The 57,671-nt window shown below is 40.9% G+C and carries 42 protein-coding genes (1 of these 42 running past the window's edge); 26 read left to right on the forward strand and 16 right to left on the reverse strand.

All coding sequences use genetic code 11. From position 1 onward, the window contains the following. Positions 1-442 precede the first annotated feature (442 nt). On the forward strand, positions 443-1,198 hold the full coding sequence (locus AC0N32_RS14055; RefSeq protein ID WP_476394485.1) for a helix-turn-helix domain-containing protein: 756 nt from the start codon (positions 443-445) through the stop codon (positions 1,196-1,198). A gap of 23 nt (positions 1,199-1,221) precedes the next feature. Continuing rightward, the gene (locus AC0N32_RS14060; protein WP_476394486.1) at positions 1,222-2,382 is read left to right on the forward strand and encodes an FAD-dependent oxidoreductase; all 1,161 of its coding nucleotides are present in this window, start codon (positions 1,222-1,224) and stop codon (positions 2,380-2,382) included. A 124-nt stretch (positions 2,383-2,506) separates the two neighbouring features. On the opposite strand, the gene AC0N32_RS14065 is transcribed toward AC0N32_RS14060, so the two are convergent. Both AC0N32_RS14065 and AC0N32_RS14070 read right to left on the reverse strand, forming a co-directional pair. Beyond that, entirely contained in the window at positions 2,507-4,243 is a 1,737-nt protein-coding gene (locus tag AC0N32_RS14065) for a RagB/SusD family nutrient uptake outer membrane protein (protein ID WP_476394487.1), read from the reverse strand. 24 nt (positions 4,244-4,267) lie between these two features. Beyond that, positions 4,268-7,033, reverse strand: a complete 2,766-nt coding sequence (locus tag AC0N32_RS14070) for a SusC/RagA family TonB-linked outer membrane protein (protein ID WP_476394488.1) — start codon at positions 7,031-7,033, stop codon at positions 4,268-4,270. Positions 7,034-7,312: 279 nt separating this feature from the next. Here AC0N32_RS14070 and AC0N32_RS14075 point away from each other — a divergent pair, with 279 nt between their 5' ends. Both AC0N32_RS14075 and AC0N32_RS14080 read left to right on the forward strand, forming a co-directional pair. Beyond that, a complete protein-coding gene (locus tag AC0N32_RS14075; protein WP_476394489.1) occupies positions 7,313-8,437 on the forward strand; it encodes an alkaline phosphatase in 1,125 nt (374 codons plus the stop codon). Positions 8,438-8,442: 5 nt separating this feature from the next. Then, a complete protein-coding gene (locus AC0N32_RS14080; protein WP_476394490.1) occupies positions 8,443-10,224 on the forward strand; it encodes an alkaline phosphatase in 1,782 nt (593 codons plus the stop codon). Between the two features lie 104 nt (positions 10,225-10,328). Here AC0N32_RS14080 and AC0N32_RS14085 read toward each other — a convergent pair whose 3' ends face one another. The 5 genes from AC0N32_RS14085 to AC0N32_RS14105 all read right to left on the reverse strand — a co-directional run bounded on the left by AC0N32_RS14085 (position 10,329) and on the right by AC0N32_RS14105 (position 14,025). Then, a complete protein-coding gene (locus AC0N32_RS14085; RefSeq protein WP_476394491.1) occupies positions 10,329-10,964 on the reverse strand; it encodes a hypothetical protein in 636 nt (211 codons plus the stop codon). A gap of 3 nt (positions 10,965-10,967) precedes the next feature. Then, positions 10,968-11,930 (reverse strand): hypothetical protein, encoded by a 963-nt coding sequence (locus AC0N32_RS14090; protein ID WP_476394492.1) that lies wholly within the window; start codon positions 11,928-11,930, stop codon positions 10,968-10,970. Between the two features lie 200 nt (positions 11,931-12,130). Then, complete coding sequence (locus AC0N32_RS14095; protein WP_476394493.1) at positions 12,131-12,439, reverse strand: hypothetical protein; 309 nt, start codon at positions 12,437-12,439, stop codon at positions 12,131-12,133. An 89-nt stretch (positions 12,440-12,528) separates the two neighbouring features. Beyond that, positions 12,529-13,002, reverse strand: coding sequence for a hypothetical protein (locus tag AC0N32_RS14100; RefSeq protein ID WP_476394494.1), 474 nt, complete (start codon positions 13,000-13,002; stop codon positions 12,529-12,531). Between the two features lie 129 nt (positions 13,003-13,131). Next, the gene (locus tag AC0N32_RS14105) at positions 13,132-14,025 is read right to left on the reverse strand and encodes a cation diffusion facilitator family transporter (RefSeq protein WP_476394495.1); all 894 of its coding nucleotides are present in this window, start codon (positions 14,023-14,025) and stop codon (positions 13,132-13,134) included. 434 nt (positions 14,026-14,459) lie between these two features. Here AC0N32_RS14105 and gntA point away from each other — a divergent pair, with 434 nt between their 5' ends. The 4 genes from gntA to AC0N32_RS14125 all read left to right on the forward strand — a co-directional run bounded on the left by gntA (position 14,460) and on the right by AC0N32_RS14125 (position 17,643). After that, positions 14,460-15,149, forward strand: coding sequence for a guanitoxin biosynthesis heme-dependent pre-guanitoxin N-hydroxylase GntA (gene gntA / locus AC0N32_RS14110; RefSeq protein ID WP_476394496.1), 690 nt, complete (start codon positions 14,460-14,462; stop codon positions 15,147-15,149). Continuing rightward, the gene (locus AC0N32_RS14115; RefSeq protein WP_476394497.1) at positions 15,146-15,727 is read left to right on the forward strand and encodes a DUF1989 domain-containing protein; all 582 of its coding nucleotides are present in this window, start codon (positions 15,146-15,148) and stop codon (positions 15,725-15,727) included. The genes gntA and AC0N32_RS14115 overlap by 4 nt, the downstream gene beginning before the upstream one ends. A gap of 246 nt (positions 15,728-15,973) precedes the next feature. Next, on the forward strand, positions 15,974-16,711 hold the full coding sequence (locus AC0N32_RS14120; protein WP_476394498.1) for an SDR family oxidoreductase: 738 nt from the start codon (positions 15,974-15,976) through the stop codon (positions 16,709-16,711). Between the two features lie 17 nt (positions 16,712-16,728). Further along, a complete protein-coding gene (locus AC0N32_RS14125; RefSeq protein ID WP_476394499.1) occupies positions 16,729-17,643 on the forward strand; it encodes a helix-turn-helix domain-containing protein in 915 nt (304 codons plus the stop codon). A gap of 87 nt (positions 17,644-17,730) precedes the next feature. Here the strand turns inward: AC0N32_RS14125 and AC0N32_RS14130 are convergent, their stop codons facing one another. Both AC0N32_RS14130 and AC0N32_RS14135 read right to left on the reverse strand, forming a co-directional pair. Next, a complete protein-coding gene (locus AC0N32_RS14130; protein WP_476394500.1) occupies positions 17,731-18,192 on the reverse strand; it encodes a GNAT family N-acetyltransferase in 462 nt (153 codons plus the stop codon). 687 nt (positions 18,193-18,879) lie between these two features. After that, positions 18,880-20,088, reverse strand: a complete 1,209-nt coding sequence (locus tag AC0N32_RS14135; RefSeq protein WP_476394501.1) for an MFS transporter — start codon at positions 20,086-20,088, stop codon at positions 18,880-18,882. A gap of 85 nt (positions 20,089-20,173) precedes the next feature. Here AC0N32_RS14135 and AC0N32_RS14140 point away from each other — a divergent pair, with 85 nt between their 5' ends. From AC0N32_RS14140 to AC0N32_RS14170, 7 genes are all read left to right on the forward strand, one after another. Further along, complete coding sequence (locus tag AC0N32_RS14140; RefSeq protein ID WP_476394502.1) at positions 20,174-21,580, forward strand: aminotransferase-like domain-containing protein; 1,407 nt, start codon at positions 20,174-20,176, stop codon at positions 21,578-21,580. An 82-nt stretch (positions 21,581-21,662) separates the two neighbouring features. Further along, on the forward strand, positions 21,663-22,187 hold the full coding sequence (locus AC0N32_RS14145; RefSeq protein ID WP_476394503.1) for a hypothetical protein: 525 nt from the start codon (positions 21,663-21,665) through the stop codon (positions 22,185-22,187). Between the two features lie 7 nt (positions 22,188-22,194). Then, positions 22,195-22,866 carry a hexitol phosphatase HxpB gene (gene hxpB / locus AC0N32_RS14150; protein WP_476394504.1) on the forward strand — a complete coding sequence of 224 codons (672 nt, stop codon included), beginning with the start codon at positions 22,195-22,197 and terminating at the stop codon, positions 22,864-22,866. A 45-nt stretch (positions 22,867-22,911) separates the two neighbouring features. After that, on the forward strand, positions 22,912-23,385 hold the full coding sequence (locus AC0N32_RS14155; protein WP_476394505.1) for a PaaI family thioesterase: 474 nt from the start codon (positions 22,912-22,914) through the stop codon (positions 23,383-23,385). Between the two features lie 107 nt (positions 23,386-23,492). Further along, a complete protein-coding gene (locus AC0N32_RS14160; RefSeq protein ID WP_476394506.1) occupies positions 23,493-23,819 on the forward strand; it encodes a DUF6660 family protein in 327 nt (108 codons plus the stop codon). A 155-nt stretch (positions 23,820-23,974) separates the two neighbouring features. Further along, on the forward strand, positions 23,975-28,339 hold the full coding sequence (locus AC0N32_RS14165; protein WP_476394507.1) for a CusA/CzcA family heavy metal efflux RND transporter: 4,365 nt from the start codon (positions 23,975-23,977) through the stop codon (positions 28,337-28,339). A 2-nt stretch (positions 28,340-28,341) separates the two neighbouring features. Beyond that, positions 28,342-29,610: an efflux RND transporter periplasmic adaptor subunit gene (locus tag AC0N32_RS14170; protein WP_476394508.1), complete on the forward strand. Its 1,269-nt coding sequence runs from the start codon at positions 28,342-28,344 to the stop codon at positions 29,608-29,610. Positions 29,611-29,688: 78 nt separating this feature from the next. Here AC0N32_RS14170 and AC0N32_RS14175 read toward each other — a convergent pair whose 3' ends face one another. From AC0N32_RS14175 to AC0N32_RS14200, 6 genes are all read right to left on the reverse strand, one after another. Further along, on the reverse strand, positions 29,689-30,336 hold the full coding sequence (locus AC0N32_RS14175) for a MarR family winged helix-turn-helix transcriptional regulator (protein ID WP_476394509.1): 648 nt from the start codon (positions 30,334-30,336) through the stop codon (positions 29,689-29,691). A gap of 56 nt (positions 30,337-30,392) precedes the next feature. After that, positions 30,393-31,091, reverse strand: a complete 699-nt coding sequence (locus AC0N32_RS14180) for an SDR family NAD(P)-dependent oxidoreductase (RefSeq protein WP_476394510.1) — start codon at positions 31,089-31,091, stop codon at positions 30,393-30,395. Positions 31,092-31,199: 108 nt separating this feature from the next. Next, positions 31,200-31,484, reverse strand: coding sequence for a TIGR03643 family protein (locus AC0N32_RS14185; RefSeq protein ID WP_476394511.1), 285 nt, complete (start codon positions 31,482-31,484; stop codon positions 31,200-31,202). A 91-nt stretch (positions 31,485-31,575) separates the two neighbouring features. After that, a complete protein-coding gene (locus AC0N32_RS14190; protein WP_476394512.1) occupies positions 31,576-31,719 on the reverse strand; it encodes a DUF2256 domain-containing protein in 144 nt (47 codons plus the stop codon). Between the two features lie 3 nt (positions 31,720-31,722). Beyond that, a complete protein-coding gene (locus AC0N32_RS14195) occupies positions 31,723-33,042 on the reverse strand; it encodes an ABC1 kinase family protein (protein ID WP_476394513.1) in 1,320 nt (439 codons plus the stop codon). 68 nt (positions 33,043-33,110) lie between these two features. Continuing rightward, the gene (locus tag AC0N32_RS14200; RefSeq protein ID WP_476394514.1) at positions 33,111-33,770 is read right to left on the reverse strand and encodes a TetR family transcriptional regulator C-terminal domain-containing protein; all 660 of its coding nucleotides are present in this window, start codon (positions 33,768-33,770) and stop codon (positions 33,111-33,113) included. A 97-nt stretch (positions 33,771-33,867) separates the two neighbouring features. Between AC0N32_RS14200 and ribA the strand changes: the two genes are divergently transcribed. The 7 genes from ribA to AC0N32_RS14235 all read left to right on the forward strand — a co-directional run bounded on the left by ribA (position 33,868) and on the right by AC0N32_RS14235 (position 46,985). After that, entirely contained in the window at positions 33,868-34,458 is a 591-nt protein-coding gene (gene ribA, locus AC0N32_RS14205) for a GTP cyclohydrolase II (RefSeq protein ID WP_476394692.1), read from the forward strand. Positions 34,459-34,987: 529 nt separating this feature from the next. Next, complete coding sequence (locus AC0N32_RS14210) at positions 34,988-35,575, forward strand: hypothetical protein (protein ID WP_476394515.1); 588 nt, start codon at positions 34,988-34,990, stop codon at positions 35,573-35,575. A gap of 2 nt (positions 35,576-35,577) precedes the next feature. Continuing rightward, on the forward strand, positions 35,578-39,939 hold the full coding sequence (locus tag AC0N32_RS14215) for a hypothetical protein (RefSeq protein ID WP_476394516.1): 4,362 nt from the start codon (positions 35,578-35,580) through the stop codon (positions 39,937-39,939). 5 nt (positions 39,940-39,944) lie between these two features. Continuing rightward, positions 39,945-41,477, forward strand: a complete 1,533-nt coding sequence (locus AC0N32_RS14220; protein ID WP_476394517.1) for a hypothetical protein — start codon at positions 39,945-39,947, stop codon at positions 41,475-41,477. Positions 41,478-41,488: 11 nt separating this feature from the next. Beyond that, a complete protein-coding gene (locus AC0N32_RS14225; protein WP_476394518.1) occupies positions 41,489-42,214 on the forward strand; it encodes a tail fiber protein in 726 nt (241 codons plus the stop codon). A 20-nt stretch (positions 42,215-42,234) separates the two neighbouring features. Continuing rightward, on the forward strand, positions 42,235-44,982 hold the full coding sequence (locus AC0N32_RS14230) for a DUF6603 domain-containing protein (RefSeq protein ID WP_476394519.1): 2,748 nt from the start codon (positions 42,235-42,237) through the stop codon (positions 44,980-44,982). A 2-nt stretch (positions 44,983-44,984) separates the two neighbouring features. Further along, complete coding sequence (locus AC0N32_RS14235) at positions 44,985-46,985, forward strand: hypothetical protein (RefSeq protein WP_476394520.1); 2,001 nt, start codon at positions 44,985-44,987, stop codon at positions 46,983-46,985. Between the two features lie 469 nt (positions 46,986-47,454). On the opposite strand, the gene AC0N32_RS14240 is transcribed toward AC0N32_RS14235, so the two are convergent. Further along, positions 47,455-51,006 (reverse strand): T9SS type A sorting domain-containing protein, encoded by a 3,552-nt coding sequence (locus AC0N32_RS14240; protein WP_476394521.1) that lies wholly within the window; start codon positions 51,004-51,006, stop codon positions 47,455-47,457. A 268-nt stretch (positions 51,007-51,274) separates the two neighbouring features. Here AC0N32_RS14240 and AC0N32_RS14245 point away from each other — a divergent pair, with 268 nt between their 5' ends. The 4 genes from AC0N32_RS14245 to AC0N32_RS14260 all read left to right on the forward strand — a co-directional run. Beyond that, positions 51,275-52,123 (forward strand): GLPGLI family protein, encoded by an 849-nt coding sequence (locus tag AC0N32_RS14245; RefSeq protein WP_476394522.1) that lies wholly within the window; start codon positions 51,275-51,277, stop codon positions 52,121-52,123. A gap of 134 nt (positions 52,124-52,257) precedes the next feature. Continuing rightward, a complete protein-coding gene (locus AC0N32_RS14250) occupies positions 52,258-54,264 on the forward strand; it encodes a BCCT family transporter (protein WP_476394523.1) in 2,007 nt (668 codons plus the stop codon). A gap of 337 nt (positions 54,265-54,601) precedes the next feature. Then, positions 54,602-57,571: a response regulator gene (locus tag AC0N32_RS14255; RefSeq protein WP_476394524.1), complete on the forward strand. Its 2,970-nt coding sequence runs from the start codon at positions 54,602-54,604 to the stop codon at positions 57,569-57,571. A gap of 96 nt (positions 57,572-57,667) precedes the next feature. Then, on the forward strand, positions 57,668-57,671 hold the 5' portion of the coding sequence (locus tag AC0N32_RS14260) for a helix-turn-helix domain-containing protein (protein ID WP_476394525.1). Its footprint extends 842 nt past the window's final position; only the first 4 of its 846 coding nucleotides appear in the window; it begins with the start codon at positions 57,668-57,670; its stop codon lies beyond the right edge, outside the window.

The following is a 57,671-nucleotide window of genomic DNA, read 5'->3' on the forward strand; positions in this document are numbered from 1 at the left end:
AAAGGAAACGCAGAAATCGTAACCCAGGACCTCAGACTTATTGAAAGATTCTTCTATCAAATGAGAAAACTGCTGGGATATCAGAGCTGAAGAAAGTGAGCTTAAAGTAAATAAAGTATTAAAAAATAAAAGGTAATTGATAGATAAAAATTTTATAGCAACACTATTTCCGGAAATATTGAATTAATAATTAATTGGTAAATTGTTAAAATGTTTTAACTGAAGGAAAGAGTGAAAATTAATAACCATGAAAATTTGAAAAGACCTTCTGAAGAAAGGCTTCAATTAAATGCATATAAAATTATTTATCGGGTATAGAGAACCCCAGTACATAAACGAAATAATATCATGCTCTTATTATATAAGGTTGTGATATTCTTAATTACCTATAAGAGACTGTTATAAATAGTCTCTTTTTTTAATTTGAATTAAATTTATTATCATGAAAGACCAATCATTACAGTTTCATTTGATAGAACCGGATCATCAGATTTCCGATTTTGTGTATTGCTTTTCGTCTTTTAATAACGTACCGGCAATACAGGAGGGAATCATTATTCCGAACGGTAAAATAGACCTTATTTTGTCGCTAACGGGAGACGGCGATTTCAGGATTGTTCTCATAGGACTGGAAACGCAGCCCAAAATGGCTCCTCAGGAACCTATATCGAAATTTTTTTCCGTCAGCTTTCATCCTCTCGCCTTGGAATATATTCTTAAAATGTCTGTCGCCGACCTTCTCAATAAGGGCCGTTTATTGCCGGGTAACTTCTGGGAATTTAGCGTTGATGATCTTAATGACTTCAAAGCCTTCTGTGATAAGGTTACGGACAAGGTTGTTTCCCTGCTTCCCGATGTTGTTGATAAACGTAAACAGGATCTGTTTAACCAGATTATCGTCACTCAGGGAGATGTCAAAGTGCAGGAACTTTCTGAAAAGATCGCATGGAGTCCGCGGCAGATCAACCAATATTTCAATAAATATTTAGGGGTTTCACTGAAAACGTATTGCAATATCCTGCGGTTCCAGGCATCACTTCGCCATATCTGGGAAGGAAACCTGTATCCGCAGCTGAATTATACCGACCAGTCGCATTTTATCAAAGAGGTTAAAAAGCTGTCAGGTGTTTCCCCGAAAGAACTGAGTAAAAATGAAAACGGCCGATTTTTACAATTTTTGGTCTATGATAAGAAATAGCTTTGCAGTATATATATTCAATTATGCTGTTAGAAAATAAAAGTGTAGCAATTATCGGAGGAGGTCCCGGAGGACTTACCATAGCCAGGCTGCTCCGGCAAAAAAACATCAGTGTCCGCGTTTACGAACGTGATCTCGATAAGAATGCCCGCGTACAGGGATCGCCGCTTGATCTGCATTATGATACAGGTCTTGCTGCTCTGCGTGAAGCTAATTTATGGGATGAATTCAAAAGGAATTTTCTTCCCGGGGCAAACCGTGAAAAGATCATGAATGAAAAAGCGGAGGTCTTCTTCAGCGATCATGCGGATAAACGGGAAGAAGATTTCAACAACCCGCATTTCCGTCCTGAAATAGACCGGGGTACCCTCCGAAAGATCTTACTGGAATCCCTGGAACCTGAAACCGTAGTATGGAACAGTCATTTTTCCTCTATGGAAAAGATGAATGAAGGCTGGCTTCTTCATTTTAAAAACCGTCCGTCCGAATATGCGGACCTTGTGATCGGAGCAGACGGGGCAAATAGTAAAATACGCCCGTACATTACCGATATCAAACCCTTGTATACGGGCATCACCATGCTGGAAGGGAATATCCCCAATGCTTCTCAAACTGCCCCTGAGATCAATAGCCTTTTAGAAGGTGGTAAAATTATGGCTTTTGGGAATAACCAAAATTTACTGATGGGCCAGAAAGCAGATGGTGAGATCGGCTTTTATGCAAGTTTCCGTGCTCCGGAAGACTGGAAATCCCAAAATGGGATCAACTATTATAGTAATAAAGAAGTGTTACAGTGGTTCAAATCTTTTTATCCTGAATGGGACAGAATCTGGGACGAGCTTTTTATGGCCGCAGTGCCTCCCTTCATTCCACGACCGATTTACTGCATGCCGTTGGATCAGGATTGGCAATCGCAATCCAATGTCACCATGCTTGGGGACGCGGCTCACATCATGCCTCCGTTTGCAGGGGAAGGAGTCAATATGGCCATGCTCGACGCATTGGAATTAAGCCGTAATCTGCTTTCTGACGATTTCGAATCTACGCTTCAGGCTATTGCCGGATATGAAGAGTCACTGCGGAACAGGGCATCGTTGGTAGCCGGTGAATCTTTGGATAATGGAGAACTTATGCATTCGGAGACAGCTTTGCAGTCGATGGTCGAAATGTTTAAGATGCACTGAAGCATCCTGTAAATTCAGACTAAAAGTATCATTAAAATAATTTAACCTCCCGTAAAGAGAGGTTAAATTTTTAATTCAAATATATCAATTATCTATAGGTACTAAAGCAATAGATGGGCAATTATTAGTATCCCTGGTTCTGTACCAGGTATCCCGGAACACTCGAAGCGCCGTCAATCGCCGTCTGTGGAATTGGGAAAAGTCTTTTTCTTACGTCTGTATTGGTTTTTGAGGTGTATGTATCTTCATAATGCCCAAAACGGATCATATCGGTTCTCCTTGAATATTCCCAGTAAAATTCAAAACCTCTTTCCCGGTAGAGTGTATTTAAATTAATGCTGGTCAAGGCAGGTGGAGTAACGGATGGTCTTGCGGTTCTTGAAGCCCGTACAAAATTAACATCTGATAAGGCTGCTGCGGCATTTCCTTTTCTCAGCTGGGCCTCTGCTCTCATTAAATAAATATCTGCCAGACGCAGGAGTACAATATCGGCATTTCCTCTGTTTCTCCCCGTATCGGAAGTTCTGCTGAACTGATATTTTGAAACCCTGTATCCGTCTGCATAATCTTTATGGGTAGGATCTTCAAGGTCTACTTCCAGAACGTGGTTTACGTAGTTGGTAAATCCGTTTCTCTGTTCAATCATCGGATAGATTTTATACTGTCCGTTCGCCATCTGGAAAGGCTGCCCGTTCGCAGAGTTTCTCAATCCCCACTGGATTCCTCTCTGGATTCCCCGGTTGATCTCATACGTCGGCCCGTCTACCAGGAAGTAATGATTGGCATCGTTGGCAGGAGTAACGCCTGTAAGATCTTTTAAATTTTGAGGAACGGTAAAATTTTCTTTGTAAAATCTTGCGTCTGCCTGTGCAGGATCTGTGCTTCCGTAAGCCTGAACCCACGTTTGATAAAAGTCAGGTGTAATGGCGGGCCCGTCCGTTCCATTTGCTTTTGGAAAAGCGGCCAGGGGATACTGGCTTCCGGACAGTGACCAATATCCTAATCTGTTGTGAGACGTATTCAGGTCCTGGCGTTGATCGATGGCAAAGATCAATTCTTTGTTGGTGTGGTTGTTATCATCAAAAATAGCAAAATATTCCGCAGATAAACTGAATAATCCCGAATTGATTACCTTGTTGGTATACTCAATGACTTTATCCATATCGGCGGCAGAGAAAGAAGGCGTTCCGTACGGATCTCTGTAGACCGCTGCATTAAGATAAAGCTGAGCCAAGAAACCGTTTACCGCGGCTTGGGAAATTCTTCCGGGCTTATGGCTATTGTCGAGATCATTGACTACGGCAAGAAATTCACTTTCGATATAGGAAATCGCTTCCTGTTTTCTCAGAATCTGAGAATCCTGGCCTGAAGCGTCTTTTTTAAAGGCTATTCCCCAGTAATCAAGTAACAGCATATTGTAGTAAGCTCTTAAAGCCCGCATTTCGGCTACTGCTTTGGCTGCATTAGGATCAGTTGCGGCAAGCGGCTGCAGCTTTTCGATTGCTGTTACAGTTCTTGAAATCATCAGCCTGAAAGCATCCCAGGTCTGTTGAACCACAACATTGGTAGTCGTCATCGTATGCTGATGAAGTTCGATATATTTTCCGCCATCATACCAGTCATTTCCGCTTCCTCTCGGAGGAAGAATGGCCTCATCTGTACTTATCAACTGGAGACCATAGTTCTTGGTATGGGTAAAGGCATCCGGAAGAGGGCCATAGGCAGGAGCAACAAAGGACTCCACCATATTGCTGGATGGCGCATCTACCGATTCATCGATCACCTGCTCATCAAGATTCGTACATCCTACTGTGACCAATGCGCTTAGACTTAGTATAGAGATTAAAAATTTATTTTTCATTGTTTTCTTTTTTAAATAATTAAATTAAAATGCTACGTTCATCCCGAACATAAAGCTTCTCGCTTTCGGGTAAGTGCTGTAATCAATACCGAAAGACTGGATACCTCCCTGAGAAAGTCCTGTATTGATTTCCGGATCAAAACCTGAATATTTGGTAATCACAAATAAATTCTGAGCCGTTAACGATAACCTTATGTTTCTGATATGTTCGCCGATTCCTAAAATTTTAGGATCAAGGCTGTATCCCAGCGTGGCATTGTTTAATCTGAAGAAATCTCCTTTTTCAAGATACCTCGTTGAGATCACGTTGGTGTTGTTTGCACTTTCGTTAGGAAACTGGGTGGCGGCATCTGTCGTGTTTTGGGAAAGCCCTAATCTTCCTCTCGTAAAGAGGGTAGAAGCAGTGTTGTTGTAGATCATGTTTCCGGCAACACCATTGAAGTTTAATCCCAGATCGAAATTTTTGTAAGCGGCTTTGAGGTAAAGGTTATACGTAAAGTCAGGAAGTGCGCTTCCGGAAGCCACCCTGTCATTATCCGTGATAATACCATCTCCGTCGACATCCCTGAAGATATTGGTTCCGTTGGCATTCAGTCCTAAAAATTCTTTTACATAGAAAGTCCCGATCGGTTCGCCGTTAATATACCCGTTGATAACAGCATTGGTTGTTCCCGGACCCTGTGCTTCCCCTGTCGAGATGATTTTATATGGTGAGTCTTTGATCTCATTTTTAATAAATGAAGCATTTCCGCCGATGCTGTAAGTAAATGCTTTATTCGGATTGCTGTTGTAGTTCAAAGAGATTTCCCAACCGGTATTATTGATCTTCATATCAGGAATGTTCTTCCACATTTTCGGTGCCGGTTCTACAGGATCTACGGTGTTGATTTCCAAAAGAATATTGTCAGAAACTTTTCTGAAAAAATCAACCGTACCTGTCAGTCTATTATTAAGAATTCCAAAATCCAACCCGATATTGGTCTGTGTTGTTACTTCCCACTGAAGGTCAGGATTATCTGCTCTTACCAGATAGATGCCTACAGGATAATTTCCGCTGTCGTTCAGAGGATAGGTAGCCTGTGCCGTACCGTTAGAATCAGCCTGGTAGCTTTTCTTGGTTACTTTACCTGGAATTTCCTGATTTCCTGTTTTCCCCCAGCTTGCTCTTAACTTTAAATTGTTGATTTCCGTGATATCGGAAAGGAAGTCTTCTTTGCTGATGTTCCATCCGGCGGCTACCGAAGGGAAAATACCGTATTTATTGTTGTCCCCAAATTTAGAAGAACCGTCCGCCCTCAATGTTGCGGTCAGTAAATATTTATCATTAAAATCATAATTCATTCTTCCGAACCATGATTGTAATTCGTTTCTGTTGGCGGCAATTGAAGTGGTAGAATTATTTTTCCCGGCTGCAGGAATCTGGTACTGAGGTTCAATTCCGTTGATCGGGAAGTTTTCGTAATACCATCCTCGGGCCGTAAGTTTTAATCTTTGGTAAGAATGTCCAGCCATTACATTAAAATGATGGCGATCCAGATTGAATTTATAGGTAAGCGTATTCTCAACAAGCGTGTTGTTATTGGAATAATTGCTCAGATTCAAGGTTCCGATTTCCAGCGGTATGGCATGCGGCGTATTCTGAACTACCCTTTCTGCTGAAGAATAATCTACCCCTAAGTTTAATTTGTACACCAGTCCTTTGATGATTTCTACAGATGGAGAGAAATTTGCCAGGATTCTGTTGTTGGTGGTGAAATCTTTATAAATTTCCTGACGGATCAGCGGGTTAAAAGATCCGTTGTTGAAGACCGTAGTCGGCTCACCGTTCGTATAAGCAGGGTACGTAGGATTTAAAGTGAGCATTGTAGAAACCATGCTCGTTACGCTCGGCCTGTTGTTTTCAGTTCTGGCACCGCTGATATTAAAATCAACATTTACCCTTCCGTCAAAAGCTTTCTGGGAAACATTGATACGTCCCGTATACCTTCTCAGGTTGCTGTTGTACAAAATACCTTCCTGATTCTCATATCCCAATGTTGCATAGTAATTTGAATTTTCCGTTGCCCCTGATGCAGAAAAATTGACATTATTGGAAACAGCCGTTCTGGTAAGCTCATCCTGCCAGTCTGTATTTCCGCCCATATCATCAAGTTTGGCACCCATAGCTGTCACCTGTCTTCTGAATTCATCCGCACTGAATACATCCATTTTATTGGCTAAACGAGACACGGTAAGGTTGGAAGAAAGATTCATCTGCATTCTTCCCTTTTTGCCTTTTTTGGTAGTGATAATGATAACCCCGTTTGCGGCTCTGGCTCCGTAAATGGCTGCAGCAGAAGCATCCTTCAGAACATCGATCGATTCAATATCCTGTGGATTGATGAAATTCATCGGGTTGTTGGCTACACCTGTATTGCTGTTGTCGATCACAAAACCGTCGATCACATAGAGTGGCGTGGTTCCTGAACGCAGACTTCCAACCCCACGGATTATAATATCCTGGCTGGCCCCCGGCTCACCGCTCACATTCGAGACATTTACCCCGGCAACTTTTCCCTGGAGCAGCTGTCCTACGTTGGCTACCAGACCTTTATTGAAATCTCCGCTTTTTACAGATCCTATTGCACCTGTTACATCAGATTTTTTCTGGGATCCGTATCCTACCATTATGACTTCTTCGATGTCTTTGAGTTTGCCGTCACTTTTGATGGTGTCAGATTCTTTTTTTTGTGCAAATGCTAAGCTGACACAACCCATCAAAACAGTTGGCACGAGGTAAATACGTTTCATTCCTTAATTATTTTGGTGCAAAATTAAGAGGGTGAACCACCAACTGCCGTTAAATTACCGTTAAGTAACTTCTTTTTAAATTTAATAAAATGTGAATTTTATTGAGGAAAATTAAATTTCAGTAAACTTTATGTTAAGCGCTATGGTTTAAATGCTTCATAATGAATAAAAGTCCTGTTAACATTGGGTTATAGCAAATCGGTATCGATTTATCGCTTTGTATTTTGTCTAATTTTGCACGTTGCTTTTTAATTTTTAATTATCAAAATAATAATCAATATGAATTATGTTTGTAAAAGTGTTAATGTCAGGGCTTTTATTTTCCTTTTAACACTTATTTTTGGACCTTCTTTGATAGCCCAAAAGGAAAAACCGGTCAATGTTATATTTATGATCGGTGACGGAATGGGTGTTTCGCAGGTAACTTCGGCATTTTATTTCGGACAAGGAAAACCGAATTTTCAGAATTTTAAATACGTAGGCCTTTCGGAGACTTCCAGCACAAGCGACCGCGTAACCGATTCCGCAGCGGGTGCAACAGCCCTTTCGACAGGACAAAAAACATACAAAAGAGCCATCGGAGTCGATAAAGATTCTCTGGCAATCCCAACGATTTTAGAGCAGCTTCAGGACCATGGCTATAAAACCGGGCTGGTTTGCCTTACGAGCATTACACACGCGACACCTGCTGCATATTATGCCCATGTGAAAGATCGTGATCTTCAGGAAGATATCGCGCTGGACTTTATAAAATCCGATGTCGACTTTGCCGCAGGAGGCGGTCTGAAATTCTTCAGTAAAAGGAAAGATAAGAAAAACCTGCTGAAGGATCTCATCAAAAAAGACTATAGGATAGATACCGTGTCCCTGTCAAAACCTGTTTTAGGAAAAAGAAATCTGTACCTGATGGCTCAAGATGAACTTCCCAACAAAGTACAGGGAAGAAAAGATTTTCTTCCGGAAGCGACGCAAATGGCTTTAGACTTCCTTTCGCAGAAGAAACAGCCTTTTTTCCTGATGGTGGAAGGTTCGTTCATCGACTGGGGAGGTCACGCCACCAATGCAGAGATGATGGTAAAAGAAGTTCTTGATTTCGACAAAACGATTGGTGTGGTCATGGATTTCATTAAGAAAAACCCGAATACGCTGCTCGTTGTTACTGCAGATCACGAAACCGGAGGGGCAAGCATCGGCAAATTTATGGAAAAAGAAGCTTCAGGAAAATCAAAGGAAGTAAAAGATAAAGTACAGGTCAATTTTATCGACGGCCAGCATACGGCAGCCCTGGTTCCCGTTTTTGCCATGGGAAAAGGCGAAGAGCTGTTCTCAGGGGTTTATCCGAATAATACGATTTACCATAAACTGGTGGAAGCTTTAAAAAGGTCAGGAGTTAATCTAAAATAATACCTATGTTTTTTAAATTTAAACAAATCAATATAGCAGTTGCCCTTACGCTCGGAAGTTTTGCATTGGCACAGAATTATGCGGCTCATTCACACAACGATTACGAACAGGAGGTTCCTTTCTGGTATGCGCTGGGAGCAGGAGCGAAATCGATCGAAGCTGATGTTTACCTTATTGATAATCAATTGTATGTGTCGCATGAAAGGAAAGATGTTCAAAAGGAAAGAACATTTGATAATCTTTACCTGAAATCTATCGAAAAAGCCCTGGAATTGGGCATTATAAAAGACCGGCCGGTTCAGATTCTGATTGATCTGAAGACTGAAGGAGAATCTACGCTGAAAAAAATTGTTTCCGAAATCTCAAAATACCCCGCGATTACAGGATCAAAAAATATACATTTTGTTATTTCCGGAAATAAGCCTTCCCCCGACAAATTTGATACATATCCTGATTTCATAACCTTTGATTATCAGTCACTCCGGAATCTTACTCCCCAACAATGGAAGAAAGTTGGTTTGGTGAGCCTCAATTTTAAAGAATATTCTGTCTGGAACGGAAAAGGAGGAATGACCGTAGAAGATCTGCCGAAAGTAACGAAGGTCATTAAAGAAGCAAAATCCTTTCATAAACCTTTCAGGTTCTGGGCTATTCCTGATGGAAAAACCTCGTGGGAATTTTTTGCACATGCAGGAGTGGATTATATCAATACCGATCATCCGAAGGAATGTGCAGATTACCTGAAAAAACTGGACGAAAGGACTTTCAGGAACACTTTGACGAGCGAGGTTTATCATCCTCAATTCTTATTTGAAAACAAAAATATCCCGGTAAAAAATGTAATTCTTCTGATCGGTGACGGAAACGGACTTTCCCAGATCTCATCTTCTGTTTTGGCGAATAAAGGACAACTAACCTTGACGCAGCTTAAAAATATCGGTCTGATTAAAACCGGATCTGCGGATAATTTCACCACAGACTCTGCAGCAGGAGCCAGTGCCTTTGCAACCGGGGAAAAGACCAACAACCGCTTTATCGGTGTCGATCCTTCAGGCAAAGCCATTCCAAACATGACCGAAATTCTCTCTGAAAAAGGCTTTAACACGGCCGTTATCACCACCGATGAGATCGTAGGAGCTACTCCGTCTGCGTTTTATGCCCACCAAAAAGACCGCGGGATGGAAAAAGAAATTGCCCGGGATCTTACCACATCGAAGCTGAATTTTTTCGCAGCAGGAGGAAGATCCAAAGTGACCGGACTGAATCATTTTACGGTAGTTGAAAATACAAAGTCAATTGCAGAAAGCAAAGCCGACCGCCTGGCATTCTATTTCTCAGACAACGGAGTGCCAAGGGTACTGAACGGTCGGGGAAATCTGCTGGCCGAAACGGTGGAAAGCAGCCTTGAATTTTTAAAAAATAAAAATAAGCCGTTCTTCATCATGATTGAAGGAGCCCAGATCGACAGCGGAGGCCATGCCAATAATGTCGGAACCATTGTAACGGAAGGAATCGATTTTGACAGGGCCATTACCAAAGCTGTTCAGTTTGCGGACCGGAATCCGGGGACACTGGTGATTGTTACTGCCGATCATGAGACGGGAGGATTCAGTATTCCCCATGGAGATCTGGCGACAGGTACTATTGAAGGGGATTTCACTAAGGAAGACCATTCCGCAACACTCATCCCGGTTTTTTCATACGGGCCGGGATCTGAAAACTTCACGGGAGTCTATGAAAACAACGAAATTTTTCATAAAATAATAAAATCCCTTAAGGTGAAATAATTAATTTATCGAATTGATTATCAGATGTTAAAAAAGCACGATCTCAAATTGAAATCGTGCTTTTTATTTATGCTTTCCTGTATTTAATTGGACTGCATTTGAATTTATCTTTGTTCAAAAGATTTCAGGGTTCCATCTTCATTATATTCAATATCGTACCGGTACCGTTCATTCTCAATGGATCCGGGCTGCCATACAATCCTGTTTTTTCTTCTGCTGGCAGAAATGACCTGGTTTTCATTATGGCTTCCGATCTCTTTATCTTTTTCTGCAAGCACCTTGAAGACGTTATAGACATTTTTAAAAGGAAGTTGGTCCAGGTTGATCAGATCTGCCTGTACATCATCATTTTTGGAGAGGATTACCGGTTCAGGTTCCTGCCATTGGCCGTCCCGATATGTATATTCATCAACAAAATCTGGATTTTCCGGGGTCTGGAATTTCGCGATGATCCTTCCGTCCGGGTAAAAATGAATGTGCTGATAAAGGAATATCGAATGGCCCTTGAATCTCGGCAGATCGCGCAGCTGCTGTTCGGCAAGCTCAAGTTTTTCAGGCTGTGAGGTGAAAGGGATGTTTTCCGTGTTGCTGCTCTCTGTACTTTGGAAATCCTGACTTTGGGTCTGCACTGAGTCACCGGCGGAACCGGGCGATGTAAGCGTATCGTCAATACTTTTCTTAAAGTCTTTACAACCTGTCAGAAAAACAGATACGGCAAGGATCAGAATATATTTTTTCATATTTTAATTATTGAGGTCATCATAAAAAGTAAATTTTTCAGGCTGCTCCGGAAGATATAAAATCTCACGCTGCTTCAAGGTTGAAACCCTGGCGATATCCAGTAAAGAAACAATTTCTTTTTTACGCACATGAATTTTCTTTCCGTTCCGATCGTTAAATTCCAGGGTATATTCTACCTGTGGCTGTTCGTTGATGTAGGTTCCGGTCTGTCTCACGTCGACAATTTCTGCTGTTGTTTTTATCCCTCGGAATTTCAGTTCCAGCATGTCGCGTTCCGACTTATTTCCCATGATAAATATTCTGAATATGAGATAAAAGATCCCTGTGAAAAAAATAAAACAGGCGGGAATAACCAAAAGGGGATGAAAAAGCTGTAGAAAACGCCATCCCAGTCCGCCGTTCTCCGAAGAATAGGCATATTGGTAATAAACAGCTACTGCTCCGGCAAAGAGCATCCATATGATAAATAATGTATAATTTACTTTAGATTTTGAACCTTCCAACAGCAGGTAAGGATTTTTTTTAAAATCAGGATCTACCTTCAGATACAGGATCTTGCCGGTTCCAAACCTGTTTTCCTGTGGACGGGTATCATTGACTGTCATCTTATGCTGAATGGTTTCCCCAGAAAAATTCTGGATTTTAAGACTCATCTCCCGCGTTGTCATTGAGCTGTTCTGCAAAAGCACTTTTGAGTTTGTGATGTAGGCCTGTATTCTTTTTCCGTACTGTTCGATATAGGCCATATTTCTTTTGGCGAAAATACCGTTCTTCAGGATCAGCCATAGTGTGGTCCCGAGAACGATGCCCCAGAGCAGTAGGCTTAGTCCAAGGTAAAACAGGGCAAGCTTTCCATTTTCGGTATTATTACTGGTATGATAAGTATTGTAATAAATGATACATGGATGCACAAAAATAAAATAGCCGATGAAAAGACCCCAAAATCCAACAAATCCTTTTTTCATTTCAAATTAGTTTAGTCGTATCATAAATGTTGAGGTACATTCTTCTTCAGGGTGAAGAATTGCAGCAGACCTCAATAAAATAGCATGCTCGCTGATGATTAAATTTCCCGGAATAAGGAATTTTAAAGAAAAAATCATGCAGCAAATACCATGCCTTGGGATGTTTTGGATGGAAGTTCTTTAACAGGGAAACAGCATACTCAGATCGGATACACCATGGTGATGACACCGCTTCCGATTGTTCCTGAATTATCGGTAATTTCAAAATCCATTCCTTTGTAAAGCTTTTCGAGCATCGCGTCGGCGTTAATCAGGGCGACCTCGGCATTCACGGCATCTCCGGGGAAAACAGGCTCATTTTGCGGAAAAGTCTGGCTTGCGGTATACGTATCATTTTCAAAGGGAAATTTAAAAAACGCTCTGAATCCTGACGAAACAGGCGTAACCAGGCCTCCATCCTCGGTTTTGTTGTACGTAATCAAAGCACTAAAATGGGGCCGTTTTTTCATGTTTAAATTTTCGGGAGATGATCAAATAATAAAATATAGATAGTCAGATGATGATTGACATTTCAAAGGATCTCAAAATCTCACATCTGTTAATGCACCAGGGAATAGATGGCAACAGCAATTCCTGCGTAAGCGACCACCGTGATGATATCAGCAATCGGTTGTGAAAAACGCTTTTCAGCAATTTTTTCGCTGTTGATCTGGTTTTTGTGGAATTTAAATGTTTTTTTAGGATTGTGCACCGCGTGAGCTACCAGACTGTCGCTTTCCCACTTGTCTACAATGATCTTATATGATCTGCCGTCAACATTGATCTTAAAATTCTTACCGGGTGTAAGCTTCTCCTGAACATTAACCGGCGGTGGCGCCTGTTGTACTGTACCGGTATTCACATTAGCGGCTGCAGCAGTGTTCATTTTTGCAGAAATATTCGAGGACATCGTTGTCCCGTTTTTAGATTGCTGCTTGGGATCAGCAGGTACTTCAGGCTGTTTTTTTACCTGGTAGGTATAGCAGCTGGTGAGGCAGAATGATAATATGATGAGATAGAGATTTCTTTGCATTGGTCTAATTTAAGAATTAAACGGAATATCCGATAATTTCTTTTGACAAAATTATGTTTTTTCAGAATGGTCTGCCTCATCCGGCCAATCTTTTTCGGACTAATGGCATCTTTTTTAGAAGAAAACTGACTATTCCGGCTGGATAATGACAAAGCGAACCAGTGGGAATTCTTTTTTGATGGTTTCCCGGATCCGCTGAACGGCCAACGTAATCTCTTCTGTATCAAGATGATCTTTAAAGTCGATGATCAGCATCAGTATAATCTCTTCCGGCGACTGATAGGTAGATAGGATATTTTTGGCTTTCACCACGGCAGCGTCCTGCTCAGCCAGCCGGATGATTTTTTCCCGGATCTCGGGTGCTATTCCTTCTCCCATCAGCAGGCTTCTGCTTTCCCTGGCCAGTATTAAAGAAACAAAAACCAGGATCAGCCCCACAATAATAGAGGCCACGCCATCCAGTTCGGGAATCTGAAACGAATAACTCACGGTCATTAAAATCATGACCACGAGCAGCCCGGCCACCGCCGCACCATCTTCAAAAACAACCAGAAAGCTCGACGGATCTTTACTTTTGATTATTGAATCCCACCATCCTTTTCCATCACGCGTTTTATTAAATTCTTTTAAAGAAATAAGCAAAGAGGTTCCCTCGAAAATGAGCGAAAGAACCAGTACGATATAATTCCAGAAGGGATCTTTCATCACTTCCGGCTCAATGATGTGTAAAATTCCCTGGTAGATTGACAAGGCGCCACCCAGGCCAAAGATCAGTATCGATACGACAAAAGACCAGAAATACAATTCTTTACCGTACCCGAAAGGATGCCATTCATCAGGTGCCTTTTTACTTCTTTTTATTCCATACAACAGTAACAGCTGGTTGGTGGTATCAACCGTCGAGTGGATGCCTTCCGAGATCATGGATGAGCTGTTTGTAAATGCGCCTGCGGTGAATTTTGTGACGGCTATCAGCAGATTGGCGGCAAGTGCGCTGTAAATTGATTTACGATTGTTGGCCATTTAATATATATTCAATAACCAGATGATCAATACAAACCGTAATCCAACCTGAATATTTGCCGTTGAAATTCTTATTTAAGTTAAAAAATTAAACTCCTCAGACTCAAATTCAACAAAATCATCCGTTTTCTTTATGGAATTTAAAAGATGGCAATAAAGTATTATTTTTTTTCTGGTGTTTAATGAATAAATGAGCCGTGTGATGTCTCACAATAGACTATTGTGTGACACCGGTAAAATAGCATTGTAGACATGATAAAACGGCGGTTTATGATGTTCGGAAATTTTAATAGTGAATGCCAGAAATCGTTCGAAATTTACAGGTGGAATTTACGGTTGTGTTTAATTTAATAGTGGTACGTATGTGGTACAAAGTGCTGTGCTAAAGCATATTTTCCGGTTTTTGGTGGCACATGCTTTGTGTGGTAAAGAACATGACACCACCAAATAATTCACAAAATACAGACTTTGCGATACACGTAAAAGATGCCTTCAGATCGTTTATCGACGACAAGCTTTTTCCATGCGTGGCAGCCAAGGCAGCATTGACCAGGGATCAGATGCATATTTTTGTAGCAGGCCATCTGGCGTGCCCGAAAGATGACAAGGATATTCTTGATTTTATCTACGATTTTATTGATGAATACAGGAATGCGGATCATGATTTCCATACAGCGTGCATTATTTTTCCCGAGACGCACGGAATTGATGAAGAAACTTTTGACCGCCTCATGTGGGGCAGATTACAGGCACTGTCAGATCTCGACGTAAAAAACTATGCTTACGACCCACGGGTTGATTCCGATCCTTCATCGCCTCAATTCAGTTTCAGCCTGAAGGAAGAGGCTTTTTTTATCATAGGCCTTTCCCCGGACAGCAGCAGGGATGCTAGAAAATTCCGGTATCCGGCTATTATATTCAATCCCCATGCGCAGTTTGAAAAACTCAGATCTTTAAACAGGTATGATAAAATGAAAAATATTGTGCGCAAGAGAGATGTGGCCCTGAGTGGATCAATCAATCCCATGCTCAGGGATTTCGGAGACGACTCAGAGGTATACCAATACAGTGGCCTGAGATACGACAGAAACTGGGAATGTCCTTATAAATACAATAATAAATGAATACAATACCCCCAAGAAGCGGCACCGCCTTCATTCTCCGAAAAGGAGAGAAACTGAAAATAACCGACATCAAAGGAGAACAGGTTTCAGATTTTATATGCTTTAATCTTAACGATCCTAAAGAATATCTTTCCTCAGGAAGAACGATCGATTATGCAGAAACAATTTTTCTCACCAAAGGAAATCCTTTTTATTCAAACAGGAGCAATGTGATGTTTAATATTCTCGAAGATACGGTCGGCAGGCACGATTTTCTGCTCACCCCATGCAGTGCGGATACATTCCGTATTATTTATGGCGACGAGCATCCGCACCGCGGCTGTTTCGGTAACCTTTGTGAAGCCCTGGAACCTTTCGGAATCGAACCGGATGCTATTCCCATTTGCTTTAATGTGTTTATGCATGTGACGGTAAACGGCGAAAGTGGTAAAATAGAGGTCTTGCCACCTAAAAGTGGGGCCGGTGATTTTATCATCATCGAAGCAGCCATGGATCTGATTGTCGGCATGACCGCCTGTTCCGCAGAAATGTCGAATAATTATTCCTTTAAACCAATCGGGTATTCAATAAGCCAATAGACTAGTATTGTCCAATCTTATTGATTTAATTCCATCATATTTAAAATTTAAAAATGTAATCAGCAGTTTTAGTTATTTCCGGCTACAAAAATACCAATCCAGCTACTTTTTAAATTCCGTTTTTCAGGAACTTTGTTCTGTAAATGAATGCCTTTTAAAAAGAATTTACGGAAAAGATCTCAGGACATGGAACATCCGTGTACCACATAGACGAATGTAAAAGAATAATTAATAATACAGATTGAAATGGATTTTATTAAAGGAAAAGTAGTGGCCATTACCGGGTCGAGCAGCGGAATCGGAAAAGCCATCGCCATCAAATTGGCTGAAAACGGGGCTAAAGTTATTTTAGGAGCCCGAAGCACCGAAAAACTGGAAAAGCTTACCCGGGAGATAAAAAACAAAGGAGGTGAAGCCTCTTATACAACCATCGATGTGAAGAATAAATCTGATTTAAAACTTCTGGTGGACACGGCCGTCACCCAATACGGAAAACTGGATGTTATCGTCAATAATGCAGGGATCAGTCAGCTGGGCCGCATCGACGATCTGGATGTCGACGGTTGGGAAGAAATGATCGATATCAATCTCAAAGGCGTTCTCTATGGGATGGCAGCGGCAATACCGGTCTTTAAGCAGCAACAGTCGGGACACATCGTCAATATTATTTCAACGGCAGGATTAAAAATTACTTCTATGATGGGCGTGTATGCCGCAACAAAAAATGCCGTTCGCACCATTGCGGAAGGCTTTCGTCAGGAGTCAGACGGAAAAGTACGCATCACAGGGATTTCACCGGGATTTGTGAAAACAGATTTTGCCGGCAGCATCAGAAATGAAGAAATGAGAACGGTTATTCAGGAAGAAATGGATCAGATTGCTCTGGATCCCACAGCGATTGCGAATGCCGTAATGTACGCCGTAAGTCAGCCGGATGATGTCGAAATCGGAGAAATCGTGATTCGTCCGTCAAAACAAAATTGATTACATTCGTTAAAAAAATGAAGACTCCCGCCAACCTTCATCATATCAGAAGCATATCGCAGTTAGTCCGGCTTTTCGGGCTTCCTGCGCCGCCTCATCCGTTGATTACATTAGTGAATTACGATCAGGCAGGTGTTGAGCGGTTTCCGGACGATCAGAAAATAACCCTTGATTTTTATAAAATATCCTTTAAATCCACATTCAGAGGACAAATAAAATACGGACAGGGCTTTTACGATTTTGAAGAAGGCGGTTTAGCTTTTTTAAAACCCAGGCAGATCGTTTTTTCACCGGCAGAGCTCGAAAGCTATCAGGGCAGTGCTCTGTATTTTCATCCGGATTTCATCCGAAATTACACCCTGGGAAAAACCATACACCAATACGGCTTTTTCTCCTATGATGTCTCGGAAGCTTTATTCCTGTCTGCCGGAGAAAAAGAAATCATAGCCGGTTTATTTGATTCCATAGATCATGAATTAAACGGTAATATAGACCTTTTCAGCCAGGATGTCCTCGTGTCGCAGCTGGAATTATTGTTAAATTACAGCAATCGTTTTTACAACCGCCAGTTTATCACCCGAAAAGCCGTAAATCATGAGATCATCACTTCCCTGGATGAGCTGTTAAATACTTATTTTGAAGAAGGGAATAGTCTGAAAAACGGCCTGCCGTCAGTGAAATTTATCAGTAGCGAATTGAAAATGTCGCAGCGCTACCTAAGCGATATGTTACGTTCATTTACAGGGCTGAACACCCAGCAGTACATTCAGAATGCAATCATAGAAAGGGCTAAAGAAAAATTATCGACCACGAATCTTTCAGTCTCGGAAATAGCTTTTGAACTGGGTTTTGAGCATTCGCAGTCCTTCAGCAAACTATTCAGAAATAAAACCGACCTTTCTCCGCTGGAATTCAGAAATTCATTCAAGTAAAGCATAATTACTTTCATTAAAAATAGCTTCCGTAAGTTATTCCCTTCAGTATAGGTTAGAATCTATGTACCCGGATGATTTTAATTTTCAAATGGTCAGGGCCATGTGTACAATAGGATAATCTTTGCCGGAACCGTCTTTTTCGGATCTTCCTGTTGGTATGAATCCCAGTTTTTCGTAGAAGCCTATGGCCTGTGGATTTTGCTCATTCACATCGACCCTGCTGACGTCCTGTGTTTCTTTCATAAAGTGAAATAACCTTTTTCCGTATCCTTTTCCGCGATAGTCATCATGGACAAAAAGCATTTCCAGGTTTCCTTCATAAGCCGATGAAAACCCGACTGCGATCCCCTGCTCAATGAGAATAAATACCTCAAGGTTGGGCAGGTAATCTGTCGGAATGATATTTTTAAAATACATTACATCTTCTTCCGCGAGAAAGTCATGGGTAGCCCTTACCGCAGATTCCCAGATTTCCATGATTCTGGGATAATCTTCCGGGGTAGCGCGCCTGATTTGTTGTGACATTGTAATAAAAATTGGTGTCATAAAGCTAAATATTTTAAAACGGTTCCGCTAATAATTATCATTGCAAAGCTGTTTAAACTTTTTATATAACCACAAAAGTCACAAAAGATGAGCTCAATTTTATCTTAAGTTGATGACTGTAAATGAAAAAAAGGCAAATAGTCTTAAAAAATCTTCGAATTTATTCTTTTTGAGACCTTTGATTGTTTTTTAATCATTGTGTTACGATTTTCCTTTGTGGCTTTTGCGGGTAGTTGTGCACTGAGTTTAAACAATATTATAGAAATAATATATTTAATGTGTTTATTAATAAGCATAAAACATATAAAATTAAACTTAATGCATAAAAAAATAATCTTAATGCATATAAACATCATCTTAAAGTATATAAAAGTACGCTTAAAGTGTATTAAAATGAGCTTAAGGTATATAAAAGTACGTTTAAGGCGTATTAAAATGAGCTTAATGCGTAGAAGCATCATCTTAAAGTATATTAAAGTACGCTTAAAGCGTATTAAAATGAGCTTAAGATATATAAAAGTACGTCTAAAGTTTATTTTTAAGGCAAAAATCGTTGATTTTTCCTCCATAAAAACGGATCTTCTATAAAGAATATCTGAAAACAGGGTAAATAAGTTTAAACAGGTTTTGCTTATAAAAAACTATTCGGCGTACATTTTAAATCTCCGTATTCCGGAAATTAAATAATTATTTTTCATTTCTAAAAGCAAAAACAGAGAAGATTGCCCCCGCCACAGCACATAATCCAAAGACCCGAAAGCTCTCATTAATCCCCATATTGATGATGAGACTGAAGATCAGGCTTCCCAAACCATATCCCATAAACATCACAAAGGCAAACAGGCCTATAGCAATACCCTTGCGTTCAGAAAGAGTCGTGATGATCGCTGCAAACAACGGATGGGTCATATCGAAAGCTAGGGATAGCGTAGCGATCAGCAGGCAGGAAACAATAAGCGGTAAATGCATGGCCAGCAGAAGAACGGATACCGCACCAACCGTTATCCCCAGGGGAATGATCTTATTTCGTCCGTATCGGTCAGCCATTTTCCCAAGAAACGGACCTGACAGAAGCCCGGGGATTCCGTATCCTATCAGGGCCAGGCCAACGCCTTTTTCATTCAGATGGTAATTGCTGAAAAAGAAAAATCCTGTCCAGGCAAAGATGCCGCTGTGGAACATTGAATTCAGCAGAACGAAAGTGTACGTACGGCGTCCCCGTGGTAATTTGAGGAGATCATAATATTCGGAGATCATTGTTTTAAAGGCTGTCGTTTTTGTATTCGGTTGACCGAGGTAACGCTTCCGGTGAAAAAGAAGTACAGCAAGAATCATCAGACCCAAAAAAGCAACCATCCAAAAAAGCATTCTCCAGCCGACAAATGCTGTAAGAAGCGCACCTGAACTTGAACCGAAGGCTGTTCCTGCCGCCATGAAGCCGAAAAAAATACCCAGGGCATGTCCTCTTTTTTCGTACGGAAAACGGTCGCCAATCCAGCCTATCGTAGTCGGTGCCACGCCACCCGCAATAAGGCCGGTCAGCAGCCTGAAGAAGATCAGCTCATCAATGCTTCTGGCAAAACCCGTGACTGCTGTGATGATGATAAAACCGCAAAGAGAGAAAACAATGACCGGAAAACGGCCGTATTTTTCAGACAGTGGAGCATAGAATAAGGTTGAAACCCCATAGCTCAAAAGATAAGCCGGTTCGATAAAGCTCACATACCGCACCGACGCATGAAAATGGCCGGAAAGCTGCGGAAGGATCGGCGCCACCATAAACCCCTGAAAAAAGACAATAAAAGTCCCTAAAGATAATATGACAACCAAAGAAAAATTTGGAGTGCTTTCTAAAGCAGGATTCATGTTTCTGCCGATATGCTGATGTGTATTCATTTTTTACTTTTTCAATCCGGAGGACAAAATTAAATAGATTACATTTGCAGTACAGGTACAGTTTCGGTTAAAATAAACAATACAGATGAAAGGCTATAAATTTGAGCTCTTCACCGATGATATCGAGAAAAAGATCAGGGAAGGGATTTTAAAGCCGGGGCATAAATTGCCATCGGTAAGAGATACCAAAGATAAATATCAGCTCAGCAGCAGTACCGTACAGATGGGGTACGAACACCTGATCCTTACCGGACTGGTAGAAAGCATCCCAAAATCCGGCTACTACGTGAGTAATACCATACACGAAAAGGCAGAACCTTCAGGAAAAAAACAATATCCCGTTGTCCGGGATGCCGTTTTCAGCAATCACCTTGCTCTTACCACCACTATCAATAAGGGCCGGAAAATTTCGGAGTTCAACGTGGCAGCGCCCGGAAATCTCATGATTCCACAGAAACTATTGCTGCGCACCATGCAACAGGTCATCCGGGAAGAAGGATTGAGGCTCCTGCAATATTATCCCGCAGGCGGGCTGACGGAATTAAAAGAGAATATAATTAAACGTGCCGCATTCTATCAAACAGATTTAAGGGCAGACGAACTTCTCATCACCGATGGAGCCTTGCAGGCCCTGTATATTGCGCTTGCCGCAACCTGTGACCCCGGAGATGTGATCGCTGTAGAAAGCCCATGCGTATTCTCTGTATTGGAAGTGATCAAAGTCTTAAAGCTTAGAGTTATCGAGGTTCCGGTAGATCCGATGTTTGGCTTTGACGTTGACTTTTTCAGGGGAGCCTGTGAAAAAAACACTATAAAAGCAGTTGTTGTGACTCCCAATTTCCATAATCCTACCGGTACGAAACTGAGTGACGAGCAGAAAATGATGTTGCTGCATATTGCCCTCCGGCATAATGTCGCCGTGGTCGAAAACGATATTTACGGCGATCTGTATTTCAACGGGCAGCGTCCGGGAACCATAAAAAGTTTCGATGAAAGCGGGCTTGTGCTGACCTATTCCTCTTACTCAAAAACACTTGCGCCGGGGATCAGGCTCGGCTGGCTGAGTGCAGGGAAATTTATGGAACGTGCCGAACAGATCAAATTTGCATTGGGAAGCACGGTTTCTCCTGTCTATCAGGAAACGGTCACCCGCCTGCTCAAAGGCAGCAGCTACGACCGGCATGTACGGTCGTTCCGTATGCAGCTGGCAAAAAATGCCCATCTCGCAATCAATCTCCTTTCTACGCATTTTCCGGAGCAGACATTAATCACAACGCCTTCCGGAGGATATAATCTCTGGGTAAAGATGCCTGCCGGTGTCGATATGAAATTCTTTTACGATCAATGTGAAAAAATCGGTGTACGCTTTACTCCGGGATACACATTTTCATTTTCGCGGAATTTTGAACATTATTTCAGGCTTGTTTTTGCAGATACCTTTTCTTCCAAAAGAATTGAGGCGATCCGGCAGCTCGGACAAACCTTAAAGTAGCATCTGTACCGTTTATATTTAAAGAAATTGTACCCTTATGATTGATGCTGATGATGATACATTTGTTAAAAATTTTATTGAGATGGCGAATATCGTTACAAAATTTGCACTGGCAACAGATGCATCCACGGATGTTCTTTTGGAATTGATTATAAAACTGATCACGGAAAAATTCGTCGATATACTGGATCCCGGTAGGTTGCAGGAATATATCGATACCTATTATAACAGGAAATATTTTGTCAGTGAAATGAACAGCATGTCGAATCAGTGGCTGGTAGTGTATGCCGATGACGTGGCTGTCGGGTATGCAAAAGTGACTTCCAGGGGAAAAGTTCCGGCAGTTCTCGGGCAAAAAAGAGCAGTGCGTATCGCTGATTTTTCAGTGCTGAGTGAATGTACGCAACCGGAGATCCGTGAGTCATTATTTGAAAAATGCCTTTCGGTATGCAGGCATGTCGATGGAATTTGGATCAATGAATACATAGAATATCCGTTCATTGATTTTTTTGAAAGTAAAGGATTTGTACGACAGCGGGAAATCAGCGAATTTGACGAAATATCACTGCCATCATGCTGCCTGATCCGTTTAAACATAAAAAATTAGAAATAAAATGATAGAAGCCGTAATCTTTGATATGGACGGTCTCCTGATCGATTCGGAGCCCTTTTGGAAAACAGCAGAAAAAGAGGTTTTCGGAGCTCTTGGAATTGAAGTCACCGAGCCGCATACGTCCTTAACAAGCCGCATGACAACAAGGGAAGTTGCCGAATACTGGTTCGCAGTAAAACCGTGGAATGGTAAAAGCTTAGCAGACGTTGAGCAGGAAGTCGTCGACAGGGTAGGAGAACTTATTGATCTGTACGGAGTGAAAATGCCCGGAGTGGAGGAGACACTCCGGTATATTAAGATGTTGGGGCTGAAAATAGGATTGGCTACAAATTCACCAAAATCACTCATCTCCAGGATATTGGAAAAATTGAACATCAGCAATTATTTCGATGTTGTACTTTCCGCCGATGATGTCGATAAGGGAAAACCGAACCCGGATATTTACCTCAAAACAGCATCCACTCTTTCGGTGGATCCATCCAGATGCATTGTTTTTGAAGATTCACCATCAGGAGTCAGCGCAGCCGTTGCGGCAGGAATGACTGTCATTGCAGTTCCCGAAGAATCTTTTTACAGACATTCGGGATTCGACATGGCTCATATAAAAATCAAAAGCCTTCATCATTTTTGTGAAGAACATACCGAAATATTGAATACCGGAATCAGCTGTTAGAAAATAATTTAATGAATTGATTATTAATTAAATCTCTATATATCGATGATGAAACTTCCTATCCTTACTTATCTGCAGAGCATGATCAGTAAATCGTTACTCCCTGAAATGCAGACGCATATGCAATATCCTACCGCCATATCAAAAACGCTGGGAATGAAAATTACCAAAATCAGCCCGGGGTCGGCAACCGTAGAAATTGAAACGAAAAAGGAATTACATGGCAATCAGCAGGGCACCATTCATGGCGGGCTGATCAGTGAGCTGGCAGATGCGGCGATCGGTACGGCACATTCTACTTTCATAGCAGAGGGCGAATCTTTTACAAGTATTGAATTGAAAATCAATTTCTACCGTCCCGTTTTTGGAGGGACCCTTACTGCTGAAGCCCGTCCGTTACACACGGGCAGAAATATCAGTCATTATATCTGTGAAATCAAAAACACTGAAGGTAAAATGGTAGCATCAGCAACCGGCACCATTATGACATTGTACGGAGAGAAGGCTATCGGGCGCTGATGTCCGGTATTCTTAGGGAGATCTTCAGGTTGTTCGTCGTGATTTCTTATTCAGAAAATAATTTTTTTAAAAGATTTTGAATTAAATTTTATTTTTAAATTTGTCACATGAATTTCCTGAGACTATTTCTTACCATCTATTTCGCGGTACTCACTGTATTGCCGTGCAATGATGTGAAGGCACAGTCTATTTCGGGAGATTCCACTAAAATATCCATCTATACCGGCGATTCCCATTCCAAAGACAAAGGGGATATCTGTTCTCCGCTTTGCATTTGCAACTGCTGCCAGATGGTGGTCGGTTCTTTTAAAATCGTACCTATTTTAACCTTCCCTGAGAAAATAAAGTCTTACTATTCCGGGAAAATTCTCTTCCAGAAGAATGATTTCGTCTATCTGGTCTATGATCAGATATGGCAACCGCCTAAAATTTAATTTTTATTGTTTTTTTGAAAGCCGGCTTTCAAAATGTGCTGTGATCCATTGCGATAATATTGCATTGTTTACAGCTCTACTTTCGCTGTATACGTCTGTGGTGATGTCCTGGACGTAGTTTGCAGCAGTTTCAATAAAAATTAAATCAAATTTCTGTGTTAGATAAAATCATAAAATTTAGCATCAAGAACAAGATTGTTATTGGTATGATGACCTTGTTGTTGATTATTTGGGGGAGTTGGAGTGCCTCCCGATTGCCGATAGACGCGGTTCCTGATATCACGAACAATCAGGTACAGATCATTACGGTGTGTCCTACACTCGCAGGCCAGGAAGTGGAACAACTCGTAACATTCCCGATCGAGCAGGCCATCGCGAATGTTCCGGATATCGAAGAGACCCGGAGTATTTCAAGGTTTGGCCTTTCGGTGATAACGGTTGTATTCAGGGAAGATATAGATATTTACTTTGCCCGTCAGCTGATCAGCGATCAGTTAAAACAGGCTGCAGAAGAGATCCCCAAAGGAATCGGTACTCCGGAAATGGCGCCGGTAAGCACCGGATTGGGAGAGGTTTATCAATATATCTTACATCCCAAAAAAGGAAGTGAACAAAAGTATAATTCCAAAGAACTCCGTGCCATGCAGGACTGGATCGTGAGAAGGCAACTCAACGGAACCCCCGGAGTTGCAGAGATCAACAGCTTTGGCGGAGAGCTGAAACAATATGAAGTGGCCGTAGATCCTAACCGTTTAAGGGCAATGGGAATCAGCATTACCGATATTTTTACCGCGCTGGAAAAGAACAACCAGAACACCGGAGGAGCTTACATCGATAAAAAGCCCAATGCTTATTTTATCCGTGGCATCGGTATGGTAACCTCTATTGAGGACGTTAACCGTATTGCGGTTAAAAATGAAACGGGAAGCGTGCCCATATTTATTAAAGACGTGGCGAAAGTCGGCCTTGGGCACGCCGTGCGCTACGGAGCGCTTACCTACAATGGCGAAGTTGATGCCGTGGGAGGTGTCGTAATGATGCTGAAAGGGGCAAACAGCAATCAGGTGGTAAAAAGCATCAAAGATAAAATACCGACGATTCAAAAGTCACTGCCGGCAGATATTGTCATCGAACCGTTTTTAGACAGAACCGATTTGGTGGGAAGAGCCATCAGCACAGTCGAGAAAAACCTGGTCGAAGGTGCGCTGATCGTTATTTTCGTACTTGTCCTTTTCCTCGGAAACTTCAGGGCGGGTTTAATTGTGGCGTCTGCTATTCCGCTTTCCCTGCTGTTTGCTTTGGGAATGATGAATGTTTTCAACGTAAGTGCCAACCTCATGAGCCTGGGAGCCATTGATTTCGGACTGATCGTGGATGGAGCGGTGATCATTGTGGAAGCCACGCTGCATCATTTAGGCCTTAGAAAAACGACAAAAATCCTTACTCAGGATGAAATGGATGAAGAAGTTTTCTTATCTGCATCAAAAATCAGAAGCAGTGCGGCATTCGGTGAAATCATCATCCTGATCGTATATATTCCTATCCTCACCCTGGTTGGCGTTGAGGGGAAAATGTTCACACCGATGGCTAAAACGGTAGGATTTGCTATTTTGGGAGCATTGATCCTTTCATTGACCTATATTCCCATGATGAGTGCATTGTTTCTTTCCAAAAAGATATCCCGGAAAGAAACTTTTTCAGACAAAATCATGGGAAGGATTCAGAAGGTTTATCAGCCTCTGCTGAAAAAAGCTTTAAACATTAAATACGCATTAGTCGGTGGAACGCTGTCTTTATTCGCTTTTACCGTCGTATTATTTGGCAGGATGGGAGGCGAATTTATTCCCCAATTGCAGGAAGGCGATTATGCGTTTCACTGTATCCTTCCGCAGGGAAGTTCGTTGAGCCAGAGCATCGAAACATCCATGCAGGCCTCAAGGATCATTAAGCAATTTGATGAGGTAAAAATGGTCGTTGGAAAAACAGGATCTGCAGAAGTCCCGACAGATCCTATGCCACCGGAAGCCACCGATCTTATTGTTGTCCTGAAACCGCAAAAAGAATGGAAAAGCCGGAAGTCCTATGAAGAGCTTGCCGACGAAATCTCGGAGAAACTGGAAAATATTCCCGGCGTTTTCTTTGAAAAAAACCAGCCGATCCAGATGCGCTTCAATGAGCTTATGACAGGGATCAGGCAGGATGTTGCCGTTAAAATATTTGGGGAAAATCTGGATTCACTGGCGATGTACGCTGATCAAACCGCAAAAGTAATACAGTCGGTAAATGGTGCGACACCGCCACAGATCGAAAGAGTAAGCGGCCTTCCCCAGATCAACGTAAAATATGACAGAACCCGGATGGCAAATTACGGCCTCAGCATCGAAGAGGTCAACAATGTATTGAGTACCGCGTTTGCCGGAAAATCGGCAGGGCAGGTATTTGAAAATGAACGGAGATTCGATCTTGTCGTCCGTTTAGACAGCCTGCACAGAACCAATATTGATGATGTGAACAATCTTATGGTTTCCACTGTAACAGGCTCGCAGATCCCGCTTTCCCAGGTGGCCGATGTCAGTTATCAGCTTGGTCCGGCGCAGATCAGCCGTGAAGCGGGGAAAAGAAGAATAGTGATTGGTTTTAATGTGAAAGACCGGGATGTACAAAGTGTCGTTAAAGAAATTCAATCCAGGCTCGATCGTCAGGTAAAACTGCCTTCCGGATATTATTTTACGTATGGAGGCCAGTTTGAGAATTTGCAGGCGGCAAGTGAAAGACTGATGATCGCTGTTCCGGTCTCATTGTTATTAATTTTTATGCTGCTTTATTTTACATTCCATTCCTTTAAGCAGGCGGGATTGATCTTTACCGCAATTCCGATGAGTGCCATCGGAGGGGTTTTTGCCCTGCTGTTCCGGGATATGCCTTTCAGCATCAGTGCAGGAATTGGATTTATTGCGCTGTTTGGCGTTGCCGTTCTGAATGGAATTGTTTTGATCGGAACGTTCAATCAGCTGGAAAAAGAAGGTGAAGCGGATATTGTAAAACGGGTAATAGAGGGAACAAAGATCAGATTAAGACCGGTGCTCATGACAGCAACGGTGGCTTCACTGGGCTTTTTGCCGATGGCCATTTCTACCGGAGCAGGAGCTGAAGTTCAGAAACCTCTGGCAACGGTGGTTATCGGTGGTTTGGTGACAGCAACATTCCTTACTTTATTTGTTTTACCGATGCTGTATATTATTTTCAGTACACGTTTTAACCTTAAAAATATCAATTCCAGACCGGCCGCAACCCTTATTTTCCTGGGATTTTTATTTTTTGGACAAACTTTGCATGCACAGCAGGAAAATCCGCTGACAGTTGAACAGGCCACCCAAATCGCCCTGGAGAACAGTGATCTTTTAAAATCAAAATTGCTGGATATCAAATCTTCGGAAGCACTGAAACCTACCGCCAATGAGCTGCCTAAAATGAATGTAGACGCCCAGTTGGGACAGTATAATTCAAAAAAGTTCGATCAGTCATTTTCGATTTCTCAGACGATTCCTTTCCCGACATTATTTAAGGCCAGAAAAGATCTTATCAATGAACAAATCAAAGGAAAAGAGATCAGCAGGGAAGTTTCAGCAAATGAACTCGCAAAACAGGTGAGGACCTACTATTACCAGATCGAATACCTCCAGTATAATCAGTTAAAACTGAAACATCTGGACAGTTTATATCATGATTTCATAAGAATTGCAACCGTCAGATTTAAAGCCGGAGATATCAAGAAAATCGAGATTAACACGGCGGAAACTCAAAAAGGCGAGATCGATCTGTTGCTGAATCAGAATGAAGTTTATCTGCAGAATGCTTACCGAAATTTAAAAATGCTGATGAATACTGAACAGGATTTTGATGTTCCGTCCGGTGAAAATTACCATCCGCTGAAAATTGATGATGTTTTTGACAGCTTGACTGTTGTAAAACATCCTTCGGTACAGGCTTTTTACCAAGAAATGAAAATTGCCGAAAAGAATAAAAATGTCGAAAAATCACAGGGGCTTCCTGAATTTTCGATCGGGTATACCAATCAGTCATTGATCGGTTTCCAGAATGTGAACGGAATGGAGCAGTATTTCAATGGTGGAAACCGTTTTCATTCAGCGACTGTCGGGATTTCGATTCCTTTGAGTTCCGGGGCGACGAAAGCGAGGATGCGGTCTTTTGATTATGAACGGCAGATGGCCGAATCGAATGCAAAATTCCAGCAAAAACAACTGGAAACGCAGCTGGAGAACGCCTTAAACCAATACCTGCAGAATTTTAAACAGTACGAGTATTATGTAAATCTTGCGATTCCGAATGCCGAAAAAATCACCAAAGCAGGTCAGTTGGGATACCGGACCGGGGAAATATCTTACGTCGAATATCTCTTCGCCCTGCAGACCGCAACCCAGATCCAACTGAAATATCTGGAATCCATTCAGCAGGTCAATGAGTCTGTTGTCATCATTAATTCAATCATCAATAAATAAACATGAACACTAAATATCATATCTTTTCAGCAATTTTAATTTTACTCTTTACCGTTAGCTGCGGGAAAAAAGAAACAAGCGGGGAAGATTCTGAAATTATAAAAACCGGACAGCCAAAGGCAATTCATAAAGAAAAACCCGAAACTATTGCAGCGCTTACCGAAGAGCAAATGAGATCTGTAGGACTCACATTGGGAACTGTCGAGATGAAAGAACTGACTTCCACGATCAAAGCGAACGGCCTGCTCAGGGTTCCAAATAATAAAAAAGCAACGGTAACCTCGCTGTATGGCGGTGTCATTCGGACCATCAAAGTGCAGATCGGTGATTTTGTAAGGCAGGGACAGGTTTTGGCTACCATCAGCAATCCGGAATATATTCAGATGCAGGAGCAGTATTTAACAATAAACAGCCGGATTTCCTTTGCCGAAAAGGAGTATCGGAGACAAAAAGAGCTATTCGACAATGATGCCGGTGCCAAAAAGAATCTTCAAAGTTCCGAGGCAGAGCTGAAAAGCCTCAGAACTCAGAAAGCCTCTCTGCAAAGACAATTGCAGCTGATGGGAATAAGCCCGTCAAAAGTTGCCAACGGGAATTTACGTTCGGGTCTGGTGATTACCGCACCCATCAGTGGAACGGTAAGTGCCATCAACGCGCAGATCGGAAGCTATGTCGACGTCTCCTCACCGGTTCTGGATATTATTGATAACAGCTCGATCCATCTCGATCTTCAGGTTTTCGAAAAAGATTTGCCTAAAATGAGGGTAGGCCAGATCGTTCACTTTAAGCTTACCAATAATCCAGAAACGGAATATGACGCCAGAATTTACAGCATCGGGTCTTCTTTTGAGAATGACAGCAAGACCATTTCCGTTCACGCCAATGTTACCGGCAATAAAACAGGCCTGATCGACGGGATGAATATCACGGGGATTGTGAGTTTAGACAAAAGTACTACGCCTGCCATCCCCAGCGAAGCTATTGTAGAGGCGGACGGAAAATATTATGTTTTTGTAAAGACGGATAAGAAGCCTCAACAGCATGCCGAAGAAAATGAAAGTCATGATCCGGAATCTGAAAAAGAGAACGAAACGAAAAATAAAGAGAAAAAGGTAAATTTCGAAAAAATAGAAGTGGTAAAAGGATTTTCTGATATGGGATACACTGCGGTCACGCTGGTAAATTCTATTCCCGGCGATGCGAAAATAGTGGTGAAAGGCGCATATTTTGTCAATGCAAAACTTTCTGATGCCGGGGAGCATGAACATTGATGGTGTACTGAAACGAGGGCAGAGAAGGCAGTCCTAAAATATACCGTTAAAAAATGATCTGTAAATTAAGTTAAAAATTTACCTGATAAGCTGCTCCATCTCGATGAGGTTTGAATTCCGGTATTCAGAATAAATATGCGAATGGAAATCATTGAGTTTTTTCAGCAGTTCCAGCAGGTTATTTTTTTCCTCATCATCCAGCTTTCCGGCAAGAAGGCGTGACGTCATGTTTACTTTTTCAACGGAACGGTGGAAATAATCTTCGCCTTTTTTACTGATAGTCAGTCGTTTGCTTCTCTTGTCCGTACAGTCGTTTTTTTCTTCGATCAGGCCATATTCCAGAAGACGTTTGATGATTTGTGTTCCGGTCTGTTTTTCATGTCCGTTTCTTTCAATCAGCTGAATTTTGGTGAGGTTCGGTTCATCTTTCAGCCGGTAGAGATAGGTGAATTCTTCGTTCGCTAATTCAGGAAAATCGTTCAGTCCTTTTCTAATCAGTTGTTTAGAGTATCTTCCCAAGAGAAGGACCTGTTTGCAAATCTCATTTTCTGTGAATGAAACCTGGTGCTGTTCATTTTTAAAAAGCCTGGTCGGACTTTCCTTTCTGTATTTTTTATCATTCAGCCACAACCGGAAATCCTCGACGGTAGCGCGAGATTTGCAGGCATCAGAATTTTCAAATTCTTTGACCTCATGCAGCAGATCGATGAAAAAGTCAGTATTCATAGCGCAAATTTAATTTAAAAATATGAGTTTAAATTTTTCAGGATTATGCCAGCCTTTTAAATCTTCACACTTGCCATTCCGCCATCGATTCCGAAAACCTGTCCGGTGATCCAGGAAGATGTGCCGGAAACCAGGAACGCGGCCATTTCTGCCACTTCTTCAGCGTTTCCTATTCTCTGTAAAGGGTGTCTTTTTGCTGAGGCTTCTCTTTTTTCCGGTGTTGAGAGAAGCTGGGCGGCCAGATTCGTGTCGGTTAAAGAAGGTGCAATGGCATTAACCCTTATTTTCTGTGCTGAAAATTCGGCAGCTAAACTTCTGGTAAGGCCTTCCACCGCATTTTTACTGGCTGCAACGGAAGCGTGGAAAGGCATTCCGAGCTTTGCGGCTACCGAACTGAAAAGAACGATGGAGGCACTTTCAGATTTTTTAAGATTGGGTAATAATTTCTGGATAATTTTCACTGCGCCCAGCACGTTGATCTCAAAATCATTTTTAAAATCATCGGCAGAAAGTCGGTTAAAAGGTTTTAAATTAATGCTTCCCGGTGCATAAACCAATCCGTCTACAGCTTCAGGAAAATCAATTTCATCCAAATTTCCGGAAATGATATCCATCTGGTGAAATTTGATATTAGGATGATTCAGTTCGGGATTTTCCGTTCTTGAAATTCCGGTAATATGGTTGTTTTCACAAAGAATTTTTGCCGTTGCAAGTCCGATTCCTTTACCGCAACCGATGATGACGATATTTTTCATAATGAGGTCTTTTAAATTTTTCTTTTTAAAGCTGTGCCGCAGCGATTTTTAAATTGTAACAACTTTAAGTTCGAACAAGTATTATAGTCAGCAAAACATCCAAAATATTTATCTTTTCGGGATTTTATTATTGCTGATCATCCTTTGCCTGCTGCATTTAAAGCGGCTGATCTCCTCACTGCGCTTTTTCATGTGTTTCCGGCTTACTCCCGAATTTACCCTTTTTCTCCAAAGTTTAAAACTCGATTCCTTGAGTTCTGTGCGCATCAGTTCGATCACTTCCGGTTCGCCGGTCCCAAACTGGAATTTTATTGCCTCAAATGGAGTACGGTCTTCCCATGCCATTTCGATGATGCGGTCTATATCCTTTAGATTCAATTCTTTATTTTCCATAATTCATATTGCTAAATTTGAAACTGCAGTTTTTTACTCTGAATTTTTGAATGGAATTGTAATGGCTGCTGTCATTCACATTATTTGAGGATCAAACGGAGGATTTCGATTTTTTGTTTTTCCGGCATCTCTCGCTGCAATATTTCACTTCATCCCAGTTTTTCTTCCATTTTTTCCTCCAGTTGAAAGGCAATCCGCAGACTTCGCAGATTTTAGACGGTAATCCGGAAGGCATTATTCAGGGCTTTACGAAATTTTTAAAATTGTTAATCATCACATCTTTCGCTTTCAGGTCGTGCATCATGTTGTACAAACCGAAAAAAGTCCGGTTGAGATAAATAAAATGCTTCGAGCCACGGTTGGTATTCATGCCTTTCATATCACTGATTTTGGCATACCGCTGTCCCAAATCAGCGATTTCCTGAAAAAAGGATTCGTCTGAAAAGTCGAAGGTCTGCCGATTGAAGGGTCGGGTAAAAAGTTCAAGGAGTTCATAGAACAATTTTGAGAAAAATTCCTGTTCCTGTGCCGAATCTTCATCACGCAGAATTTCCAGGGTAAATAATTTCTCACGGAAAATCTCAGGGTTTTTAAGATTTTCTTCTTTTGCCAGTTCAAAATACGGAATATAAAAATCTTCCGGAATTTCTTTGATACAGCCGAAATCAATTACCAGCAGTTCTTTGTTTTCCGAAACCAGGAAATTTCCCGGATGCGGATCTGCATGTACTTTTTTCAGGATATGCATCTGGTACATATAAAAATCCCATAAGGTCTGCCCGATGTTGTTCAGGTCTTCCTGAGTATTCTGTTTTTGAGTAAATTCCGAGAAGTGGATTCCTGACATCCAATCCATCGTAATGATTTTTTCACATGAATATTCGGGGTAGTATTGCGGGAATTTTACGTGGGGAAGATGGTGGCATTCTTCTGCAAAATGCTGACTGCGTTTAAGTTCGAGGTTATAGTCGGTTTCTTCAAAAAGTTTATCTTCCACTTCCTGAAAATAGGATTCCGAGCCTTCTTTTTTGATGTTGAACATCTTCATGGCAATCGGTTTTACCATTTTCAGGTCACTGGAGATACTTTCTCTTACGCCGGGATACTGGATTTTTACTGCCAGTTTCTGGTCTCCTTTTTTCGCGGTATGAACCTGTCCGATACTGGCGGCGTTCACCGATTCGGCGGAAAATTCATCAAAAATCTCTTCCGGATTCTTCCCGAAGTATTTTCTGAATATTTTCCTGACCAAAGCGCCCGACAAAGGCGGAACCGAAAACTGGGACAGGGAGAATTTTTCTACATATTCTACCGGAAGGATATTTTTTTCCATACTCAGCATCTGGGCTACTTTCAGGGCAGAACCTTTCAGCTCCTTTAGAGAATCGTAAATGTCTGCTGCGTTATCCTGGTTTAGAATTTTTCGCGCTTCATCTTCGTCTTTTGTGATTTTGTTTCCGTAATATTTCAGGTAATTGACGCCGACTTTGGCACCGGCTTTGAGCAGGCTGCCGGTTCGTTCAATTTTCCCGGTAGGAATTTTATCTAATGTTTTCATTCTTAAATTTGTTATGGTGTGCTTTTAGTGTCAATCTCAGGCATCAGCAAACAGCCGACAATTAGAAATCAGTTTGTTTTAAACTTTTCCTTCCAAAGGAATTTTCCAAGGTCGACCACTTTTTTCAAGGGTTGGTTTTCCATGAGTTCAAAACCGGTGTCGACGGTTTTTTCCAGGAAAATATCTGTTTTTTCAAAATCTGGGGAGGTGTCTTTTTTCCAGAAGTCAATGGTCGAAACGAGATGAAGCCACAGTGCTTCCTGTCTTGATTTTTCATTGAACCGACGGATGTCTTCTTTCGCTTTTTCGATAATTTCCCATTCATTGAAATTCAAAGTATTCATGAATTGTTTATGAGATTCCCGAAGACTCTGAAGCATTCTGATGTTCTGGATTTTCTGGGATCCCAGGATCGATAACACCAGTGAGCGGTTCATTGTAAGGTTTTCAAAGAAAATATAGTATACATTCAGTAATTTTTCTTTGGTGGTCACTTCGTCTGAAGAATTGACTTCTGAAGAGAGTTCCAGGGATTTTACAAAAAGATGATTCAGTATTTCTTTTTCAATCTGGTCGAATCCTGAGAAATAATGGTAAAATTCTTTCTCTTCAAAATTATTTTCTTTTGCGAAGAGATAGACATTTTTAGGTTTTTCACCGTGATTCAAAAGATAGTCGCTGTATAATTCAAATATTTTTTCCTGCGTGATGTTGGCTTGTTCTTGCATGATAGAATTTATTTATCAACAAATTTAGTAATTAATTTTATTTTAAATTTAAATAAAGTATAAATTTGTACTATATAAACCATTTAATTTTTGAATGATGTTAGCAATACAAGCACAATCGAATATACCGACAGATTTTGGAATGTTCACGGTGTATGCCTTTTCAGAGCACGAAGACGACTGGAAACCGCACCTGGTTTGGGTGGCTGAAAATACAGATATCCGTAAGACGGTGAATGTGCGTTTTCACTCGGAGTGCATCACCGGTGAGATTTTTCACTCGAAAAAATGTGAATGCGGCCAACAGCTGGATGCTGCAATGAAATATATGTCAGAGAACGGCGGAATGATCATTTATCTCAGGCAGGAAGGTAGAAACATCGGAATTATCAACAAACTGAGAGCCTATGCGCTTCAGGAAAAAGGTTTTGATACGGTAGAAGCAAATCTGAAACTGGGATTGCCTGCTGACGGAAGAAATTTTGGTGTGGCGGTAGACATGCTTAAGATTTTAGAGGTAAAAGAAATTAATCTGCTTACGAATAATCCGGATAAACTCAAGTCCTTGGAAAACAGTGGTATTGTACTGAACAGCAGGGTTCCGTTGGAAATAGCATCTAATGAGGTAAATGAAAGTTACCTGGCAAAAAAGAAAGATTATTTCGGGCATCTCCTGGAAAATGTATGATTTTCCTTTCAATCTTATTTGAATCAAAGTCAATTGATTCCTGAAACTGAATGTTCAAATGACGTTTCGTATGGCTGAAACAGATTTCTAAAAATTTAAATTTAAAATAATTTTAAAGTTTAGTTGATCATATAAAATAGCTTCAATCCAAAGCGGTTGGAGCTATTTTTCTTTTCTTTGACCGGTAGGCATTTTCTTCGTGATGTCTGACCGTCGATCCTGTTAACTTAACAAATCCGCAAAAAATCTATTATTTAATTTAAAAAATACAATTCCGTTCAATTATTATCAGCATCTTCGTTTAACAAGAAAAGCAGTATTTATACTGACTTAAATTGCATTAATTTCATATAAATTTGGTCACCAGACCGGAAGAATCGCAAAGTGATGTAAAAAAGAAATTTTGTATTGACGGTGATCAATAAAGAATGATCTATAAACAATTAATAATCATGGAGACCAGAAACCATTACCAAACGGGGCGTATTCCGAAAAGCCAGACGAGTAGGGGAATTAAAACAATTACATTATGGCCCAATTTCAACTAGGAATTTCCTTAACTTTTTTGAAAAGAGATTTAGCATTAGTTGTCCAAAGTACTGAAGAAGGAACAGGAGCAAACAAAATTACCACCAAAGAGTATCTGCTTATTCCTACAAAAGTTTCATCGGAAGATTATGTCACCTACGATGATTTAAAAAACGACTTTGATAAAATCTTTGGAAGTGATTCTGGTGATGCTACCCAAAAAATTGAAAATCAGTTAGAACAAAACAGTTCAGACACTACTTTTGACATCAATAAAATTCATTTTTATCTAAAGACTGCTTATTTATACAAAAAGGCCTATTACAAAGAAAAAAAAGAGGCAGAAAAAAAGAAGGTCGTAGAGTGTGATAAAAGCGGAAATGAATTGAATGGTGACAAAGTAGCAAAGTGGGATTATGCCCTGTCAATCAGTATCGACAGCAAAGAATTCTTTTCAGAATTTAGTACCATGTCTATTAATTCCGTTAATTTTTCCATCTGGAATACCAGCCGAAGCGTTGTGAAAAAAATGATGACTTTAGGATCTACGGATGATATCTTTAAACAGTTAGAAGAATCCAGCAAATAAATATGCCCAATATATTTCCCCTCCGGATAAATGCTTTATATCTTGAATCACCTGAACAGGTCATCGGCCAGGATATCCGTTTTGAAAATGTGCCATGGATGAATACAGAGAATGATGTCTTTGAAAATCCGAATGTGCCTTTGGAAACAAATTCTATTATCCCGAGACCTTTTTCGTGGGATAATGGCATTTATCTGGATAAGGGAATCCATCTTCATTTTGTTCTGCCCGCTTATTTCAAAAAATTTGACGATACGGGAAACCTGCCCAAAGCGCCGAACCGCTGGTATATAAAAAGAGAAAGAGATGGTGAAGAATGGATTGTTGAAAGTGACTACATCTGGAATGTCAACGATCCGAAACTAAACAAAAATACAACGTGTACCTACACGCAGGAAGGGCAGGATCAATTTAGCTTTATCTATACCGGAAGGAGATACAGGCTCGAAGAATGGCTTCATACATCGCATACCACAGACCATTATTTAAAAAATCTCACGGCACTCGGCTGGGGAAGCTTTTCATTTGACATTCATTATCCGAATTGTAGAAGTATGTTCGGATTTTACGATGAAGATGGAACCGGGGACGATGCTTATACGGTAATGGGTTGGGTGGAAGATTCCGCAAAGACGGACATCGATGAATATTTCGTAGCCGGTAAATTCCAGCTAATGCCTGATACAGCAGTTGAACATGAAGAATCATTTGATATCGCCATTGCCAATACTTTACCGGAAACGCTTTCTGCGTTGATTATCAATACGAATAATCCTGATTTATCAAAACACGATCTCCAAAAGCAGGAAGAGCAGATGTCTTCTATGATCAATTTTGATGAACTGAAAGACCTGAACCTGGACTGGATTTCAAGATTGAGGCATAAGCAGCATGAGCAGCAGTTTCATAAAACATCCGGGACTACAAAATACATCCTCAATGTGGTCAGTGCCGACGATGAAGATTCCATCCGGGAATATGATTTTGACATCAACCTGCTGGATTTCGAGTTCAGCAAAGAGGTTGATCATCAGTACCGCAATATACAGGAGAAATTAAGCATTCCCGATCAATCGGAATTATCCGGTGAAGCCATTCTCGCTATCTGGAACGGCATCAGCTTTCCGGAGCTTACCCGCATTTCCTATTATGAATCTCTGGAAGAAGAGCTGGAGGCCATCAACAGGTTCATGAATAATGGTGAACTGGATACTTTCAGGCTGCATGCTAAAATTGAAAGCCTGTACCTGCACTGGTCGACTTACCTGAGCGCTTTATTCTTAACCAAAGATAAAAACATCAATAAGGTTAAAGACGATCTCAGACTCCTGATTTCCCAGATTAACATTTTAAAGGGAAAACTCAAAAAAACCGAGCGCAGGATCGCTGATCTGCAGCTTTTGTTTTCAAAGAAAATATCCGGTTATTACATCAAATACTGTGATTATGCCATCATCCGATTTTTGATGCGGGCAGAAAATTCCGGTGATGCGGTTGATCAGGAAGAATTTCAGGTGTTGCTGAATCAGAGGTATAAAACGAAAGTCGTCTTGTCGAAAAAAAGCAGGACCGATTACTTCAGTGCGTTGCCGCCAAGTATCATCATTTCTTCCGCCAAAAAGAATACGGTATTTAACCTGTTTACCAATCCGTCGGAGCTGCCTGAGTCAAAACCTGATCTTTTATTTGATTCAAAGCAAAAAGACACCTATAAAAACATATTGAATGAAATTTCTGATTTTCAGGAAATTAATGTGAACGGATGGCATACGTATAAAGTTGAATGGGAAAGTTTATTCCTGCCTAAAAAAGAAGGCCACTACCTGACAGCGGATAAAAAATTCAGTGAAAACTTTTTACGCGACTCTTATATTTTAGATGAACTTAATGCTGATTTGATAAAAGAATACCGATTGAATGACCTGGCGTACATGCCGAATCCCAACACCTATTACGGGCAGTCTTTTGTCAGCAATACAGTCCAGGAATATGTAAAAGAAAAGCTGGAAAAAAACCTAAGCCGGATCGACGAAGCGGAAAATACGGAGCTGATCGGCCGGATGAATCGCTTTCTGCACAAAATGGAAGATACTTCCTTATTTGAATTAACGCTTTCCGACTTCAATAATCTGATGCTGCAGAGAAGCAATGGCTTATCGGTATTGCCGCTGATTCCCAACGGATTTGAAGACCATCAGGAAATAGCAAACGATATTGAAAGCTTATGTAAAGAATATTTTAACAGCTTAAACCTTTTAACTCCCAACAGATTATCGATTTTTAACCCGTTCAGGAACGGAGCTTTTAAAATAAGCCGGCTCAGGATTATCGATTCTTTCGGGAGGGACAAAATAATAAAGCCTGAGAAAATTTTAACAACCCACGTACAGAAAATCGAAAACAAAGACCAATGGGTCATGCTGCCGCCCAGATATCTGCAGTCCGCCGCCCTGAGCACAAGATTTACCGGTACGCTCACCGATAAAAAGAAATCTTCCGTACTCGGCTGGATGGTTCCGGTTTACCTGAACCAGCGTATTGAGTTTTTTGATGCTCATGGAAAGCATTTGGGAGCCATAGATACCGAAGGCCAGTGGGAATCTTCGCCTTTTGATGCAGACCTTGCGCAGGAAAATAAAGAATACAGATCTGTGGTGAAAAACCCACATCTTAAAAGAATCATCCACTGGCTGATTGAACGCATTTGCAAATCGGGTAAAAAAGACGAGTTTATTAAGGAACTCCAAAAAACAATGGAGCATACGTCTCCTGAAGACAGCGCCAATCCTTCGCTGTTGGAAACCATATCTTCAGTCCCCGTCGCCATCACCCTGGTTAATATTAATTTATTCACCAAAGGCGAAGCACTCTACGATATCAATTATTCCGAGAATATCAGCATTAATACATACGACAATCAGCGGAAGTATGACAAAGTGGAAATTCCGATATCTATCGGTGATCTGAATCAGTACAATGACGGCGTACTGGCGTACTGGCACTATAATCTTAAAGATGAAGACAGGGAATCTGCTGACAGACTGGGCGTGAAATACCTGGAAAGTAAAATTTATTTCAACAATGATGTCATTAAAAAGTTCGAAAATCATTCTTACACCCTGAAAGATTTCCTGAAAGAAAACCCAATTGACGGAAGGGAAATATGGGACACACTTGACAGTCGGGGCCTGATCAGTTCTTCGATCAGTTATAAACCCCAGGATAAGGAAAACCATCTGGCTCTGAACGACACTTTAAATGCCTGCCGGAGATATGTTCTGATGCATCCGAAAGGGAATTTAAATGTTAAAACCGGAATTCTGCCGGAGAAATCCATCAGGCTGCCTTACCATCGAATCAAAAATGCCTTAAAAAGGATTGAGCTGACGTTACTCACCACTCCTGTTTTAACGCCTAAAGAAAACCTTCAGCTGTCCCTGGTTAAAGACAACCGTTACGAATGGTCATGGATCGAACTCGAAAAGAAAATTAAAAGACAACCTTTATCCTCTGCAAACCCACCGGTAAAAAACCGGATTACCCAAAATCTGGCGATCGATTTTAATAAAAATCCGGAGACTGAAAATTATGTACAGGCTTTGTTGTCGGATTTGGAAAATGAAGGCCTTTTGATCAATCAGTTGTCCGCATTTTTCCCGGATGAAAAAATCTACTTTATCAGAAAGGAGGAATTTGACAGGCAAAATGAAACAGCAGGAAATGCAGTACGATCCGGATTTATTAACGATGTGGTGACCGGCTGGATCTTTAAAGAGGAGCGCATTAAAGCCCAGAAAGTTGCATTTGATTTCAATAATTTTAAAACCAAAAAATTTATCGCGCTCAAAGAATTCCTTATCAGAGAAGGCTATGTCATTCCATCTGAAACGAACCTGCTGAATGATGAAGTCTTCTTCATCAACTTTAGCAAAATAAACGAATTGCAATCGAAAAACGAATCTGTTTTGGATGATTTCGAAAAAGAGGTCATGAATCTGCTGGCATTAAAGACTTCCAATAAAATAATTGATCTTAAACAATTATCGGGTAAATTATATGTTTTCAGAACCGGCAATGCTTCCCTGATGGTCAGTGAAGGGTTTAAACAGTCTCTGATGAATAAAAAAATCATTCAGAAGGATGCTTTTTATCCTGATGAGCAGATCTATTTTATTAATGTGGGCGAACTGGAAAAGGTTAAATTCAAAGAGCAGCAGGACGAATATGAAAAAATACTGCTGAAAATGGTTGACGAAAAATCAGATACCATTTTGCAGATCAGTGATTTTAATACGAATTCCGGGGCTATTCCACCATTGGTTTTAAAAGAAGGATGGCTATCCATAAAATCGACTAAATTTTAAACATTATGGCAAAATTATCTTATTATTTTCCTCTGGATAATTTAGTGAGTAACCAAATTATTAACAACTATAAAACGCAGGTTCAGGCAAATACTGAAAATAATCCTGAGGTTGATTTTGATGAGTACAAAGGTTCTTACCTCAATTTCAAGGATAACAGTAAACTGGAACTGACCTTCAAAAAAACAGTCAGCAAAGGTGGAACTTTAATTAATTTCTTTTTTAATTACGATAAGAAAAATAACAACGGCGCGATCAGCCTCATCACGGTTGGGGAGAAAATCCTGAGCGTCATCAAATCGAACAGCAGAAATGCCATCTCTTTCAAAAACAGCATTAAAATAAATGATGCAGACTTTAGGATCAGGGAAAATCACTGGTTCAACGGTTCTCTGTACTTTGACGATGCCGGCGGCCTGGCTCTTTATATGACCGATGAAAATTTTTTATTGTACAGAAAAGCCCTGATCTCAGTGGATAACTCAACTGAAGATCTGAATATAACCATCGGGGGAAACAGCGAAGGTGATCAGCTCCGAATAGCCGATCTGTCGATTTATGGAGACGTGGCAAAAGATGAAGTGGAAAATATCATCAACAAAACCATAGCGCAGCATCTTACCCTTTTGTCGAAATCTACTTTAATCGATACGGTAACCTTTAAGCTTACCAACAGTGCGGAATATGATAAATTAGTCATTGAAAATGAGCAGCAGCCTTTATCTTTCGAATTTTCCCCAGGTGATATGACGCTGGAAAAATATGATCAGTGTGAGGCAAAACTCAAGGTAAAAAAAGGTTTTTTTAAATATCAGAATCCGGAAAATAAGACGGAAGAATCGGGTGATCTGTCTGTTTCTTTCGATCTCAGGAATCAGCAGGCGGATAGTACAAATCTAATGGCTGTATTGGAAGATTTATCGATTATCAACTTGTTAAACCAGGAAAAAGTGTTGGTTCAGCTGGAGATTTACAATCTGACTCTTACAAAAGACGATTTTTCTAAAACCTATACCAAATCTCAGCCTCTTATCATCGACAGAGTGTTTGAAGTAGTGGATCTGCGGGGCGGAAACGAAAGCCCGTTTGACGTTTTTATCCTGGGAAATGATACTTTATATAATGGCGCCGGAAACGAAACACAGACTATCCGGCTTTTAATCAACAACACGACCGACGAAGATGTAAAGTTTTCAGGCAGCAGCGGTTTCAGGATGAGCGGTAATTTCCTGATGATCCTGGAAAGCGATGTGCAGCAGGCTTCTGATACTAAGCTGAAGGAATTTCAGTCTTTTCTGGATATTCCCACCAGTCCTAAGTCAGCCGCTAATGATTTTTTGTGTTTCCAGGAAGAATATGTGTTAAGGAAAAGGGAATCTGTTGTTTTTGAGATTTCCGGATTAAAAGCCAGGCCGTCAACGCCTGCCAATCCATCCGGCGCTTATCCTTTCTACCTGGAATACAGGAATATTCCCGGCTACAGAAACGGAAAAGTACGGTTCTTTATAAAAACAGGTAAAATTTTCTATTCACTTTAAGCACTAACAATATGTCAGAAAGATTATACATAAATGAATTCGATTCTAATCAGGGGAAAATCGACAGGCTTACTTCCGGGAATGCCGACATCGATACTTTGGATTCACAAAATGCGGTCATCAATGCATTAACGGCTGATATGATCAGGCTCAAAAATCAAATCGAGATTCTGAGTAATGAATTGACGATTGTAAAGGATTCAAGTGAGCTCATCAAAATAAGTTCTGGGAAAACTGAAATCAGGAATAATTTGTTTGTTAAAAACGAACTGGTTTCTTTACCGGTAGGCACCGTGGTCGCTTTTGCCGGCAAAAATATTCCTGATGGATGGCTGGTTTGTGACGGACGCTCTACTAATGATCATCCTAAATTGAAACAGATCATAGGAGATCATGTTCCTGATTTAACAAATAGATTTGTCATGGGACTTTCCGTAAAAGATAATTCAAATTTAGAATGGAAGAATAAGTATTCGGGTAACTCTTCAATACAGCTACGAGAGGATAATCTTCCTCCTCATGATCATTTGTATACTACTCGGATTTTTAGATTTTCGATAAACTATGGTAATGCATCTGATGGTTTTAGTGGAAATGGAGCGTCTAAAATTCATAGTACCAGTGCTGAAGAGAATACATTTAGCTCATACACTATGGGAAATGAAAATTTAAAATCTTCACCCATCGATATAACACCTACGCATTTTAAGTTATTATATATTATTAAAGCAGAATAGTATTAAATAAATATGTATTCATGGGTCCTGAAAGTTTAAAAACCAATATCCAGCTCGAGCTCAACGTCACGATAAAAGGAGTTGACCTTAAGATTACCGGCAATGTCACCCGATCAGAGGATGATATTGCCGTAACATCGCTTGTTGGCCATCTGCCTGATGTCTCAAAGAATATCTCTAAACTTTTGGAGGATGAAGGCGATACTAAAGATCTTATCATTCCATTTGTCCCCAATGCGCTGAATTTCGGTATTTACAAAGTCTCGGATGATAAACAAAGCCTGACTGCCGTTCAGCTGGGAGCCCGGTATTCAAAACTTAGGCTGAAAGGTGTTTTTTCTGATGAATATAAGCTGTTTTCGGTAGCCATCGCCGAACGGATCAGCTTTGAAAAAATGCCCCTGGTGGGAGAGTATCTTAAGGATTATTCTATTTCTGCGATAGAGCTGGTGTACCTCTCGGAAAAGGAAAAGCCTTCAGCCTGCGAAAAAATAAAATTAGTTAATGCTTCCAGGAAAAACTTTGTCGATCAAAAAATTTGGCTGAACAAAGGAAAACTCTCTCTTTCAAAAGGATTCAATGCAGGAATGATCCTCAGTGATGGAAATGAGGAACAGAAAATCACTTTTCCCGGTTTTGATTTGAAGGGCATAAAAGTTCCCGGTCTGCCGGTACCTGCTCCGGATTCCGGAAAAAAAGGAAATCAGGATCCGGGCGGCAATATTCAGAAGGAAAAGCCTAAGAAAAATCCTTTGGTTACGATCCATGAGGTAAAACCATCCATTGAAAAAAATATAATCAGTATTTCCATATCGGCAGATTTTAATGTGGGGCCTTTCGGTTTACAGCTTGTCGGGTTGGGCATTCAGGTGCCCTTTACGGTCTTTCAGAATTTCAGTCCGGAAAAATTATGGAAAGAAATTCAGTTTACTTTAAAAGGCCTGGCGATTATGTACGATACGCCGGGATTCTCAATAGCCGGAGCATTTTTAAGGGAAACAAACAACGGAAATGAAGAATACAACGGTTTGGTCACTTTCAGGCTCGGGAAGATTGAAATTTTAGCCATCGGCTCTTATATTAAAACCCCCACATATTCTTCCCTTTTTGCCTTCGGATATTTAGGTATTCCGATTCCTGTGGATCCTGCATTTTATATCCACGGATTTGCATTGGGATTTGGCCTGAACCGGAATTTTGTCATGCCCGGCATCACCGGAATCCCGGAGTTTCCGCTGGTTAAAATCGTTCATCAGGGTGGCTTAAAGCCGGGCGATTCCATTAAAAAGATCTTTAATGATTTAAATCGTTACCTCCCGGCCAGTGAGAATACGTATGTGATCGTGGCAGGAATTAAATTCGATTCCTATAAAATGATTTTTACCACAGGCATACTGGCTATTGCTTTTGGAAATAAAACCTCAATAAACCTCCTGGGCTTATCGACCATGAAGCTGGAAGGAGTGTATCATTTTGAATTTGCCTTTTCCATGCGTGCCGATTTGGATGAAGGAACCTTTTTGGCAAGAGGCCAGCTGACGGACAACACTTATGTATTGTTGCCCCAGCTGAAATTAACGGGCGGTTTTGCGTTAGGGATGTGGCTGAAAGGAGATCTCGTCGGCGATTTTGTCTTTACCCTCGGCGGGTATCATCCCGATTTTAAAGTGCCCGGACATTATCCGGAAAATACCCCGCGGTTAGGATATGGATTTACTTTGGGTTCCGTAAAGTTTTACGGCAAAGCGTATTTTGCTTTAACGCCAAGCTGTATCATGGCTGGTGTGGCGGGCGGTTTGAGCCTGGTACTGGACGGCCGTATCGTTTATGCCGAAATCGGTGTTCTTTTCAGTGCCGATTTTATCATCTCATGGAAGCCATTCTATTATAAAGCCGAGGTACACGTACAGATTTTTGCCAAAATAGTCGTGGATGTATGGCTGTTCAGCATCAACCAGTCTTTCAGCCTTACCGCTAAACTGCAGCTGGAAGGTCCTGATTTCAGGGGTCTGGCGACTTTTAAAGTAGCCGGTTACGAACTGGAGGTAAAATTCGGGAACCATCACAAGCCTGTCGATAAAACATTAACGAAGGACGAATTCATCTCGGCTTTTTTACCCGATGCAGCCAGGATACTTACCCATAATATCACGTCCGGAATCATCAGAAAAATAAAGAATGCCAACGGAACCGAATCGGTAATCGTTAATCCGAAAACTTTTGCTCTGGAGATTTATTCGGAAATTCCGGTGACTGAGATCGCTGGAGATCAGCTGATGACCGGGAAATTTAGCCCTGAAAATATATATCCGGTGTATACGGCATCAGCTCAGCTGGAAAATCAGCTTAGGCTATCGGTGAATGGTGCTGAACATCACTTTTCTTCTTTTGAAAGTTTTCCTGTTTTAAAATCGGTTCCCAGATCGGTATGGAACCATACGAATACAGCGCCGGATAACCAGGCTGCATTATCAGATCCTAAACTGCTGAAAGATATCTGTAAAGGCATCCGCCTGGAATTTTCAAAGATAGAAACTGAAATTCATCCGGTAACGGTCTCTTTATATGACACCTGCACCAAAAATTACCGGGACGATTTTATGCCCGTTGAAATAAAAGAAAAGAATAACCCGGTGAAACTGAACGACAGCATCATGAATATTTTACAAATTCTGGATGAAGATGAAATAGATTATTCCGACCTGGAAAACCATGTTGAGGTCTACAAATACAAAATAAAACCGCTGGGAACCTATCAAATATCTTAAAAATGGTACATGAAGAAATAGGAATTGCTCCTTCACATATCCCCACCGTCGTCTCAGGAAAATATGAGATTAAGACCGGCCTGCACAATAACCTTACGCCTGTCCAGGATCAGGATGTTGTTTTTTATGTAGCCGGCTACACCCATACGATCCCTCAGAATGAAATACTGGCCGTGTATCCTCCGGTGCAACATACGGGCGATTTTGCCGGTACTTTTCCGCATATACAGTTCAGGCGGAGCACTTTGCCCTGGGAGTTCGACTGCCGGTCGGAAATGGAGCGGACGCCCTATATTTTCCTGGCTTTGCTCAAGGAAGATGAATTGGTTTCCGGAGCATTTGAAATCGTGGAAACCGATACGAATCAGTTAAGAGATTCATTAGAAGATGCCGGTGAACCTAAACCGTTGAAAATCCTGCATGCGCTGAAAGATAGCGAGGGAATTTTACCTTCTGTAAAGCTTTTACCGCAACTGGCACACGTCAGGGTTCAGGAGCATGATGAACTTAAAGATCTGAATCTTCCCAGAGAGACGAGCATCGTTATCGCCCAGCGGATGGTGGAACCTGAAACAAAATACAGGGCTCTGGTCTGTTATTATTCCGCGGAGGTTATTATTAAAGAAAAAGAACAGTATCAGCTTAACAATTCCGGAGGGAAAAACGAATATCTGGGTACCAATACCTGTGTGGTTTTGTCCGAATGGTCTTTCGAAAGCATCAGTGCCGATTTATACCAGATTGATACGGACAGACTGAAAAATCACCCGGATTTCATTACGTTTCAAAATGATCTGGAAAACTCAGAGGTTTTGACTTTGGAAGAATTGAAGACAAAGGCAAATCCTGAACTTCTTAAGCTGATCTCCATCAATGAGACCTATCTTAAAGATCGTGAGGAAAGATGGACGAAATTGCCGGAACCCAGGTCAGTTCATGATTTTGAGCGTACGGAAGAGACGCATTTTCAGGAAGAAAATAATTACATTCTTGAATATTTAAAATACAATGGTAAAAACTTAAAAGGGTATCTCTACGATCTAAAGCTTGAACCTTTTAAGACAAAAATAAGCATTCATAACAATGCCGTCAGTAAGTTAATTGATATCGCCAAAGTACCGCTCGAGCACCAGTTGAAAGCAGGCGGTAAAATAGTGTCATGGTATCAGGGACCCTTTACCAACTGGAACTACTCCTTCGATCTCCATGAGATGCTGAACGGTAAGGGATGGAAAGATATTCCCGATCATCAGGATTATCTGAACCTTTTTAATGACGATACGAAGATGTATGATATGACCTACCCGGCAGCCTGGCAGCTGGGACGGCTGATGATCATGAATGACCATAAAGTCCTCCAGGAGCTGAAAAAATGGAAGAATCAGCTGGAACTGCATCATCTGGTACAGGAACAAAACCGGTACAGCCATCTTCCGAACCTGACCACCCAGGCTCCTGATCTTCCGGATTTGCTGGCAGACTATGTGGCTGAAATGATGAAGTTCAGGAATTTTCCCGTTTATTATCTCCTTCCGCACACGGATTTAAGCACCGAAGAAAGCATTAAATATTTTAAAATTGACAATTTCTGGATTTTAGCTTTCCTGTATGGGATTTTCAGTGCCGGACCAAAGCTCGGCATCACCGATTTTGAAGACTATGTTTTAAACAATAAAACGCTTCATCAGGTATTCAATTATACGAAACCTTATTATGGAATTCTCGTGCAGTCCCAAGCCATTAAAAACTGGCCGCATCTCGTGGTGGAGTTAGACGGAAATACTGATTTCCATTGCATAACCCGTATCAATGATACCATGCGTCTGTACATCACCGGCCAGAAATTCTCCGATATCCGGATCTATCTCAAAAATGAAAATGCCCACTTCGGACAAGATTACAGTCCACAGGCCGGGAAATTCATTAAACCGGCCGGCGATAGTGTGAAATTGGCGAGTGAATATCTGTCCAGGCAGCCTAAAGCAGGATTGAAACTTAGCTGAAGACAGGTGAAAAAAAGGAATGTTTTGCCCCACTGAATTTGCATTTTGATTCAAACAGGGTTGTTTTGCCTTAATGTAATTTGTATTTTGTTTAAAACAGGGTTGTTTGTAATGTCTGTCAATTGCATTTTGATTCAAACAGGGTTGTTTGGCCTCAATATAATTTGCATTTTGTTTAAAACAGGGTTGTTTGTAATGTCTGTCAATTGCATTTTGATTCAAACAGGGTTGTTTGGCCTCAATGTAATTTGTATTTTGTTTAAAACAAGGTTGTTTGTAATGTCTGTCAATTTTATTTTAATTTCAAACAAATTTATCTGACAGTTAAAGGTTTAATAATGATTTTATAGCTCGGCATCATTCTAATTTGCTCCTCCGGAGCAAAAAAAATTACTTGTTCAATTTTTCAGCGTAAAAAAAGAGGCTGCCCAAACTTTTGGACAGCCTCTTTTCTATAAGCGTTTTACTGTTATTTTCTGATCACTTTCGAAGTTTGTACTTTATTTCCGCTTTCAACCTTCATAATATAGATTCCTTTTGATAATCCGGAAAAGTCTATGGCAGACTGGTTTTCATTTTGTAAAACCTGCTGGCCCACCATATTATGAACGGTGATTTTTTTAATTTTTTCACGTGATTTTATGTATACCAAACCGGTGGTAGGGTTAGGGTAAACCGCAATCTGCGAAACGGAAACCGAAGCCGTGGAAAGTACCTGATCTACAATTTCGGTATCCACCGTATTGGTTACGATCGGAGGATTGTAGTCGAAGAATATTTCAGCCTTATTGGTGAAAATATCTCCTACGACAACATTTGTTTTTGGTTTTATTTTATACGCAATATATCCGTGGGAATTTGGTTCGTCATCGCTTCCCGGAAGATAAATGGCATCAAAAACAAACTCCACATTATTGCCGTTGGTGATCACCGCCCTGTTCGGGTGGCTGTAGCCTTCCATAGTAAGGGTAGACCAGTCCAGCTGATCATCCAACACATTTTTTACGCGTACCCTTTGCGCATGATAATTTCCTGTATTCTGAAAACGGATGACATAATGCAGATAATCGTCTTTCTGGGCTAATGAAATCTGCGGGCCTTCCAGCACCTGAATGTCATTAGGGTCATAAGAACCGACAACGGTTTGCTTTAGGACAAAGCTGTTGTCTGCCGGGGTAATATCCTGAGGAACGCCTGCCGTTGCCGTAAACTCCAGCAGATCCCCGATATTGGTCACAGGCATCGTATTCATCAGGAATCTCGCTTCGATGGTCTTCGAATGGAAAGGTGATAAATCTACATAATTATAATTCAGGTTTCCTGCAGACTGGGAATCGGGTGCCGTGGTAGAGGACACAAAAGTCATTTTTGACTGATTAAAATTAAATACCAGCTGTCCGCTTACCTTTTGAGAACCTTTATTGGAAACAATGATCTTATACACCGTTTCAAAACCGGGCCTTGCAACCTCAAGAGGATATACCGAAACTTCCAGGTTTTTGAATACCGAATCGGGCAGAAGACAGAAGTCTGCATTCTGGGTTTCCCCAAGTGCCGTGAAATTCTGTACCTGATTCGCCGGTGACACCGTGTAGTCAGGCAGAGGAGATGATACCGACGTGGTAAACTGACTCTGGTTGGCCACCAGAGAATACGCTCCCGAATTATCCGTAAAAGTAGCGTAGGAATGCTGTGCGTTCTGTGTCTTCACCATAACCATGGAAGCGCCCGTATCCGTTGGGCTACATCCGTTATTGTCTTCATCAAAACGTACTTTTCCCGAAATTTTATTTTGATAGGAGGCTCCGGTCTCAAACCAGGTAATCATATTGGTTTCGTCGAAGTTCTCTCCCGAGTCGGATCCGGCCGCCAGATCCGGTTTTCCATCCCCATTGTAATCTGCGATGTTAAAAGCTTTTACCCGTCCGATATTATTGGCCATGAGTTGTGCCGGTACAAAATTTCCGGAACCGAGGTTTTTATGCCATCTCAGTTTTGGCTGCTGAAAAGAATTGGTGACGATATCTTTCACACCATCTCCGTCTATATCATAAGCCGTGATCGACCGTGGATGATTCGCATTTCCCTGAACTAATTTCCTGGTGTAGGTTCCGTTGCCATTATTCTGATACCAGCCCACCAAACTATCCGAGTAACTTACGAATAGAACATCCAGATCACCATCTCCGTCCATATCTTCAGCAGTGACATCTGAAGGATAATTCACCTGGTCTGCAATAATATGAGGTGCAGAGAAATTTCCTGATCCATCCGTGTTTTCATACCATTCTATATCATCACCCATATAGCTGGCCAGGATATCCATATTGCCATCCTGATTCATATCCACGGCCTTTAGTGACAGAATATACTTTGTAGAATTCGGAAAGAAAGTTACAGGAGCAGAAAAGACCCCCGAACCATTGTTAATAAGTTTTACCAGGCCTGTCTGGTAGAAGGCTGAAATTATATCATAATCTCCATCGTTGTCTATATCGGCAACGGCCAGTGCCAGCACGTCTTTGGGAAGGGCATTGGTCACAATCTGTTCGGTGAAATTTCCGGAACCGTCATTTTTAAATAATGAGATTCGGTAGTAGGTTATATTATTTAGTTCATATTGGTATTTTACGACAAAATCGTTATCCCCGTCATTATCTGCATCAAATAATTGGGCAAAAGCAGGGTATATGGTATTGTTGTTAATGACGATCTGTTGTTCACTGAAAGTACCGTGTCCGTCGGTATTCCGGTACCAGCTCATTTTATTGTCACTCCCCGACGAAGAAGATAAGAAATCAATGTCTCCATCTCCGTCGATGTCTCCACTGCATAAAGAATTAAGGCTATTAAGACCATAGGTAAGTACTTTTTGTGAGCCAAAGGTACCTGTGCCCGAATTCTGATACCAGGCAATCTTATTATCTATAGTAGATAAAGAGTACACATCCGTCTTACCGTCATTGTTGAAATCGGCAAAATTGAAATCGAGGATTCCTTTTGCATTATTCGTGATGATATTATCGGGACCGAATGTGCCGTTTCCTAAGTTTTTTCTCCATAAAACATTATTCAGCCAGAACACGCGGTGTACAATATCTTCCTTGCCGTCCATATCGATATCCGCCATCTTCATTCCATAGCGGTTTACATTATAGGCAAATTCATTCGGGCTTAAAACGGCATTTCCAATGATTATTTTTGGCGAAAAATTTCCCAGTCCGTCGGTATTCTTATACCAGTGGAATTGTACGGTGTTTCCGTTTTCATAGTTGAAAAGGATGTCCTGATCTCCGTCTCCATCAACATCTCCCACAGACATCTGGTTTCCCATAGCACTGCTTTCCACGACTTCTTTCAGCGTGAAAACCCCGTTGCCGTCATTCTTATACCATCTGATCATATAGCCGGCTTTGGTGGTAAGGTCCGGTATGTTATCACCATCGATATCTTTGAAAATAGCAATGGAAGGTCCGCCCGTCCCCGAATAAAAAATGGTAAATGATGTTGGAAAAGTTCCGTTTCCGCTGTTTTTTTGCCATCCGGCTCCTGATATAGTTTGCAGATAAATATCCAGAAAACCGTCAGCATCGATATCTACGATTTGAAAGCCTGAATAATTACCTGTATTTAACTGAACTGGGGCAGAGAATGTGCCCGTGTTTGCGCTTCCGGTCATCATGTAAATTCCGGTGGATGTTCTGAAAATGATGTCTTTAAAACCATCATAATTCATGTCGGCACTTGCTATTTCCAGAATTTCGGATGGATGCGTGTAAATAGGCTGTATGGGCGAAAAACTATTCTGCGCGGTAGAAATGTTTTTCAGCCAGAAGATCTTTCCGTAAGACACAGCCAGGATATCAGTTCTTGAATCATTGTCAAGATCCACATGAGTGGAAAGACGCACCCCGGTAGAATTGTAGGCATCATCAATAACGATGTTTTGTGGAAATGAGTTCTGAGCGTAAGTTAAGATTGAAAAAATTAAAAAATTTAAACAAAATAGATTTTTTATCATATAATATAAAGGTATTATTAGTTTTAAAGCACAAAAGTAATAAAAAATCAGCGTAAAAAATCAAAAGCCAGTAATGTTGTCAAGATCGGTCATCTTACATTGCATTCAAAAAAATAAAATTTCCATGCAACTTTTTTCATTTTTCGTTGTCTTAAACGTAAAGGATTTTATAGACAGGAAGCTTTTCAATCCGGATCAGGAAAATTCCGGTTATGAATTAAAAGAAAAGTGAAAACGGTTAAAAAATAAATACTTAAACAAGAAGAACATGAAAAAATTCCTTCAATTACTGTGTATTGTTATTATTGCTCTTATCCATGCACAGAATACGGCAACGCGATTTTTTTACGAACTGACCTACCGACCGAACAAAGATTCTGCAAAGCTGGAAAAAGAACTGATGGTCCTTGATATTGATAAGAATCAGTCGGTATACCAGTCCTACGAATTTATCAGAACGGATTCCCTGGCAAATATAATGGTGACCAAAATGATGAAAACAGGGTTAAGTAATGATTTCAGCATGATGGGGAAATCCGGAAACGCAAAGTTTATTCATCAGGTTGTCAAGAATTTTCCGGTGGAAGAAATTCTCTACAAAGAACAGATCTTTATGGATTATTATTCTTATCGGGAAAACCCCGGGCTGACCTGGCAGATCTCGGATCAAAAACAGAAAGTAGGGCCGTACAGCACGCAAAAGGCCACGACAGATTTTGGCGGAAGAAAATGGACGGCGTGGTTTTCTACAGAAATCCCTTTTCAGGATGGCCCTTATAAGTTCTACGGACTTCCGGGATTGATCGTTAAGATCGAAGACGAAGGAAAAAATTATTCCTGGGAACTGAAAGGCAATAAACAAATAGAAAATATTCAGCAAACCCTGTATATGGAAGATTTGATCAAGAAGACAGGACTTTCCAAGGGTACGGAAATTTCAAAAGAGAAGTTTCTGGAAAAATACGAGCAGTATAAAAAAGATCCTTTAGGAAGTATGAAGCAGATGTTTGGTCAGGTCTCATCAGACGGATTTTCACTTTCAAAAGAAATGAGACAGGCCGAAAAAAGCATGAAAGAGGAATTCAATAAAAATAATAACAGTATAGAGCTGCTATAAATAAGTTAAAAAAATACACATCAAATCCCGAAAGTCATGAAATGATGAAAGAAAGATTTATGTAAAGAATTACTGGCATAATTTTATCTTTTTAAAGTTTTTCACTGTATTTTAAATGAATGAACTTTACCAGGATGAATAAAATAAGAACTACCCTCAAGCGGGGAATTACCATTCCGAGTCTGATCTTTATCATTGGCGTATGTTTGGTTTCGGCAATGTATCCGGCTGTTACAGAGAAACTGCTGAACGTGGTCAAAAATTTCATCTTTGTCAATCTCAACTGGGTATATGTCTGGTCAGTGACCATATTTGTGATATTCCTGGTGTATATTATGGCCAGCAAATATGGAAATATCCGGCTGGGAAGTAATGATAGCAAACCGGTCTACAGCTTCTTTTCATGGCTGTCGATGCTTTTCGCGGCAGGAATGGGAATCGGGCTGATGTATTTCAGTGTTGCAGAACCGATGCAGCACTATTCGAACGAAATTTTTTCTTCCAAATCTCCCGTTCAAAGAGCTCAGAATGCACAGTTGTACACTTTTTTTCACTGGGGAATTCATGCGTGGGCGATCTACGGCGTTGTTGGGCTGGCACTTGCTTATTTTTCTTACCGTTACCGATTGCCTTTGTCCCTGCGCAGTTGCTTTTACCCATTGCTTAAGGACAAGATGAAGGGAAAATGGGGAAACCTTATTGATGTTTTTGCCCTTTGCAGCACCTTTTTCGGGATCACCACGACTTTAGGGTTTGGTGTGGTTCAGATCAACTCGGGTCTAGCAACATTGCATATTTTACCCGAAACGAGTTTCGTTTACCAGGTTATTATTGTAGGCGTTCTGGTTTCCCTGTCTATACTTTCCGCTGTGTCGGGATTGGATAAAGGCGTCAGGATTTTAAGTAATATTAATATCGTTGCAGCGGTGGTGCTCTTGCTTTTTGTGCTGATTCTGGGGCCTACCGTTTATCTCATCGGGAGCTTAACTGAGGGTATCGGAACATACATCAACAGTTTTTTCAGCCTGACGTTCAATACCCACGTTTATGAAGAAAATACCCAGCCCTGGTTTTATGACTGGACGATACTCTACTGGGCATGGTGGATCTCCTGGTCCCCGTATGTCGGGCTGTTCATTGCCAGAATTTCTAAAGGGAGGACGATAAGAGAGTTTATTGCTGCCGTGCTCATTTTACCTACGCTTTTTAATTTTATCTGGATGTCGGTTTTCGGAAATAGTGCCATCTGGTTTGATATGAATGCAGCCAATGGCTATTTAAGTAAAATGGCGGGTAATCCCGACGGCCTTATGTTCCAGTTCCTTGAATACCTCCCGCTGACAAAACTGATCAGTTACCTTGTCATCGCTATTATCGTCATCTTCTTTGTTACCTCGGCAGACAGCGGTATTTTTGTGATGAACAGCATTGCTACAAAAAACGCAAAGGTATCTCCGAAATGGCAGACCGTAGGCTGGGGAGTACTTCTGGCCGGCCTTGCCTTACTGCTGCTCAACGCCGGTGGTCTGGCTGCACTCCAGAGTATGACGCTCATCACCGCTTTACCTTTTTCAATCATTATGCTTTTGTTTATCGTAAGCCTCACGAAAGCGCTGGTGATCGATCAGGGATATTATGACAAAGACTTTTCAACGACGACCGTTCCATGGTCGGGTGATCACTGGAAAGAACGGTTGAAAAGGATCGTTTCATTCAATGATGCACAATCTACCGAACAGTACATCAGCACAACGGTACAGTCAGCATTTGAAGATCTGGTGGAAGAGTTTTCGTTAAATGGTATCGATGCCAGGATTAATGCACAGAATAGTCCGCAACAGATAGAAGTTGAAATCCGGTATGATATGATTAACAATTTTATATATGGGGTTAAAAAGGAATCCAAAATGGTTTCGGAGTATCTTTTAAGTGAAGAAAATCTACCCGATTCCGAAGATGAGCTGGTGTATTATCCAAAATCCTATTTCGGCGACGGCAGGGAAGGTTACGATGTAAAGCTATTTACAAAAAATGAGCTTATCTCGGATGTTCTGAAGCATTATGAACGTTTCGTCGATATCGTTTCCCAGGAAAAAAACAGCATGTTTATAAGCAGTGATTCCAATCACCGGTTTAAATAGATCTATGCAAAAAACTACTGAAAATGTTAAAAAGACAGATAGTTGATTTGAAAATTGCTCATATGAATAATCATTAATAATAGGATTTAGTTAAAATAATCCGTAAATATATGCATATTTGCCAGCTGTATGGTATTAAGTTTTAAAATATTTAAAATTATATGGTTATCGTATGATTTCGTATAAAATTTTAAAACAATTCCATATATTTATAACAGCTATAAAAGAAGATCATTTTTGTTAAGACTGAGCGAACCTTTAGCAGTGCTGTACAGAAGAAAAGGTGAAAAATTCTGTAACGGACTACCTTTATGTCCTTATTATTAAACTATTTTCAATGCCAAAGAAAAAAATTATAAGAAATCTTCAGATCGGGTTTATATTCTCTTTAGTACTGCTGATCGCAAGTTCTATTGCATCTTATGTGAGTATCCAGAAGCAGATGGACAACAGGGAAAGTCTTTTGAAAAGCAAAGAATCCATAAGCCTGGTGAAAGATGTTTTAAATGCCCTGCTCGATGCTGAAACGGGAAACCGTGGATATCAGCTTACCGGCCGGGAAAGTTTTCTGGAGCCGTTTAATAAAAGCCTGAAAAAATATTCCGAGCTTGTTTCCTTTAAAAACAGTCTGGATATTAAAGATCAACACCAGGTGAAACTCCTTGACGCGCTGATGTCTAACTCGAAAATGATGATGGAAGGCGATGTCCTGCTTATTGATAAACGTAGAAAAGGAATAGCAATGACTCCCGGAGAACTGATACAGAATAAAACCGATATGGACCGTTGTCGCGCACTGGTTCAGGAATTTGTAAAATACGAGGAGGATCAGCTTGAAATCAAAAATAAAGACCTGAATATATCTTCGAACCTGACTGTTTTATTCATCCTATTTTCTGCCCTGGCAGCCGTTGGGGTTACCATTTTTGTTTATATTCAGTTGAAATCTGACCTGCTTCGACGTGATAAGCTGGAAAAGGATCTTTTTTATACCACAGAAATCCTTGAGGAAACGAATACAGTGGCACAGGTGGGCGGCTGGGAAGTTAATCTTAAAACCGGAAATATTTTTTGGTCCGAGAGTACGAAAGATATTTATAAAATCGATGATGATTTTCAGCCCGATTTTGAAAATACCATCAGATTTTATCAGGAAAGCAGCAGGGAAAAAATAAAATACCTCTTTGACAAGGCTATAAAAAAGGGAATTCCGTTTGATGAAGAATTACAGCTTGTGCGGAATGATGGTGTTACGATCTGGGTCAGGGTGAAAGGGATACCCGAATTTGAAGATGAAGTCTGCACAAGGGTATTCGGAATTATCCAGGATATTGATGCTTTCAAAAGAATGTTTCTGGAAATAAGCCGGAAAGAAGCGATGATGCAGTCATTTGCGACGGATGTTCCCATTCCGCTGGCCATGTTTGATAAAGATCTTAACTATGTGGCGGTAAGCAGCAGATGGCGGAAAGAATTCAATATGGCAGATACAGACCTTATCGGAAACAATCTCTTCACCATTTCTCCCGACATTTCCCTGGAAAGAGAGGAGATCTATATCAACGCTCTTTCGGGGAAAACCTATATTAATGAAGACTTTGCATTAAAATTGAAGAATAGAGAAGAACTTCAACATTATGATTTAAAAGTAGGCCCCTGGTATCTGAATGAGGGTGAAGTGGGAGGTGTCATCGTTTCCATACAAAATATTACAGAAGCCTTAAAGGTGAATGAAGAACTGAAAAATGCCAAAAAAGCCGCAGATCTGGCAAATAAAGCAAAATCTGAATTTCTGGCCAATATGAGCCATGAGATCCGCACGCCTCTGAACGGAGTGATAGGATTTTCGGATCTTCTCCTAAAGACACCGCTTAACGAAACACAGAGCCAATATCTGAATTATATCAACGAATCCGGGGAAAACCTGCTCAGCATTATCAATGATATTCTGGATTTCTCTAAAATAGAATCCGGGAAAATGGAGCTTCTGATCGAAAAAAGCGATGTCTATGATATGGTAAGCCAGGTCATCAATGTTGTGCTCTACCAATCCCAGAAAAAGAATATTGAACTGCTCCTTAATATTGAACAAGGTTTACCGAATACCATTCTTACAGATGAAGCGAGATTAAAGCAGATTCTGATCAACCTGCTTGGGAATGCAGTAAAATTTACCGAAAAAGGAGAAATTGAGCTGAAAGTAGAAAAATTACGCATGGATGATAAAAAGATAGTTCTGCGTTTTTCGGTAAGGGACACGGGAATCGGTATTCCTGTCGAGAAACAGAAGTACATTTTCAAAGCTTTCACCCAGGAAAACAGTTCGATCAACAAAAGATATGGCGGCACCGGTCTGGGACTCACCATTTCAAACAATATCCTCAAATATATGGGAAGCCGTCTTTCCCTTACGAGCGTTCCGGAACAGGGATCCGTGTTCTTCTTTGATCTTGAATTGCCTTATGAAATTTCTGAACCCAGGGAATATCATGATCTGACCATCAAAAGAGCATTGGTTGTAGACGATAACGAAAGCAACAGGATCATTCTTGAACATATGCTGACCTATAAGAATATTGAATGCAGGCTTGCGGCCAACGGGATGGAGGCTTTAGAGATTCTTTTCAAGGGTGAGCGTTTCGATGTGATCCTGATGGATTACCATATGCCTGTCATGTCCGGGTTGGAAACGATCGATAAAATCGGCGAATTGTTTAATAAGCGAAAAGACGTTTCTCCCGTGATCATCCTTTCCTCTTCTTCGGAGGAAATGGAAGTGGTAACTTCAGTTCGCGAAATGGAAAATGCTTATTTACTGATAAAACCCATTAAATCGGATGATTTATATAAAACCTTACGAAGGGTTTCTGAGGCGAATCTTGTGGAAATTAGTCCGGAGCAGAATCAAAAAGAATCCCACTCATTTGTCGGGGAACCCGAAGTACTTCTGGTAGATGACAATCCCGTGAATATGATCCTGAATAACAGAATGATGAAATCACTGGTTCCCAACGTGCATCTGACTGAAACTGTAAATGGTCTGGAAGCCCTGGACGCGTGCCGGAAAAAGCAGTTTTCCATTATCCTCATGGATGTGCAGATGCCGGCGATGAATGGTATGGAGGCTACACAAAAAATACGGATGCTGCCGGGATATGAAAAAGTACCGATCATAGGCGTTACGGCCGGAAATGTGCTTGGAGAAAAAGAGAAATGTCTGGAAGCGGGAATGAATGACTTTCTTCCCAAACCTCTGAGACAGGCGGATCTCCTCGGGATACTTAAAAAATATATCAGTACAAGCTGACTTGCTGAAGGTTAAGTGGAAATAATATTTAATGATGTATTTACCGGTCAGCTGAACCAGGTACTATTTGGGAAATAATCAACAACATACTTTTCAATGA

The organism is Chryseobacterium endophyticum (assembly GCF_056333165.1).

Coding starts and splice junctions, on each gene's coding strand:
- AC0N32_RS14135 (WP_476394501.1), bottom strand. CDS start 20,088: ATGAATACACATCAGCATATCGGCAGAAACATGAATCCTGCTTTAGAA.
- AC0N32_RS14065 (WP_476394487.1), bottom strand. CDS start 4,243: ATGAAAAATAAATTTTTAATCTCTATACTAAGTCTAAGCGCATTGGTC.
- AC0N32_RS14235 (WP_476394520.1), top strand. CDS start 44,985: ATGGTACATGAAGAAATAGGAATTGCTCCTTCACATATCCCCACCGTC.
- AC0N32_RS14175 (WP_476394509.1), bottom strand. CDS start 30,336: ATGAATACTGACTTTTTCATCGATCTGCTGCATGAGGTCAAAGAATTT.
- AC0N32_RS14115 (WP_476394497.1), top strand. CDS start 15,146: ATGAATACAATACCCCCAAGAAGCGGCACCGCCTTCATTCTCCGAAAA.
- AC0N32_RS14155 (WP_476394505.1), top strand. CDS start 22,912: ATGATGAAACTTCCTATCCTTACTTATCTGCAGAGCATGATCAGTAAA.
- AC0N32_RS14225 (WP_476394518.1), top strand. CDS start 41,489: ATGTCAGAAAGATTATACATAAATGAATTCGATTCTAATCAGGGGAAA.
- AC0N32_RS14145 (WP_476394503.1), top strand. CDS start 21,663: ATGGCGAATATCGTTACAAAATTTGCACTGGCAACAGATGCATCCACG.
- AC0N32_RS14200 (WP_476394514.1), bottom strand. CDS start 33,770: ATGCAAGAACAAGCCAACATCACGCAGGAAAAAATATTTGAATTATAC.
- AC0N32_RS14250 (WP_476394523.1), top strand. CDS start 52,258: ATGAATAAAATAAGAACTACCCTCAAGCGGGGAATTACCATTCCGAGT.
- ribA (WP_476394692.1), top strand. CDS start 33,868: ATGTTAGCAATACAAGCACAATCGAATATACCGACAGATTTTGGAATG.
- AC0N32_RS14060 (WP_476394486.1), top strand. CDS start 1,222: ATGCTGTTAGAAAATAAAAGTGTAGCAATTATCGGAGGAGGTCCCGGA.
- AC0N32_RS14210 (WP_476394515.1), top strand. CDS start 34,988: ATGGCCCAATTTCAACTAGGAATTTCCTTAACTTTTTTGAAAAGAGAT.
- AC0N32_RS14195 (WP_476394513.1), bottom strand. CDS start 33,042: ATGAAAACATTAGATAAAATTCCTACCGGGAAAATTGAACGAACCGGC.
- AC0N32_RS14055 (WP_476394485.1), top strand. CDS start 443: ATGAAAGACCAATCATTACAGTTTCATTTGATAGAACCGGATCATCAG.
- AC0N32_RS14075 (WP_476394489.1), top strand. CDS start 7,313: ATGAATTATGTTTGTAAAAGTGTTAATGTCAGGGCTTTTATTTTCCTT.
- AC0N32_RS14140 (WP_476394502.1), top strand. CDS start 20,174: ATGAAAGGCTATAAATTTGAGCTCTTCACCGATGATATCGAGAAAAAG.
- AC0N32_RS14105 (WP_476394495.1), bottom strand. CDS start 14,025: ATGGCCAACAATCGTAAATCAATTTACAGCGCACTTGCCGCCAATCTG.
- AC0N32_RS14130 (WP_476394500.1), bottom strand. CDS start 18,192: ATGACACCAATTTTTATTACAATGTCACAACAAATCAGGCGCGCTACC.
- AC0N32_RS14255 (WP_476394524.1), top strand. CDS start 54,602: ATGCCAAAGAAAAAAATTATAAGAAATCTTCAGATCGGGTTTATATTC.
- AC0N32_RS14085 (WP_476394491.1), bottom strand. CDS start 10,964: ATGAAAAAATATATTCTGATCCTTGCCGTATCTGTTTTTCTGACAGGT.
- AC0N32_RS14095 (WP_476394493.1), bottom strand. CDS start 12,439: ATGAAAAAACGGCCCCATTTTAGTGCTTTGATTACGTACAACAAAACC.
- gntA (WP_476394496.1), top strand. CDS start 14,460: ATGACACCACCAAATAATTCACAAAATACAGACTTTGCGATACACGTA.
- AC0N32_RS14125 (WP_476394499.1), top strand. CDS start 16,729: ATGAAGACTCCCGCCAACCTTCATCATATCAGAAGCATATCGCAGTTA.
- AC0N32_RS14070 (WP_476394488.1), bottom strand. CDS start 7,033: ATGAAACGTATTTACCTCGTGCCAACTGTTTTGATGGGTTGTGTCAGC.
- AC0N32_RS14185 (WP_476394511.1), bottom strand. CDS start 31,484: ATGGAAAATAAAGAATTGAATCTAAAGGATATAGACCGCATCATCGAA.
- AC0N32_RS14090 (WP_476394492.1), bottom strand. CDS start 11,930: ATGAAAAAAGGATTTGTTGGATTTTGGGGTCTTTTCATCGGCTATTTT.
- AC0N32_RS14180 (WP_476394510.1), bottom strand. CDS start 31,091: ATGAAAAATATCGTCATCATCGGTTGCGGTAAAGGAATCGGACTTGCA.
- hxpB (WP_476394504.1), top strand. CDS start 22,195: ATGATAGAAGCCGTAATCTTTGATATGGACGGTCTCCTGATCGATTCG.
- AC0N32_RS14220 (WP_476394517.1), top strand. CDS start 39,945: ATGGCAAAATTATCTTATTATTTTCCTCTGGATAATTTAGTGAGTAAC.
- AC0N32_RS14190 (WP_476394512.1), bottom strand. CDS start 31,719: ATGCCTTCCGGATTACCGTCTAAAATCTGCGAAGTCTGCGGATTGCCT.
- AC0N32_RS14245 (WP_476394522.1), top strand. CDS start 51,275: ATGAAAAAATTCCTTCAATTACTGTGTATTGTTATTATTGCTCTTATC.
- AC0N32_RS14080 (WP_476394490.1), top strand. CDS start 8,443: ATGTTTTTTAAATTTAAACAAATCAATATAGCAGTTGCCCTTACGCTC.
- AC0N32_RS14240 (WP_476394521.1), bottom strand. CDS start 51,006: ATGATAAAAAATCTATTTTGTTTAAATTTTTTAATTTTTTCAATCTTA.
- AC0N32_RS14215 (WP_476394516.1), top strand. CDS start 35,578: ATGCCCAATATATTTCCCCTCCGGATAAATGCTTTATATCTTGAATCA.
- AC0N32_RS14100 (WP_476394494.1), bottom strand. CDS start 13,002: ATGCAAAGAAATCTCTATCTCATCATATTATCATTCTGCCTCACCAGC.
- AC0N32_RS14170 (WP_476394508.1), top strand. CDS start 28,342: ATGAACACTAAATATCATATCTTTTCAGCAATTTTAATTTTACTCTTT.
- AC0N32_RS14230 (WP_476394519.1), top strand. CDS start 42,235: ATGGGTCCTGAAAGTTTAAAAACCAATATCCAGCTCGAGCTCAACGTC.
- AC0N32_RS14120 (WP_476394498.1), top strand. CDS start 15,974: ATGGATTTTATTAAAGGAAAAGTAGTGGCCATTACCGGGTCGAGCAGC.
- AC0N32_RS14160 (WP_476394506.1), top strand. CDS start 23,493: ATGAATTTCCTGAGACTATTTCTTACCATCTATTTCGCGGTACTCACT.